50 protein-coding genes and 1 pseudogene (1 of these 51 cut by a window edge) are annotated in these 56167 nt (G+C 72.2%); 32 read left to right on the top strand and 19 right to left on the bottom strand.

Features of this window, described 5'->3' with window-relative positions; translation table 11 throughout:
- The 10 genes from ABZS51_RS24940 to ABZS51_RS24895 form a co-directional block, all read left to right on the top strand.
- On the top strand, window positions 1-553 hold the 3' portion of the coding sequence (locus tag ABZS51_RS24940; RefSeq protein ID WP_355445389.1) for an ABC transporter ATP-binding protein. It extends 209 nt beyond the left edge of the window; only the last 553 of its 762 coding nucleotides appear in the window; its start codon lies off the left edge, out of view; it ends in the stop codon at window positions 551-553.
- Window positions 541-1335: an ABC transporter ATP-binding protein gene (locus ABZS51_RS24935; protein WP_355445386.1), complete on the top strand. Its 795-nt coding sequence runs from the start codon at window positions 541-543 to the stop codon at window positions 1333-1335. The genes ABZS51_RS24940 and ABZS51_RS24935 overlap by 13 nt, the downstream gene beginning before the upstream one ends.
- Complete coding sequence (locus ABZS51_RS24930) at window positions 1332-3158, top strand: AMP-binding protein (protein WP_355445383.1); 1827 nt, start codon at window positions 1332-1334, stop codon at window positions 3156-3158. Before ABZS51_RS24935 ends, ABZS51_RS24930 begins: the two co-directional genes overlap by 4 nt.
- Complete coding sequence (locus tag ABZS51_RS24925; protein WP_355445380.1) at window positions 3155-4042, top strand: branched-chain amino acid ABC transporter permease; 888 nt, start codon at window positions 3155-3157, stop codon at window positions 4040-4042. The genes ABZS51_RS24930 and ABZS51_RS24925 overlap by 4 nt, the downstream gene beginning before the upstream one ends.
- A complete protein-coding gene (locus ABZS51_RS24920) occupies window positions 4039-5205 on the top strand; it encodes a branched-chain amino acid ABC transporter permease (protein WP_355445377.1) in 1167 nt (388 codons plus the stop codon). The genes ABZS51_RS24925 and ABZS51_RS24920 overlap by 4 nt, the downstream gene beginning before the upstream one ends.
- A 13-nt stretch (window positions 5206-5218) precedes the next feature.
- Entirely contained in the window at window positions 5219-6508 is a 1290-nt protein-coding gene (locus tag ABZS51_RS24915; protein WP_355445374.1) for an ABC transporter substrate-binding protein, read from the top strand.
- A gap of 40 nt (window positions 6509-6548) precedes the next feature.
- Window positions 6549-6935 carry a hypothetical protein gene (locus ABZS51_RS24910; RefSeq protein ID WP_310712646.1) on the top strand — a complete coding sequence of 129 codons (387 nt, stop codon included), beginning with the start codon at window positions 6549-6551 and terminating at the stop codon, window positions 6933-6935.
- 56 nt (window positions 6936-6991) lie between these two features.
- Window positions 6992-7318 carry a DUF202 domain-containing protein gene (locus tag ABZS51_RS24905; RefSeq protein ID WP_310712647.1) on the top strand — a complete coding sequence of 109 codons (327 nt, stop codon included), beginning with the start codon at window positions 6992-6994 and terminating at the stop codon, window positions 7316-7318.
- Window positions 7319-7382: 64 nt separating this feature from the next.
- A complete protein-coding gene (locus ABZS51_RS24900; RefSeq protein WP_355445370.1) occupies window positions 7383-7730 on the top strand; it encodes a DUF202 domain-containing protein in 348 nt (115 codons plus the stop codon).
- A gap of 78 nt (window positions 7731-7808) precedes the next feature.
- A complete protein-coding gene (locus ABZS51_RS24895; RefSeq protein ID WP_355445367.1) occupies window positions 7809-8114 on the top strand; it encodes a hypothetical protein in 306 nt (101 codons plus the stop codon).
- A gap of 294 nt (window positions 8115-8408) precedes the next feature.
- Here ABZS51_RS24895 and ABZS51_RS24890 read toward each other — a convergent pair whose 3' ends face one another.
- The 6 genes from ABZS51_RS24890 to ABZS51_RS24865 all read right to left on the bottom strand — a co-directional run bounded on the left by ABZS51_RS24890 (window position 8409) and on the right by ABZS51_RS24865 (window position 18846).
- Window positions 8409-10292: an ABC transporter ATP-binding protein gene (locus tag ABZS51_RS24890; protein ID WP_355445364.1), complete on the bottom strand. Its 1884-nt coding sequence runs from the start codon at window positions 10290-10292 to the stop codon at window positions 8409-8411.
- Window positions 10289-12010 carry an ABC transporter ATP-binding protein gene (locus ABZS51_RS24885; RefSeq protein WP_355445361.1) on the bottom strand — a complete coding sequence of 574 codons (1722 nt, stop codon included), beginning with the start codon at window positions 12008-12010 and terminating at the stop codon, window positions 10289-10291. Before ABZS51_RS24885 ends, ABZS51_RS24890 begins: the two co-directional genes overlap by 4 nt.
- Window positions 12011-12274: 264 nt before the next feature.
- Window positions 12275-13042 carry a hypothetical protein gene (locus tag ABZS51_RS24880; RefSeq protein ID WP_355445358.1) on the bottom strand — a complete coding sequence of 256 codons (768 nt, stop codon included), beginning with the start codon at window positions 13040-13042 and terminating at the stop codon, window positions 12275-12277.
- Window positions 13043-13093: 51 nt separating this feature from the next.
- A complete protein-coding gene (locus ABZS51_RS24875; protein WP_355445355.1) occupies window positions 13094-14038 on the bottom strand; it encodes a hypothetical protein in 945 nt (314 codons plus the stop codon).
- 102 nt (window positions 14039-14140) lie between these two features.
- Window positions 14141-17512: an AAA family ATPase gene (locus ABZS51_RS24870; RefSeq protein ID WP_355445352.1), complete on the bottom strand. Its 3372-nt coding sequence runs from the start codon at window positions 17510-17512 to the stop codon at window positions 14141-14143.
- Between the two features lie 80 nt (window positions 17513-17592).
- Window positions 17593-18846: a GAF domain-containing SpoIIE family protein phosphatase gene (locus ABZS51_RS24865; protein ID WP_355445349.1), complete on the bottom strand. Its 1254-nt coding sequence runs from the start codon at window positions 18844-18846 to the stop codon at window positions 17593-17595.
- A 199-nt stretch (window positions 18847-19045) separates the two neighbouring features.
- On the opposite strand from ABZS51_RS24865, the gene ABZS51_RS24860 reads away from it, so the two are divergent.
- The 5 genes and pseudogenes from ABZS51_RS24860 to ABZS51_RS24840 all read left to right on the top strand — a co-directional run bounded on the left by ABZS51_RS24860 (window position 19046) and on the right by ABZS51_RS24840 (window position 22323).
- Entirely contained in the window at window positions 19046-19762 is a 717-nt protein-coding gene (locus tag ABZS51_RS24860) for a hypothetical protein (RefSeq protein ID WP_310712656.1), read from the top strand.
- A gap of 214 nt (window positions 19763-19976) precedes the next feature.
- Window positions 19977-20627 carry a pyridoxamine 5'-phosphate oxidase family protein gene (locus ABZS51_RS24855; protein WP_355445346.1) on the top strand — a complete coding sequence of 217 codons (651 nt, stop codon included), beginning with the start codon at window positions 19977-19979 and terminating at the stop codon, window positions 20625-20627.
- A gap of 34 nt (window positions 20628-20661) precedes the next feature.
- Window positions 20662-20877 (top strand): annotated as a pseudogene (locus ABZS51_RS24850) (molybdopterin-dependent oxidoreductase); the annotation flags it as partial.
- A gap of 115 nt (window positions 20878-20992) precedes the next feature.
- The gene (locus ABZS51_RS24845) at window positions 20993-21847 is read left to right on the top strand and encodes a universal stress protein (protein ID WP_355445343.1); all 855 of its coding nucleotides are present in this window, start codon (window positions 20993-20995) and stop codon (window positions 21845-21847) included.
- Entirely contained in the window at window positions 21829-22323 is a 495-nt protein-coding gene (locus tag ABZS51_RS24840) for a CBS domain-containing protein (RefSeq protein WP_355445340.1), read from the top strand. The genes ABZS51_RS24845 and ABZS51_RS24840 overlap by 19 nt, the downstream gene beginning before the upstream one ends.
- Window positions 22324-22363: 40 nt before the next feature.
- On the opposite strand, the gene ABZS51_RS24835 is transcribed toward ABZS51_RS24840, so the two are convergent.
- Complete coding sequence (locus tag ABZS51_RS24835) at window positions 22364-23014, bottom strand: pyridoxamine 5'-phosphate oxidase family protein (RefSeq protein WP_355445338.1); 651 nt, start codon at window positions 23012-23014, stop codon at window positions 22364-22366.
- A gap of 216 nt (window positions 23015-23230) precedes the next feature.
- Here ABZS51_RS24835 and ABZS51_RS24830 point away from each other — a divergent pair, with 216 nt between their 5' ends.
- The 4 genes from ABZS51_RS24830 (at window position 23231) to ABZS51_RS24815 (ending at window position 27483) form a co-directional block, all read left to right on the top strand.
- Entirely contained in the window at window positions 23231-23887 is a 657-nt protein-coding gene (locus ABZS51_RS24830) for a CBS domain-containing protein (protein WP_355445335.1), read from the top strand.
- A gap of 144 nt (window positions 23888-24031) precedes the next feature.
- Complete coding sequence (locus tag ABZS51_RS24825; RefSeq protein ID WP_355445332.1) at window positions 24032-24613, top strand: dihydrofolate reductase family protein; 582 nt, start codon at window positions 24032-24034, stop codon at window positions 24611-24613.
- Between the two features lie 133 nt (window positions 24614-24746).
- Entirely contained in the window at window positions 24747-25790 is a 1044-nt protein-coding gene (locus ABZS51_RS24820) for a hypothetical protein (RefSeq protein ID WP_355445329.1), read from the top strand.
- A gap of 4 nt (window positions 25791-25794) precedes the next feature.
- The gene (locus ABZS51_RS24815) at window positions 25795-27483 is read left to right on the top strand and encodes a GAF domain-containing sensor histidine kinase (protein WP_355445326.1); all 1689 of its coding nucleotides are present in this window, start codon (window positions 25795-25797) and stop codon (window positions 27481-27483) included.
- Here ABZS51_RS24815 and ABZS51_RS24810 read toward each other — a convergent pair.
- A complete protein-coding gene (locus ABZS51_RS24810; RefSeq protein WP_355445323.1) occupies window positions 27431-27916 on the bottom strand; it encodes a pyridoxamine 5'-phosphate oxidase family protein in 486 nt (161 codons plus the stop codon). The two genes, ABZS51_RS24815 and ABZS51_RS24810, sit on opposite strands and share 53 nt — an antisense overlap.
- A 113-nt stretch (window positions 27917-28029) precedes the next feature.
- Window positions 28030-28671 (bottom strand): response regulator transcription factor, encoded by a 642-nt coding sequence (locus ABZS51_RS24805; protein WP_355445320.1) that lies wholly within the window; start codon window positions 28669-28671, stop codon window positions 28030-28032.
- 209 nt (window positions 28672-28880) lie between these two features.
- Between ABZS51_RS24805 and ABZS51_RS24800 the strand changes: the two genes are divergently transcribed.
- Together ABZS51_RS24800 and ABZS51_RS24795 are read left to right on the top strand one after the other, a co-directional pair.
- Entirely contained in the window at window positions 28881-29705 is an 825-nt protein-coding gene (locus ABZS51_RS24800) for a universal stress protein (RefSeq protein WP_355445317.1), read from the top strand.
- Window positions 29706-29904: 199 nt separating this feature from the next.
- Window positions 29905-30762, top strand: a complete 858-nt coding sequence (locus ABZS51_RS24795; protein WP_355445314.1) for an SAM-dependent methyltransferase — start codon at window positions 29905-29907, stop codon at window positions 30760-30762.
- A gap of 67 nt (window positions 30763-30829) precedes the next feature.
- On the opposite strand, the gene ABZS51_RS24790 is transcribed toward ABZS51_RS24795, so the two are convergent.
- Window positions 30830-32032 (bottom strand): hypothetical protein, encoded by a 1203-nt coding sequence (locus ABZS51_RS24790; RefSeq protein ID WP_355445311.1) that lies wholly within the window; start codon window positions 32030-32032, stop codon window positions 30830-30832.
- A gap of 228 nt (window positions 32033-32260) precedes the next feature.
- Between ABZS51_RS24790 and ABZS51_RS24785 the strand changes: the two genes are divergently transcribed.
- Complete coding sequence (locus tag ABZS51_RS24785; RefSeq protein WP_355445308.1) at window positions 32261-32704, top strand: DUF4383 domain-containing protein; 444 nt, start codon at window positions 32261-32263, stop codon at window positions 32702-32704.
- Here ABZS51_RS24785 and ABZS51_RS24780 read toward each other — a convergent pair.
- The 4 genes from ABZS51_RS24780 to ABZS51_RS24765 form a co-directional block, all read right to left on the bottom strand.
- The gene (locus ABZS51_RS24780; RefSeq protein ID WP_355445305.1) at window positions 32694-33740 is read right to left on the bottom strand and encodes a glycosyltransferase family 2 protein; all 1047 of its coding nucleotides are present in this window, start codon (window positions 33738-33740) and stop codon (window positions 32694-32696) included. The two genes, ABZS51_RS24785 and ABZS51_RS24780, sit on opposite strands and share 11 nt — an antisense overlap.
- Window positions 33737-34846: an iron-containing redox enzyme family protein gene (locus ABZS51_RS24775; protein WP_355445303.1), complete on the bottom strand. Its 1110-nt coding sequence runs from the start codon at window positions 34844-34846 to the stop codon at window positions 33737-33739. The genes ABZS51_RS24780 and ABZS51_RS24775 overlap by 4 nt, the downstream gene beginning before the upstream one ends.
- Window positions 34846-35589, bottom strand: a complete 744-nt coding sequence (locus ABZS51_RS24770) for a class I SAM-dependent methyltransferase (RefSeq protein WP_355445300.1) — start codon at window positions 35587-35589, stop codon at window positions 34846-34848. Before ABZS51_RS24770 ends, ABZS51_RS24775 begins: the two co-directional genes overlap by 1 nt.
- Before the next feature lie 175 nt (window positions 35590-35764).
- Window positions 35765-36712, bottom strand: a complete 948-nt coding sequence (locus ABZS51_RS24765) for a CAP domain-containing protein (protein WP_355445297.1) — start codon at window positions 36710-36712, stop codon at window positions 35765-35767.
- A 163-nt stretch (window positions 36713-36875) separates the two neighbouring features.
- Between ABZS51_RS24765 and ABZS51_RS24760 the strand changes: the two genes are divergently transcribed.
- The 5 genes from ABZS51_RS24760 to ABZS51_RS24740 all read left to right on the top strand — a co-directional run bounded on the left by ABZS51_RS24760 (window position 36876) and on the right by ABZS51_RS24740 (window position 43520).
- Window positions 36876-37928, top strand: a complete 1053-nt coding sequence (locus tag ABZS51_RS24760; RefSeq protein WP_355445294.1) for a LacI family DNA-binding transcriptional regulator — start codon at window positions 36876-36878, stop codon at window positions 37926-37928.
- A gap of 242 nt (window positions 37929-38170) precedes the next feature.
- Window positions 38171-40306 (top strand): alpha-galactosidase, encoded by a 2136-nt coding sequence (locus ABZS51_RS24755; protein ID WP_355445292.1) that lies wholly within the window; start codon window positions 38171-38173, stop codon window positions 40304-40306.
- A 68-nt stretch (window positions 40307-40374) separates the two neighbouring features.
- A complete protein-coding gene (locus ABZS51_RS24750) occupies window positions 40375-41703 on the top strand; it encodes an extracellular solute-binding protein (protein WP_355445289.1) in 1329 nt (442 codons plus the stop codon).
- A gap of 30 nt (window positions 41704-41733) precedes the next feature.
- On the top strand, window positions 41734-42690 hold the full coding sequence (locus tag ABZS51_RS24745) for a sugar ABC transporter permease (RefSeq protein WP_355445286.1): 957 nt from the start codon (window positions 41734-41736) through the stop codon (window positions 42688-42690).
- Complete coding sequence (locus ABZS51_RS24740) at window positions 42687-43520, top strand: carbohydrate ABC transporter permease (RefSeq protein ID WP_310712692.1); 834 nt, start codon at window positions 42687-42689, stop codon at window positions 43518-43520. Before ABZS51_RS24745 ends, ABZS51_RS24740 begins: the two co-directional genes overlap by 4 nt.
- Window positions 43521-43632: 112 nt before the next feature.
- On the opposite strand, the gene mmsB is transcribed toward ABZS51_RS24740, so the two are convergent.
- Genes mmsB through chvE form a run of 3 tightly spaced genes read right to left on the bottom strand, consistent with a single transcriptional unit; the run spans window position 43633 to window position 47590 of the window.
- Window positions 43633-44901 (bottom strand): multiple monosaccharide ABC transporter permease, encoded by a 1269-nt coding sequence (gene mmsB / locus ABZS51_RS24735; RefSeq protein ID WP_355445283.1) that lies wholly within the window; start codon window positions 44899-44901, stop codon window positions 43633-43635.
- A 6-nt stretch (window positions 44902-44907) separates the two neighbouring features.
- Window positions 44908-46440 (bottom strand): multiple monosaccharide ABC transporter ATP-binding protein, encoded by a 1533-nt coding sequence (gene mmsA, locus ABZS51_RS24730; protein ID WP_310712695.1) that lies wholly within the window; start codon window positions 46438-46440, stop codon window positions 44908-44910.
- A gap of 22 nt (window positions 46441-46462) precedes the next feature.
- Window positions 46463-47590 carry a multiple monosaccharide ABC transporter substrate-binding protein gene (gene chvE / locus ABZS51_RS24725; RefSeq protein ID WP_310712697.1) on the bottom strand — a complete coding sequence of 376 codons (1128 nt, stop codon included), beginning with the start codon at window positions 47588-47590 and terminating at the stop codon, window positions 46463-46465.
- 601 nt (window positions 47591-48191) lie between these two features.
- Between chvE and ABZS51_RS24720 the strand changes: the two genes are divergently transcribed.
- Together ABZS51_RS24720 and ABZS51_RS24715 are read left to right on the top strand one after the other, a co-directional pair.
- Window positions 48192-49490, top strand: coding sequence for an alpha-glucosidase/alpha-galactosidase (locus ABZS51_RS24720; RefSeq protein WP_355445279.1), 1299 nt, complete (start codon window positions 48192-48194; stop codon window positions 49488-49490).
- An 8-nt stretch (window positions 49491-49498) separates the two neighbouring features.
- Window positions 49499-50278, top strand: a complete 780-nt coding sequence (locus ABZS51_RS24715) for a DeoR/GlpR family DNA-binding transcription regulator (protein ID WP_310712700.1) — start codon at window positions 49499-49501, stop codon at window positions 50276-50278.
- Between the two features lie 116 nt (window positions 50279-50394).
- Here ABZS51_RS24715 and ABZS51_RS24710 read toward each other — a convergent pair whose 3' ends face one another.
- Both ABZS51_RS24710 and ABZS51_RS24705 read right to left on the bottom strand, forming a co-directional pair.
- Window positions 50395-51699 carry an alpha-glucosidase/alpha-galactosidase gene (locus ABZS51_RS24710; RefSeq protein ID WP_355445276.1) on the bottom strand — a complete coding sequence of 435 codons (1305 nt, stop codon included), beginning with the start codon at window positions 51697-51699 and terminating at the stop codon, window positions 50395-50397.
- On the bottom strand, window positions 51696-52634 hold the full coding sequence (locus ABZS51_RS24705) for a carbohydrate kinase family protein (RefSeq protein ID WP_355445273.1): 939 nt from the start codon (window positions 52632-52634) through the stop codon (window positions 51696-51698). Before ABZS51_RS24705 ends, ABZS51_RS24710 begins: the two co-directional genes overlap by 4 nt.
- Before the next feature lie 389 nt (window positions 52635-53023).
- Between ABZS51_RS24705 and ABZS51_RS24700 the strand changes: the two genes are divergently transcribed.
- From ABZS51_RS24700 to ABZS51_RS24690, 3 genes are read left to right on the top strand one after another with little or no spacing between them, the layout of a single operon-like run.
- Window positions 53024-53848, top strand: coding sequence for a sugar ABC transporter permease (locus ABZS51_RS24700; RefSeq protein WP_355445270.1), 825 nt, complete (start codon window positions 53024-53026; stop codon window positions 53846-53848).
- A complete protein-coding gene (locus ABZS51_RS24695) occupies window positions 53845-54735 on the top strand; it encodes a carbohydrate ABC transporter permease (RefSeq protein WP_310712706.1) in 891 nt (296 codons plus the stop codon). The genes ABZS51_RS24700 and ABZS51_RS24695 overlap by 4 nt, the downstream gene beginning before the upstream one ends.
- A gap of 2 nt (window positions 54736-54737) precedes the next feature.
- Window positions 54738-56081, top strand: a complete 1344-nt coding sequence (locus ABZS51_RS24690) for a sugar ABC transporter substrate-binding protein (protein ID WP_355445267.1) — start codon at window positions 54738-54740, stop codon at window positions 56079-56081.
- The last annotated feature ends 86 nt before the right edge of the window (window positions 56082-56167 follow it).

The raw sequence follows: 56167 nt of genomic DNA, 5'->3' as shown, positions 1-56167 counted from the left end.
CCTCCACCACCTGCGTCCCGCCCAGATCGTCCGGCGGGGCGTCAGCCAGGTCATGGAGGGTCGCCGCATCCTGGGCGAGCTCACCGTCGAGGAGAACCTCAGGGCCGGCGGCCACACCGCCCGCGTCTCGCACCTGGACGGGGTCTACGACCTGTTCCCCCTGCTGCGCGAGCGGCGCTCGGCCACGGCCGGCTACCTGTCGGGCGGCGAGCAGCAGATGCTCGCGATCGGCCGGGCGCTCATGGCGGGCCCCCGCTACCTGCTGCTGGACGAGCCGAGCCTGGGCCTGGCCCCGGCGCTGGTGGCGCAGGTGCGCGACCTGGTCGTCGAGATCAACCGGAAGGGCACCACCGTGCTGCTGGTGGAGCAGAACGCCCGGATGGCGCTGTCCATCGCCACCCACGGCTACGTCATGGAGACCGGGAAAATCGTCATGGACCGGCCGGCGGGCGAGCTGCTGGCCGACGACGACATCAAGGAGTTCTACCTCGGGGCCGTCCGCTCCTTCCGTGACGTCAAGCACTACAAGCGCAGGAAGCGGTGGCTGTCGTGAGCGGCCCGGTGCTCGCCGTCGAGGACGTCCACCTGAGCTTCGCCGGCGTCACGGCCATCGACGGCGTCACCTTCCACGTGCGCCCGGCCGAGCTGCTCGCGGTCATCGGCCCGAACGGCGCCGGCAAGACGTCGGTGTTCAACGTGCTGTCCGGGGTGTACCGGCCGCAGCGGGGCCGCGTCACGTTCCTCGGCGAGGACCTGCTGGCGCACCCACCGCACCGGATCGCCGCGATGGGCATGGCGCGCACGTTCCAGAACGTGGAGCTGTTCCACAACCTGACCGTCCTGGACAACCTGATGCTCGGGCGCCACCACCACTTCCGTTACGGCGCGGCGGCGGCCGTCCTGTGGCTGGGCCGGGCGCGCCGGGCCGAGCTGGCGGCCCGCGCCCGGGTCGAGGAGATCGTCGACTTCCTGGAGCTGGAGCCGTGGCGCCGCCATCCCGTGCGGCTGCTGCCGTACGGGGTGCAGAAACGCGTCGAGCTGGGCCGGGCGCTGGCCATGGAGCCGCGCCTGCTGCTGCTCGACGAGCCGGTGGCCGGGATGAACCTGGAGGAGACCGAGGACATGGCGCGGTTCGTCCTGGACGTGCGCGACGAGCTGGGCGTGCCCATCGTGATGGTGGAGCACGACATGGGCCTGGTCATGGACCTGGCCGACCGGGTGCTGGTGCTGGACTTCGGCCGGCCCGTCGCGCTCGGCACCCCGGCCGAGGTGCGCCGCGACCCCGCCGTCATCCAGGCGTACCTCGGCGGGGCGTATCCGGGAGGGACGGCATGACGGCCACGATCGTGACCAGGGTGCGGGAGCGCGCCCGCTCCGCCCCCGGCGCGGTCGCCCTGCGGCACAAGGACCTCGGCGTCTGGCGCGAGGTCACCTGGGCCGGCTACTGGGACCGGGCGGAGCTGGTCGCGCACGCGCTGCTGGCGCTCGGCGTGGAGCCGGGCGACCGGGTGGCCGTCCACTCCGAGAACCGCCCGGAGTGGCTCTACACCGACCTCGGCGCCGTCGCCGTGCGGGCGGTCACCGTCGGCCTCTACCCCGCCAACCCGGCCGGAGAGGTGGCCCACCTGCTGTCCGACTCCGGCGCCCGCGTCCTGGTCGCGGAGGACCAGGAGCAGGTGGACAAGGCGCTGGCGGTCCTCGGCGGCTGCCCCGGGCTGCGGCACGTCGTCTACCTGGAGCCGCGCGGCATCCGTGGCCGCTACGACGACCCGCGGCTGATGGCCTGGCCCGAGCTGCTCGCCCTCGGCGCGCGGCACCGCGCCGAACATCCAGGCGCGGTGGCGGAGCGCATGGCCGCCGCGGAGCCCGGTGACGTGATGACGCTCGTCTACACCTCCGGCACGACGGGGCCGCCCAAGGGCGTCATGCTCACGGTCCGCAACGTCGAGTTCGCCGTGGAGACGCTGGTCACGGGCGGCGGTTTCACCTTCCCGCCGCCCTCCGAGCGCGACCTGGTCCTGTCGTACCTGCCGCTGTGCCACGTGGCCGAGCGGGCGTTCACCGTCTGGTTCAACGCGGCCTCCGGCGTGCAGGTGAACTTCGCCGAGTCCACCGAGACCGTCCAGGCCCACCTGCGCGAGGTGCAGCCGACGATCCTGTTCGGCGTGCCGCGCAGCTGGGAGAAGACGCTGGCCCAGATCGACATCCGCCGTGCCTCGGCCACCCCGCTCAAGCGGGCCGTCGCCGGCTTCTGGCTGCGGGTGGCCGACCGGCTGGGCGCGGCGCTGGCCCGTACCGGCGGCCGGCACACGCCCGCCACCAGGCTGGCGTACGCGGCCGGGTGGGTGTGCTGTTACCGGGCGCTGCGCGAGCGGTTCGGCATGCGCCACGTCCGCTACGCCGCCTCCGGGACCGCCCCCATCGCCCCCTCCGTGCTGAGGTTCTTCATGGGCATCGGCGTGCCCATGCACGAGCTGTACGGCATGAGCGAGAACACCGCCATCGCCACCGCCAACCGCCCCGGCCGGGTCAGGCCCGGCACCGTCGGCGAGCCGCACCCCGGGGTCGAGCTGCGCGTCGACGAGGCCACGGGCGAGATCCTCACCCGCCACCCCGGGACGTTCGCCGGTTACTGGGGCAATCCGGCGGCCACCGCGGCCGTCCTCGACCCGGACGGCTGGCTGCGGACCGGCGACGTCGGTGAGCTGGTGGACGGCACCCACCTGCGGATCACCGACCGGCTCAAGGACATCATCATCACCGCGGGCGGCAAGAACGTCGCGCCCAGCGAGATCGAGAACGCGCTGAAGGCGTCGCCGTACGTCAAGGAGGCGGTCGTCGTCGGCGACCGGCGGCCGTACCTGGTCGCGCTCGTCGGCATCGAGCCCGACACGGTGGGGGAGTGGGCGCGGCGGCGTGGCATCGCCTACACCACCTACCGCGACCTGTCGGAGCGGCCGGAGACCCGCGAGCTGGTCCAGCGTGTCGTGGACGACGTCAACGCCCGCCTGGCCCGCCCCGAGCAGGTGAAGCGCTTCGCGTTCCTGCCCAAGGAGCTCGACCACGAGGACGGCGAGCTGACCGCCACCCGCAAGGTCCGGCGCGCCGCCGTGGCCGAGCTGTTCGAGGACCTGGTCGAAGGGATGTACGCGCGGTGAAGGGCCTGCTGGAGAGCGTCATCAGGGGACTGGGCAACGGCTCGGTGTACGCGCTGCTCGCGCTCGGGTTCGTGATCGTCTACAAGGCTACCCGGGTGATCAGCTTCGCCCAGCCGGCGCTGATGCTGGCCGGCGGCGTGGCCGTCAGCCACCTGGCGGAGGCGACCGGCTTCTACGCGGCCGTGCCGCTCGCCGCGCTCCTGGTCGCCGGGGTGGCGCTGGGCGTCGAGCGGACGGCGATCAGGCCGATGGTGGGGCGGCCCGTGTTCGTGGTGGCGATCATCACGCTGGGCGTGGACGTGGTCCTGCGGGTCGTGGTCAACGCCTTCATCGGCCGCGACGTCCGCCAGGTGGGCGACCCCTGGGGGTTCGCGCAGGTGGAGCTCGGGCCGCTGGTCGTGCAGCAGCGCTGGCTCGCCATGCTCGCGGTGACGGCGGTGCTCGTCGGGCTGCTGTTCGCCTTCTTCCGGTACACCAGGTACGGGCTGGCGATGCGGGCCGCGGCCCACGACCAGGAGACCGCGCTCGCGCAGGGCATCTCGGTGGGCATGGTGTTCGCGCTGTCGTGGGCGATCGCCGGCTTCCTCGCGGCGATCGCCGGCGCGTTCGCGGGCACCGGGCAGGGCATCGAGCAGTCGACCTGGGTGATCGCGCTCAAGGCGCTGCCCGCGATCATCGTGGGCGGGCTCGACTCGCTCGGGGGCGCCGTGATCGGGGGGCTGGCCGTCGGAGTGGTGGAGTCGCTGTTCCAGTCGTACCAGGGCGAGTACGCGCCGTGGCTGGGCCAGAACTTCGCCGTCGTCTCGCCGTACGTGGTGATGCTGGTGGTCCTGCTGGTCAGGCCGTACGGCCTGCTGGGCACCCGGGAGGTCGAACGAGTATGACGGACACGAAGTCCGGGACGTCGTCCGGCGTCCCGGACATACCGACCGGACGGTTTCGCCGGGTGCGCGGCCGGCCGCTGCTGCGTACCTCCTACGCCCAGGACATGGCGCTGCTCGACACGCCGGCCAAGCGGCTGTGGACGGGGCTGCTGGTGGTGCTGGCGTTCGCGCTGTCGGTGGTCCTCGCCGACCGGTCGCTGGAGGTGCTGGCCGGGGCGTACGCGCTGGCCATCGGCGCGATCGGGCTGAACATCGTCACCGGGTACGCCGGCCAGGTGTCGCTCGGGCACGCCTTCTTCGTGGCCATCGGCGCCTACACCGCCGCCGCCGTGTCCGCGCCGCCCGGCGGCAGGACCCTCGGGTACGGCCTGTCCGAGATCTGGATCTGGCTGCCCGCGGCCGGGCTCGCCGCCGCGGCGGCCGGGGTGCTCGTCGCGCCGCTCGCCACCCGCCTGCGCGGCCTGTACCTGGCGGTCGTCACGCTCGGCCTGGTCTTCCTCGGCGAGCACGTCTTCAAGGAGTGGAAGGCGCTCACCGGCGGGCCGGGCGTCGGCCGGGAGGCGGCGGTGCCCCGGCTGCTGGGGTACCCGCTGGACCAGGACGGGCCGCTCGGCACCAGGGAACAGGTCCTTTACCTGCTCATGCTGACGCTGCTCGTGCTCTTCGCGGTCGCGGCGCGCAACCTGGCCCGATCGCGCGTCGGCCGCGCCTTCGCCGCGATCCGCGACCGCGACATCGCCGCGGCCGTCATGGGGGTGCCGCTGACCCGTTACAAGGTGCTGGCGTTCGGGATCTCCTCCTTCTACGCCGGCTGCGCGGGCGGCCTGCTCTACACCGTCTCCGGGTACGTGGAGCCGGGCTCGTTCAGCCTGCTGCTGTCGGTGCAGTTCATCGCGATGGTGCTGATCGGCGGGGTGGCCACCGTGTCCGGGTCGATCGCGGGGGCCCTGTTCATCTCCCTGCTCCAGCCGCTCACCCGGACGCTGCCCGCCCTGGTGCCGGTCATCAGCGCCGACACCACGCGCACGCCCAACGTCTTCCAGGTCGAGACCGTGCTCTATGGCCTGCTGATCGTGCTGTTCCTCGTCTTCGAGCCGCGGGGTCTGTCCGGGCTGTGGATCCGGGTCCGCGCCTACTGGAAGTCGTGGCCGTTCTCCTACTAGAGAGGGGTTATCCATGAGAAGTCGCTCCGTAGCGGCGGTCGCCGCGCTGGCGGTCCTCCTGCCGGCCTGTGGCGTCATCCGGGGGGACGACAAGAAGGAGGGCGAGGGCGTCCGGACGCCGGGGGTCACGGCCGAGCCCTGCCCCTCCGCGGTGGACCCCAAGAAGGGGTGCATCTACCTGGGCACCGTCTCCGACCTCACCTCCGGGCCGTTCGCGGCGCTGGCCGTGCCGATCACCGACGCGCAGAAGGCGTTCTGGGCCCGCGTCAACAAGGCGGGCGGCGTCGGCGGCAAGTACGAGGTGGACGTCACCACCTACGTCCGCGACAACAAGTACAACCCCGAGGTCCACCGGCAGGTCTACAACGAGATCAAGGACCACGTCCTCGCCCTCGCCCAGACGCTCGGCTCGCCCACCACGGCCGCGATCCTCGGCGACCTCAAGGCCGGCAGCGTCGTCGCCGCCCCCGCGTCGTGGACGTCGGCCTGGGAGTTCGAGGACGTGATCATCGAGTCCGGCTCGAACTACTGCGTCGAGGCGATGAACTCCGTCGACTACGCCATGGAGGCGCACCGGCCCAAGAGCGTCATGGCGGTCCACCTGGCCGGCGACTACGGCGCCGACGCCGCCGCCGGTGCGAAGATCGCCGCGCAGCGCAACGGCCTGACCTTCACCGACGTCGAGACGCCGTCGGGCGCCACCGAGCAGGGCCGCGCGATCACCGAGATCACCAAGGGCCGGCCCGACCTCGTCGTCCTCACCACCGGGCCCGCCGACGCGGCGACCATCGTGGGCCAGGCCGCCGCGGCCGGCTTCAGGGGCCGCTTCATCGGCACCGGCCCCACCTGGAACCCCGCCCTCCTCAAGTCGCCCGCCGCGCCGGCCCTCAAGGCGCTGTACGAGCAGTCGTCGCCCGGCCGGCCGTGGAACGCCGAGACGCCCGGCCACCGGGCCATGCGGGCCGCGCTGCCCGGCGTCACCCCCAACGACGGCTACACCTCCGGCTGGGCGTGGGCGTACCCCATGAAGGCGGCGCTGGAGGCGATGGTGGCCGGCGGCGACGTCAGCCGCCAGGGCCTGCTCGCGGCCGTCAAGAAGCTCAAGACCGTCGACTACGAGGGCATGCTGCCGCCCGAGGCCGGAAACTACGCTGACGACCCGAACACGGCCACCTTCCGGCAGACGCTCATCAACCGGCTCGACGACAAGGCGCCGACCGGCGTGACCACTGTCAAGGACTTCTACGTCGGCCCCACCGCCAGGGCGTACACCTTCGACGGTCCCTGTTACGCCAAGCTGTGAGTCCGGCCGCGGCGGGAGGGCGTTGGGTAGGGTCACCGGTATGAGCCCCCTCAAGACCCGGTTCGCGTCCCTCGCCGCCGTCGCCGCCCTCGTCGTCACCGCGGGGTGCGCCGAGGTCAACCAGACGATCGACAAGACCCAGGCGTGCCTGGAGGCCCCCAAGATCGTCGCCGACCTGGGCAGCCAGATCGGCAAGCTCAAGGACGACCCCCAGGCGATGGACAAGGCCCTCGACGACGCCTCCAAGAAGCTGAACGACGTGGCCGACAAGGCGGCCAACACGACGCTGAAGGAGGCCACCGACGACCTCGCGCGCACGCTGGGCGGCATCGACGTCAAGAACGTGAACGACGCGGTCGACGCCGCCCAGAAGGTCGGCACCGACACGGCCGCCTACCTGGAGAAGGTCGCCAAGGCGTGTAGCTGAGCCGTGCACCAACCCCGCCTTCTCTAGGGGGAATGGGGACGAATTAGCTTCGCAGTATGGAGCCTGATCCGCGTTTCACGCTCGCCAACGAGCGCACCTTCCTGACGTGGCTCAGCACCGCGCTGGCCCTCAGCGCGGGCGGGGTGGCCATGGCCGCGGTGCCGGAAGGCGTCTTCGTGCCGTGGGCGCGCACCCTGCTGGCCATCGTCCTGGTCACCCTGTCCGCGCTGGCCGCCGGCATGGCCTACCCGCGCTGGCGCAACATCCAGCGCGCCCTGCGCAAGCAGGAGCCGCTGCCGCCGCCCGCCCTCGCGGTCGTCTTCGGGTGCGGGGTGACCGCGGTCGCCGTGATCGCCCTGGTCTGCATCGTGGTCGCGGCCTGACATGTCGCGCCCCGACATGTCAGGCCCTGACCGTCCGTCGGACCCCGCTGAGTCCGCGGACCGCGTGGAGCTCGGCGACATCTGGGACTCGGGGCTGCAGAGCGAGCGCACCCGGCTGGCCTGGGTGCGCACGGCCGTGGTGCTGTCCACGGGCGGGCTCGCCGCCGCCGGCCTGGCCCTGCGCCATGGGATGACGCTGCGGCACGCCCTGCCCGTGATGACCGCGATCGGGTTCGCGCTGGCCGCTCTCTGCGGGGGTGTGCTGCTGCTGCGCACCGGCCTGCGGTTCCGGCGCGTGCAGGCGGCGCTGCACGGCGGCCGTTCCACCGACGACCGGGTGGACGCCCTGCTGGCGTGGGCGGGGACGCTGTGCGCCGTGGCCGGTGCGTTCGCGTTCGTGCTCACCGCGTGATCGTCCCAGGTCGGGAGGCTGGGGACGGCTTGCCGGACATGCCCCTCCGGGATGACACTCGGTCTAGGGGGTGAACCCATGGAAGAACTGCGCAGAGTGGTGCCGTTCGAGTGCCGTCGCTGCTGGCACGTGTGGGAAGAGGAGTACCTCGTCAGGCACGGCGAGGACCGCCATGGCAACGAACGGGTCGTCTGGATGCAGGGCGGGGTCGCCGTGCCTCCGCCGACGGAGGGCATGATCTGCCCACGCTGCCACTGTCAGCAGGCCACCACGTTCCCCGAGGGGTACCTCAGGCACCATCCGGAGCTCATTCCGCCTCAGGAGCCGGCCCGGCCCGACGACACGCCGCTGATCAGCCCGGTCCCCAAACGGCCGCGCTACTGACGGGACCCTCCGTCTCCGGGAACGGCGGCCCGTGGCCGTCCCCGGAGACGGAGGTCACGTGAAGACGACTCATGTCACGTGACAGCAGGTGAGCATTTCCTGGCCCCAGGTGTCACAAGCCGCGTCTTGCCGCAGCGTGTGCGCCTGGCCGAGACTCGACATGGCGCCCGCGTTCCCATCGGGACCCGTGGCGGCGGCGCCGTCGCGTCCGCCGCCTGGCGAGGGAGGAACCGTGGCGCGCGCGGGCGCCCTCTCCATCACCATGTCGCGGGTCCACGTCGCGGGCCCGGCCGGTCAGCTCAGGCTCTCCAGCCACGCCCGGTGCAGCCCGGCGAAGCGGCCCGACGCGGCGATGAGCCGGTCCGGTGGCCCGTCCTCGACGATCTCGCCCCGCTCCATCACCAGCACCCGGTCGGCGATCTCGACGGTCGAGAGCCGGTGCGCGATGATCAGCGCGGTCCGGTCGGCCAGGATGGTCCGCAGCGCCCGCTGCACCAGGCGCTCGCTGGGCACGTCCAGGCTGGAGGTCGCCTCGTCCAGAATCAGCACCGCCGGGTCGGCGAGGAAGGCCCGCGCGAAGGCCACGAGCTGCCGCTGGCCCGCCGACATCCGGCCGCCCCGCTTGCCGACCTCGGTGTCGTAGCCCTCGGGCAGCGCCGAGATGAAGTCGTGGGCGCCGATGGCCCGCGCCGCCTCGCGTACCTGCCGGTCGGTGGCCTCGGGCCGGCCGAACCTGATGTTGTCGGCGACCGTACCGCTGAACAGGAAGTTCTCCTGCGTCACCATGACGACGGCCGAGCGCAGCGTCGGCTCGTCCAGCCGGCGCAGGTCCACGCCGTCGAGCAGCACCTGGCCGCCGGTCGGGTCGTAGAAGCGGGAGATGAGCTTGGCCAGCGTCGTCTTGCCCGCGCCGGTCGCGCCGACCAGCGCCACGCTCTGGCCCGCCGGGATGGTCAGGTCGAGCCGCGGCAGGATCGGCATCTCCTCGACGTAGGCGAACCTGACGTGCTCGAAGCGCACCTCGCCGCGCGCCTCGGCCAGCGGCTCCGGGTCCCGCGGCTCCGGCACGCCCGGCTCCTCCTCCAGCACGCCCGACAGCTTCTCCAGCGCCGCGCCCGCCGACTGGAGCGTGTTGTAGAACTGGCTGATCTCCTGCATCGGCTCGTAGAACTGGCGCAGGTACAGCAGGAACGCGGCCAGCACGCCGACCGTGACCTCGCCGTGCAGCGCCAGCCAGCCGCCGTAGAGCAGCACGCCGCCGACGGTCAGGTTGCCGATGAGCTTGATGCCGGGCATGAACACCGCGATGAGCTGCATGCTGCGGGCGTTGGCGTCGCGGTAGTCGTCGTTGAGCTTGGTGAAGATCTCCTGGTTGCGCGGCTCGCGGCGGAACGCCTGCACCGCCCGGATGCCGGTCATCGACTCCACGAAGTGGACGATCACCAGCGCCACGGTCTCGCGGGTGCGCCGGTACACGATCGCCGACTGGCGGCGGAACCAGCGGGTGAACAGCAGCAGCAGGGGCAGCGGCAGCAGCGCCACCAGGCCGAGGTGCACGTCCAGCACCACCAGCAGCACGGCCGTGCCGAACAGGGTGAGGACCGCGGTGACCAGGCTGTCGAAGCCCGACTGGAGCAGCTCGGCGATGGCCTCGATGTCGGAGGTCAGCCGGGAGATCACACGGCCGGAGGTGTACTTCTCGTGGAAGCTCAGCGACAGCCGCTGGAAGTGGTCGAACACCCGCCTGCGCAGCTCCAGCAGGATGCCCTGCCCGATCTTTCCGGACAGCTGCAGGAACGCCTGCCGGGTGAGCGCCTGCGTGACCGCCGCCGCCAGGATCACGCCGATGACGGTCAGCAGCGTGCCGGGGCCGGTCCCCTTGAGCATCGGCGGGATGCCCGCGTCGATGCCCACCTTCACCAGGTACGGGATGGCCAGGCCGCACAGGTTGGAGACGACGATGATGCCGGTGAGCAGCGCGATCGCCTTGCGGTGGGGCGACAGCAGGCCGCCGAGCAGCCGGCGCGAGCGGGCGCGCAGCAGCACCGACACCTTCTCGGACAGCTCGTCCTGGTCCTCGGAGGCGACCCCGCGCCAGTCGGACCCCTTGGATTCCGGGGGCTCCGGAGACTCGGGGGAGGTGGGGGTGGTCGCCGGACCGGTCGCCGGGGCGGTCATCGCAGCGCTCCTTCGGACGGGTCGAGGTCGGCGTCCTGGGCCAGCAGCTCGCGGTAGGCGGGCACCTCGGCCAGCAGCTCGTGGTGCCGGCCGACGTGCGTGATCGTGCCGCCCGACAGCAGCGCGACCTTGTCGGCCAGCAGCACGGTCGAGGCGCGGTGCGCCACCACGATGCCGGTCGCGTCGCGCAGCACGTGCCGCAGCGCCTGCTCGACGAGTGCCTCCGTCTCGACGTCCAGCGCCGAGAGCGTGTCGTCGAGCACGAGGATCCGCGGCCTGCTCAGCACGGCCCTGGCCAGCGCGAGCCGCTGCCGCTGCCCGCCGGACAGCGACATGCCCTGCTCGCCGATGCGGGTGTCGAGGCCCCACGGCAGGTCGTGGACGAACATCGCCTGCGCCGTGCGGATGGCGTCGTCCAGCTCCTCCTCGGTGGCGTCGTGGCGGCCGAGCGTGAGGTTCTCGCGCACGCTCATCGAGAACAGCGTCGGCTCCTCGAAGGCCGTGGCCACCACCTCGCGCAGCGCGGGCAGCGTCAGGTCGCGCACGTCGTGCCCGTCGATGGTGACGCGCCCCGCGGTCGGGTCGACGAGCCGCGGCACCATCGAGGTGAGCGTCGTCTTGCCCGAGCCGGTGGCGCCGACCACGGCGACGGTCTCGCCGGGCCGCACCTCCAGCCACAGGTCACGCAGGACCGGCTGCGCCTCGCCGGGGAAGCGGAACTCCACGCCCTCGAACCGCAGGTGGCCACGCGGGTTCTCGATCACCCGCGTGCCGCCCTCGATGGCCGGCTTCGTGTCCATGACCTCCATGACCCGGTCGGCGGAGGTCATCGCCTCCTGCGCCATCGCCAGGATGTAACCGAGGCTGGCGATCGGCCAGACGAGCTGGAGCATCATCGTGATGAAGGCGACCAGCGTGCCCAGCGTCAGCACGCCCGAGCCCACGGCCAGCGCGCCCAGCAGCAGCACCAGCGCCAGCGTGAAGTTCGGGATCATCTCCAGGAAGGTGAAGAACCGGGCCGACAGCCGCACCTTGTCCATCGACGTGCGGTACACCTTGAGCGCGGCGTCGTCGTAGCGCTCGTAGACGTGGTGGCGGCGGCCGAACGCCTTGATGGTGCGGATGCCGATGGCCGACTCCTCGACGAGCGTGGCGAGGTCGCCCTGCTCGTCCTGCACCTGCCGGGAGATCTTGATGTAGCGCTTCTCGAAGCGGTTCGACACCAGCACGATCGGTACGGCGGAGGCGGCCACGAGGAGCCCCAGCGGCCAGTACATGTTCAGCAGCAGCACCGTGACGGTGGTGAGCTGAAGGATGTTCATGACCAGGAAGAGCATGCCGAAGCCGAGGAAGCGGCGGATCGTCGAGAGGTCGGTGGTCGCGCGGGACAGGAGCTGGCCCGACTGCCATTCGCCGTGGAAGGCCATCGGCAGGCGCTGCAGGTGCGCGTACAGGTCGTCGCGGATGCGGGTCTCCAGGCCGAGCACGGGACCGATCTGGGTCCAGCGCCGCAGGAAGATCAGCAGCGCCTCGGCCGCGCCGACGCCCAGCGCGAGCAGGCCGAGGGGCAGCAGAGCGCCGGTGTCACCGCTGAGCACGGGGCCGTCGACGACCTCCTTGCCGATGAGCGGCAGCGTGATGCTGGCGGCGATCGACAGGACCGCGACGAGCCAGATGAACACCAGCTTGCCCACGTACGGACGGAGGTAGGGCTTCATCCGCCACAGGGCGTGGGACGACAGGGCTGGGAGTGAGAAGGGCAGCGGACGGCGGGGTGAACGTGTATCGGGAGGCATCCCTACCAGGCTAATACGTGGGATCAACCCATTTTCGGTCCGCCACGCTGGCGGGTCAGCGACGCCGTCACGGCCGCCTGGCTCGGCTTTCCCGCCTTTCTCCCCCCAACCGAATCGGACCTGACATATCGCCTTGGTTAGTGTTTTTGAGCATCCGATGGCTGAGGGAGTGGCCTCTCCTCCGGCTCAGCGCCCCCCGGCTGCGCCTGCCGTACGTTGCCGGGCGCGGCGGCCGAAGTCCGACAGCAGCGGCGTGACGTCCGCCGCGCCGATCGTCACCTCGATCGCCCCGGCGGGCGGCACCGCGACCGTGTCCCGGTCGAAGTGCACCCGCAGGGCCCCGCTCCCGGTGAAGGCCACGTCCGTCAGCCCCGTCGCGGGGGAACGGAGGGCGGCGTCCAGCCGGGCGGCCTCGATGCCCTGGCGGCCCGTCAGCTTCCGCTTCACCAGCGCCCCCAGCTCGGCGACCGCGCCGGGGCGCAGCAGCCGGAGCGTGCCGACCTTGTGGGTCCTGCCGTCGTACCAGTACGTCCGGGTGGTCGTGCCGTCGCCGGCCGCCTCGACCCGGGTGGTCAGCCGGACGCCGACCACGTCGCCGGAGGCCGCCAGGGTCGCGGGGGAGACGGTCAGCCGGTCGCCCTCAGGGCAGAAGCGCGCGGTGGCGCCCTTGAGGAAGGCGTCGCGGCGGGCCCGCGTGTCCTTGCGCAGAGCCGCGGTGAGCGCGTCCGCGCCGCGGTACTCCGGGTAGGCGACGGACCACCGGCACGGCCCCCGCCGGCCTCGGTCGACGACCAGCCGGGGAGCGTCGGCCCCGTCCGAGGTCACGGCCCTGCCTGAGCCCACGGGGCTGTGTGAGGTCGTCGGGGCGGACGCGTAGGCGGGGGTGGTCACGGCGCCGCAGGCGGCGGTCAGGGCGACCGCCGCCAGCAGCTTGACCGGGAAGTTCGCTTTCATGGCAGGTAGGACACCTCAGAACCGCTTCTGGTTGTCCTCTGTGGTCCCGCGTCAGGCGCCCTCATGGCTGAACAGGGCCTCCATGGCCCGCACCAACGGCGGGGCGTACGTGCTGCCCGAGCCCGACGCGGTCTTGGAGCCGCCCCAGGAGGCCTGCCACTCGCCGGTCGCGGTCGTCCGCATCGCCGTGTGGCTCAGGGTCCCCCCGTCCGCGTTCTTGGTGTAGAGGGCCCAGTGGTGGGCGGTGTTGCCGTTCGTGGCCGAGCCCTTCGCGACCGTGTCGTCGTACGACGACGCGAGGAAGGTGTAGTCCGTCCCCATCTGCGAGGGCGGCTGGGCGCCCAGCCACTTCAGGAAGCCGCTGCCGTCCCGCATGTCGCTGCACTGCTCGTGGGTGAGGCTGCACACGTCCACCAGCGCCGTGTCGATGCCCTTGTGCGGGGTGGCCAGGGTGACGATGTCCTCGATGTACAGGTACGGGGGCCAGCCGGTGGGCACGGCCGTCGCACCGATGCTCTGGGCGTCCATCGAGACTGCGTCGACATCCGGAGCGGCAGCCGCCACGCCGTACCTGTTGACCCCCTCGATGGCGGCCTTGGCGATGAGACCGCCCATGGAGTGCGCCATGATGTCCACCGGGACGCCCTGGCTGGAGTAGGAGGAGTAGACGGTCCAGGCGAGCTGGCGGCCGATCTCCTGGATGCGGGTGTCCGTGGTGCCGTTGAACTTGATGTCGCAGTTCGTGCTCTTGTTGTAGTAGCCGAAGGTGCGGACGTCGGTCCACCCGTTGGCGAGGAGCAGGTCCCGCGCGTTCTTCCAGGAGCTCGCGCAGTTGGTGTCGGCTTCGCGGTCGAACCCGTGCACCAGCAGGGTCACCCGGTGCCCGTCGCTGCGCGAGGGGTCCGCCGAGGCGGGCGGCGCGGTGACGGCCAGGGCCGCCGCGGCCACGACCGAGGACATGATCGCGGCCAGGCCGCACCTGAGGAGTCTGTGCATCCACGCACTCCGTTCCATGGGATCGCAAGCACGGTAGAGCGCGGACGATCATGCGCGAATCGGCCGTCAGATCCTCGGCTCAGGGACGTTCCGGAGCGCCGGCTAAGTCGGCCCGGTCACGCGGCTAAGTCGGTCCGGCCCGTCGAGCGCGGCGAACGGGCCGAGCTCCGCCGGCGGCTCCGGCTCGGCGAGGATGCCGAGCTCGGCGAGCTGCCCCCGGGAGGCGACGCCGAGCTTGGGAAACGCCTTGTACAGGTGATGTCCGACGGTGCGGGGGCTGAGGAGGAGACGCGCACCGATCTGCCGGTTCGAGAGCCCGGCAGCGGCCAGCCGCACCACCTGCCGTTCCTGCGGGGTGAGCCGCCCGAGCAACCCCGGAAGATTTCCGCGGCGGCGGGCCGGCTCGGTCGTGGCCTGGAGCTCGCCGCCCGCCCGGCGTGCCCAAGGCGTGGCGCCCAGCGCGCCGAACGTCTCGAACGCCGCACGCAGGTACCGCCGCGCCTCCGACCGCCGGTGCGCGCGCCGCAGCCACTCTCCGTACAGCAACTCGGTCCGTGCCTGCTGGAACGGCTGCCCCGTCGGGATGGCGACGGCTCTGGCGTAGTGCCGGCCCGCCTCGTCGTCGTGGGCCAGCAGACCCTCCAACCGCGCGGCCACCGCTCTGGCCCAAGGACGGCCGGAGGCGGCGGCCCAGTCCGCGTACCTGGCCGCCGGCTCCTCGGCCGGCTCGCGCAGCCCGGCCCGTACGGCGGCCTCCACCAGGTCGGGCACGGCGTGGAGCGCGACGAGCGGATGGTGGCAGGCGCCGGACCACAGAGCCGCCAGCCGCTCGACGGCCGGCCGCGGCCGCCCCAGCCCCAGCTCCAGCAGCCCCCATGCCCACGTCCCGACCGCCTGAGCGGCCCGAGCGCCCTCAGCGACCTGAGCGGGTTCAGCCAGGTGAGGGATTCGGGTGGCACAGGCGGCTTCGCCGAACAGGGTGGCGGTGTGGCCGTCCACCGCGAGGAGAGCCGGGGCGGCCCCAGCCGGCGTGGTCAGCCGGCGGCAGCGGTCCTCGTCGCCGTTCACGGCGGCCAGCCAGGCGAGCAGGGCGTGGAGGTGGGCGGCCCGGTACGGCTGCCGGACGGCGGACGCCGCACGAAGCCCTTCGCGGGCCGCCGCCTCCGCCTCACCGTGGCGGCCGGCTGACAGCTCGGCCTGGGCGAGCAGGGTCAGGGCCTCCGGGAGGACACCGATCAGCCCGTGGCGGCGGCACCGCTCGGTGAGCAGGACGGCCAGCTCGCGGCCCACGACCTCGTCCCCCGAGGCGACGCCCATCCACGCGGCCGGGGCGAGCAGGTCCGGGTGGTCCGCGGAGGAGACCTGTACCGACCGGAGCGCCGCGCGCACAGGGGAGAGGTCCGTCGCCGCCCGCCCGGCCACCATCCGCCCCATCACTTCCATTCCGGCGGCGAACACTCCCGCGATGTCGCGGTCCGCGGCGGCCGCTGTCCCGGCCGCCGGGTGCGTGGTGAGCGTGGCCAGACGGGTGGCGGCGGCGTCGGCGAGCACCCCGTGACATGCGGAGGAGGCCTCCCGCACCGCATCCGCGAGCAACCGCACCGCCGGCGACCGCATTGCGGCCGACCTCGCCACCGGCGCGCCCACAGCGGAGGCGCCATCCACCTGCGGCCCGCGGTCCACCCGCGGCCCGCGCTCCACCGCCGGCCCCTGACCCGTCGTCGGCCCATCGGGAGACGCGGGTTCCGCTGGCGTGCGAGGGGCCGGCCTGGTGGTCGCCTTCTTCTTCTGCTGCGTCGGTGCCGTCTCGGCGGTGAGGGCGTGACGGGCGCCGGTCAGGAGGACGCGGGCTGCCGTCTCGGGGCAGCCGTGGACGCTCTCGATGCCCGCGCGCACAGCGGCGAGGCGGGCGCGGGTGGCCGGGGCGGAGGGGAGTGCCGCGGCTCTGTCGGCCAGGGCGGCGGAACGCCCGGTGAGCCCTGCCTGGAACGCCAGCTCCGCCGCGGCCACGAACCTCTCCGCCGACCGGCCCGGCTCCGCACTCAGCTCGCCCGCCCGCTCGTACGCGACGGAAGCCACGACCACGGGCAACCCCTCCCCGGACGCCCGAGCCCCGAGCGTTCCGTCACCCAGGGCGCTCGCCGTGTGAGTCTCGTCCGTGAGCGTCCCGTCCGTGTGCCGCTCGTACGTGAGCGTCCCGTCCGCGTGCCGTTCACACGGAGTGATGGCCGGCGGGTCGGCGGCGCGGGAGAAGAGGTGGAGGGCGGCGTTGTGGAGGGCGGTGGCCAGGGAGTCCTCGGGGCCTGCGGTGACGGTGGCGTGGTGCCAGGCGCGGCGGGTCGTGTGCGCCTCGCCTTCCAGCGCGTCCGCCAGTGCCCGGTGCGCCGCCACCCGGCGGAAGTACGGTGCCGTTCGGTAGGCCGCGCCGCGGAACAGCGGGTGACGGAAGGTCAGCCCTGTGGCCGAGAGCCGCACCAGCTCGTCGCGTTCGGCGGGTTCGAGGTCGGCGGGTGTGGCGCCGAGGCGGGCGGCGGCGCGCAGGATGACGTCGAGGTCGCCCGTGTCGTCGGCCGCCGCCACGAGCAGCGCTGCCCGGGTGGCTTCGGGGAGGCGGTGGACGGGCGTCTCGAACGTGGCCCGAACCCGGCTGGACAGGGGGCCGCACTCGCAGGTCAGGGGGAGTGGGCCCAGCCGGCCGGCCTGCTGCTCCGGGGTGAGGGCGGCCGCGAGCTCGACCAGCGCCAGCGGGTTTCCGGCGGCCTCCTCGGCCACCCGGTGGCGTACCTGGGAGGGGAGGCCGGGGGCGCGGGCGGCGAGGAGCTCGCCGGCCGCCGTCATGTCGAGTCCGGCCGGCCACAGCTCCTCGACCCCGGCCCCGGTCAAGGTGCCGGACCGGAGGGCGGGGAAGGTCCCGGCCGCCGTTCCGTCCGTGATCATGGGGGCGGGCGCCGGGTGCGTACGGCTGGGTATGTCGTCGCGGGCGGCGAGGATCATGGCGACGCGCTCCCCGCCCAGCCGCCTGGCCGCGAACAGCAACGCCTCCGCCGACGCCCGGTCCAGCCAGTGGGCGTCGTCCACCAGGCACAACACCGGCGTCTCGGCCGCCACGTCCGCCAGCAGGTCCAGTACGGCCAGCCCCACGAGCCGTGTCCGGGACCGGTCCGGCGCCTCGGGCGGCGCGGCCTTCACCGCCTCGCGCAGCGCCTCCGCCCGGTCGGCGGGCAGCCGACCGGCGTGGGCGAGCACCGGGTGGAGCAGCGGGTACAGGGCCGCGAACGGCAGCTCGCTCTCCGGCTCGACTCCGGTGGCCCGCAGCAGCAGGAAGCCGGTGGCATGGGTGGCGGTGTGGTCCAGGAGCGCGGACCTGCCGATGCCGGTCTCGCCCCTGACAATGACGGCTCCGCCCTGGCCCGCCCGGGCCGCCGCCGTCAACGCGTCGATCCGGGCCTGCTCGCGGGCGCGTCCGTACAGCATCCACCCTCCTGACGATCAAGTCAGGAGTCAGTATGGGACCTTGTCCACTCCCGGGTAAGGGCCGTCGGCGATGTCCGTGGTCAGGGGAGGAGATCGCGCTCGCGCTGGCTGCGCCATTCGACGAGCAGCACCGTGGCGTCGTCCTGGAGGCGGTCCTGCTGGTGCTCGAGGAGTGTCTGGATGAGCCGGCGCAGCGTCTCGGGGGGCGGCACGCCGTCGGCCTCCCGGCGGACGACGAAGTCCACGAACCGCTCCAGGCCGAACACCTCCCCGCTGGGGCTGCGCGCCTCGATCACCCCGTCGGTGTAGACCAGCAGCCTGTCACCGGGTTCGAGCTGGTAGCGGGCCGGCTGGTGGATGGCACCCAGGCGGAAGCCCATCGGCGGGTCGGGGGCGGTCTCCAGCGTGGCGACCAGGCGGCCGTGGCGGAGCACCAGCGGCGGGTGGTGGCCGCGGTTGACCCAGGTGAGCAGCCCGGTGCCCATGTCCAGCGTGGCCAGGACCCCGGTGGCGAACTGGGTGCCGCCGAACTGCTCGAAGATGGCCCCGTCCACGGCCTCGCTGATGGACACGAGGTCCGCGTCCTCGCGGCGGGTGTTGCGGCAGGCGCCCACCGCGATCGTGGCGGTCAGCCCCGCGGCGGTGTCGTGCCCCATGGCGTCGAACATCGACAGGTGCAGGCTGTCGCCGGTCACCGCGTAGTCGAACGCGTCACCGCCCGCGAGATAGGCGGGTTCGAGGGCGGCGGTGACCACGACCCGGTGGGTGGCGAACGTCCGGATCGGCAGCAGCGTCCACAGCATCTCGGCCGAGAGCTGCATCGGCTGGGCGCGCACCAGCCGGGCGTACGTGTCGCTGGTGTCACGCTTGTTGGCGATGATGAGCGCGGTCAGGGCCGCGAGCTGGGAGGCCAGCCACCGGACGCGCTCGTCGTCGCGGGGCACCGTGACGACGAGCACGCCGATCCGTTCGGTGCCGTCGAGCAGCGGCAGGTACATCCGGCGCGGCTCCTGCGCGGCGGGCGCCTGCCCCGCCTCGGGCTCGGCCGCGGCCGGGCCGCTGCTGGGCCGGGTCTGGACCACGTCCAGCGAGCGGAACGCGCGCCCGGCCACGGTGGTGTCGACCCGGATGCGCTCCAACGGCGTGCCGTCCTCGTGCCGCTGGCCAGGCAGGGGGATGAGGTACTGCTGCTGGAGGTCGGCGACGTACAGGAGCACACCGGAGAAGCCCACCGGCTCGGCGTACGCGGCGACCAGGCGCGTCAGGTCCTCGAGCGTGGCGAGGTGGTGAGCGGCGACCAGGCCGCCCAGCATGCGCTCTCCGTCGTCCGGCACCCGCTCACTCCTCGTAGTCCTTGACGTCCTTTCTACCGGTGTCCTGGGGTTTTGACACTGATGTTCGCGGGCGAGGCTCGGACGGAGTCGGCCGCCGGACCAGAGGCGGCGGCGCCAAAGAAACAGCAAAGGTTGGCGGACGTGTCCTGGCGTTCCGTCTGGGGGGCCGCTGAAGATGAGATGGGGGGGTGGTTCGTCGATGAAATCGATGATGAAGGAGAGTCACGAGCTTCGCTGGGGCGGGATAGCCGGCATCGCCGCCATCGTGGTGGGGCTCATCGGCCGGCTGGTCATGGGGAACGCCCCGAGCGTCGCCGAGTCCGCGACCAGCGTCGCCGGATACCTGTTCGAGTACCGGACCCAGGTCCTGGCGGCGTCGGTGCTGTACGCGATCGCCACGATGCTGTTCCTGTGGTTCGGCGTGGCGCTGTCCACGGCGTTCCGCCGGGCCGACGACGCGAGTGACACGCCGACGCTGGTCCTGGCGGGGTACGTGCTCGTCTCCACGGTCATGTTCCTCGGAGTGTCGCTGTTCGCCGGGCTGACGTACGCCATCACCACGCACCGCGGCGCCCTGCTGGCCCTGGCGGCCGGCCCGTACACCGCGCTGACCGTGATGAGCATGATCAGCGGCATCGCGCTGGCGGCGACGTTCGCGGTGACGGCCGCCGCGATCATGCGCACGCATGTGCTGCCGATGTGGATGGCCTGGTTCGCGATCGTCGTGGCGGCGATCAAGCTGCTGACCGCGCTCGGTGTGGGCAGCACGGCGAGGGCGCTGGCCCCGGACGCGCCCCTGATGTCGCTCGTTCCGACCATACTCGTGGCGATCTGGGTACTGGTGGCGAGCTACATGCTGATCCGCGAGCACCTGCCCGTCCGGGCCGCGGGCACACGTCCGGTGATGGGGCACTGACCGGGCGCCCCGGAAGGGTGCGGCGGGCGCGGCGACGCGCCCGCCGCGGCGCGGGCGGCAAGGCGGCAAAGGCGGCAGATGCGGCGCGGGTGGGACGGAGGTCACCGGTATCGGGGGCGAAGGTCACCAGGGCGTCGTCATGACCACGATCCGGAGCATCGGCCCGTTACCGTGAGCCGAGGGAAGACATCAGGCCGTGGAGATGGAGAGCTACATGTCGGATCTCGGGACCCTCGGACGCCGGATCGCCGAGCGGCGTGAGTCGCTGGGCCTGACCCGCGAGGAGCTGGCCACAAGGGCGGGTGTGGAGGCGGCGTACATCGGCTACCTGGAGGAGCAGTCCGGCGCGGCCGCGCGCGAGACGGCCGCCAAGCTGGCCGCGGCGCTGGACGCGACCGTGCGTGAGCTGCTGGACGAGGCGCCGGCCGGTGCGGGCGCCGCGGCGCCGGGCGCGGACCTGGTGGAGCTGGACGAGAAGGAGTGCCTGCGCCTCATCTCGCCGGGCGGGGTGGGCCGCATCGCCTTCGAGGGCCGCTACGGCCTGACGGTGCTGCCGGTGAACTACCGCCTGTCCGACGTCGGCGCGATCGTCTTCCGCACGACCCCCGGCGGCACGACGGACGCCGACCTGCGCACCGGCATGAAGGGCGTCGAGTACAAGGTCGCCTTCGAGGTGGACAGCGTCGAGGAGCTGACCGGCGGCGGGTGGAGCGTGCTCGTGCAGGGCTCGCTGCACCACGTCACCGACGAGGAGGAGGCGGCGGTGGCCGCGACGGGCGTCCAGCCGTGGGCGGGCGGCGATCGCCGGCAGTACCTGCGGATCACGCCGTCGCGCGTGACGGGCCGCCGCATCACCACCGACTGACGCCCGTACCTCCGAGCCCACGCCTCGAAGCTTGACCACACTGTCCTCCGACATCGTGCTGCTCGCCGTCACCTGGTACGAGAAGCACGACCTGTCGTCCACCGACATGAACCCGTTCGTGCACGCCTTCACCCCGGCGATCGACCCGCCCTGGCAGACCCGCACCGACTTCGCCGCCTTCCACGCCATCGCCCGCGACTTCAGCGACCTGGCGAGGACCCACCTGGGCACGCGCCGGCACGTGGTGGCCGTGCCGGCTGACCGCATGGGACCAATGGCCCTCGCATCGGTGACTTCTTCCCCGGGCGCTTTCCCCCGGCCGCGACCAGGCTGGAGGTGAGAGTCCCGACGGGAGGCGATGGGCTATGGCCGGACGGATCGTGGTCGGCGTGGACGGGTCCGCGCCGTCGACGGCGGCGGTGGAATGGGCCGCCGTCGACGCGCGGCGCCGCAGGCTCGCGCTCCGCGTCGTACACGTCTGCGAGCAGTGGGGACCGCCCGCGGGCAGCACGGAGTACTGCTCCGCGATGCTGGAGACCGCCGCCGACCGGGCGCGGGCCCTCGCGCCGGACGCCGACGTGAGCAGCGGCATGCTGAGCGGCGGCGTGATCGACGCCCTCGTCGGCGAGTCGATCCTGGCGGAAAGCATGGTGCTGGGCAGCCGGGGCCTCGGCGGGTTCGCCGGGATGGTGCTCGGCTCCGTGAGCATGGCCGTGGCCGGCCACGCCGCCTGCCCGGTCGTGGTCGTGCGCGGCACCGCCGTCGTCCAGCACGGCCAGGTCGTGGTGGGCTACGACGGGTCGGAGCACTCGCAGGCCGCCATGGAGTACGCCGTCGAGCAGGCCCGCGCGCGCAACGCCCAGCTGCACGTGGTCTACGCCTGGCAGATGCCGGTCTACTCCCCGTACGCCACCGGGTACGGGGGCCTGATCCAGGACGCGTACCAGCAGGAGGTGCGCATGGCCGCCGAGCGGGTCGTGCCCTGGCGGGAGAAGAACCCCGACATACGGATCGTCGACGACCAGGTGTGCGAGCACCCGGTGTCGGCCCTGATGAAGGCGGCGCTCACCGCCGACCTCGTGGTGATCGGCTCGCGCGGGCTGGGCGGGTTCGTCTCCGCCGTGCTCGGGTCCGTCAGCCACGGCGTGCTGCACCACGTGGCATGCCCCGTCGCGGTGGTACGGCCGCGCAAGGAGCGGACATGGAGGGAACGGACATGACCACCGACCGGGACATCGCGTCCCTGACGGCCGAGCAGGTGATGAGCCGCGTGCTCGTCACCATCACGTCCGACGAGTCGCCCCTGATGGCCTGGGAGTTGATGCGCCGGGCCGGCGTGCACCACCTGCCGATCGTGGACGGGCGGCACGTGCTCGGCGTCCTGTCGCGCGAGCAGCTGGCCGCCTCCTGGTCCGGCGGGCCGTCCGAACAGTCCGTACGCCAGGTCGGCTCGATGCTGGGACGCGAGCCCCGGCCCCGGGTCGGCCCCGGCGACACGCTGCGGCGTGTCACCGGCCTCATGGTGGACGCGGGCTGCGATGCGGTGCCCGTGGTGTCCGCGCGCGGCCTCGTCGGCCTCATCACGACCAGGGACGTGCTGAACGCCGTCGCCGGCCGCACCGACGTCTCGGACGCTCCCGGGGAGGTCATCACCGGGATGTTCCGCCTGGAGCCGGTCCTCCCACCCCGGCCGTGACCGCCGGGAAGGACCCGGGTGCCGGCGTGGCCGGGGAGGGTCAGAGGCCGTGGATGCGGCGGCCCGTGACCTGGTGCGGGACGATGCGGATGTAGAGCTCGCGCTCGCCGCCCGCCCAGGGCGTGACCCCCGCCCCCGTGACCCCGGGCAGCTCCTCCTCCGTGACCAGGTGGGCGGGGCCCTGCACCAGCACGCTCCAGCCCTCGCGCCGGGCCTCGTCGATCTGGTCCACCTCGAACCCGATCTTGACCTCCACCCCCTTCACACCCGTGCGCACCGCCCGGTCCATGGGGCCGCCGTGGGCCGTGCGGAACAGGACGGCGCCCTCCAGCAGGCGATAGTTGACCGGCATCACGGCCGGCCCCTCCGGACCGCTGAAGGCCACCCGGCCGATGCCGCCCGGCGAGATCAGGCGCACGCACTCGTCGCGGCCGAGCTTCTCCAGCGTGGGTGACGCCTGGGCGGGGCCAGGGCCCGGCGGCCGGTCCGCGCCGCCGCCCAGCAGGTCGCCGGAGGTTACGCCCAGGGCCCCGGCCAGCCGGGTCAGCGCGCCGGTGGCGATCGTGTCGGGATGCTGCTCGACGTACTCGACGTAGCCGGGCGCCATCCCGGCGCGCTCGGCGAGCTGCTCGCGCGTCAGCCCGCGCTGCTCGCGGTAGTGAATGATGCGGCGTCCGAGATCGCCGGTCATGGCCGTCCCCCCTGTCGGTCACCACGCGAGCCGGCGCCCGTCGCCGTCCGCGCGGCGGCCGTGCCGGGGACGGTACCCCGCTACCCGGCGCCTGAGACATCCTCCGCCCGCCGGGCCGGGGCGCCGGGGACCTTCGGTCCGGTGCGGAGGGACGTTCGCCGCTGCCCGGCGGCGGGGGAGGGGAGGAGCGTGGGAGGAGGAAGAGAGGTGGACACCATGGCAATGGAAGTCAAGGACGTCATGGGCCGCGTGGCCATCGCCGTCCTGGAGGACGCGTCGTTCAGCGAGATCATCGGCGCGATGAAGCGGTTCGCCGTCGGGGCGGTCACCGTGATCGACGCCGAGCGGCGGCCCGTGGGCGTGGTGTCGGAGGACGACCTGCTGCTGAAGGAGAGCGACCCGCTGCGGCGCAGCGTCTCGATGTTCGAGTCGCGCAGGCAGCACCGTGATCACCACAAGGCGGCCGGGGTCACGGCGGCCCAGCTCATGAGCTCTCCGGCGATCACCGTCACCCCCGGCATGCCCCTGCGGGACGCGGCGCGGCTCATGCGCGACCGGCGCGTCAAGCAGCTCCCCGTGATCGACCCGGTCAGTGGGCGCGTCGTCGGCACCCTGCACCAGCGCGACGTGCTGCGCGTCTTCACCCGCCCGGCGGACGAGCTGCTGGCCGGCATCAGGGACCAGGTGCCGGACCTGGCGTCGTACGCGATCGAGATCGAGGACGGTGTGGTCACCGTCCGCGGCAGGTGCCGGCGCAGGTCGCAGGCCATCGCGCTGGCGGAGACCATCCGCGGCGTCGAGGGCGTGGTGGACGTCGTCTGCGAGGTGGAGCACGACCAGGAGGACGTCCTCATCGTGCCGCCGCTCCTCTGACCGGCCGCGGCGGCGTACGAGAAAAATCTTGGAAACAGGTCGCGGGGGACGCCAAGAATCCGCGGACGGCTCCGACCAAGCGGTGAAAGGCCGGCCGGTGACACACCCGGACGGCGACCACACCGGCATCAGGGAGTCTGCGCCATGCGGAAGATCCTCTACTTCGTCCACACCTCGCTCGACGGCCACATCGACGGCCCCGACGGCGAGTTCGACTGGCCGGCCGTGGGGCCGGAGCTGTTCGGCTTCTCCGACGAGCTGACCGCCCGCGTCGACACCTTCCTGTACGGGCGCGGGGTGTGGGAGGTCATGTCCGGCTACTGGCCCGACGCCGAACAGCACTCCGACGACGAGCACGACCTGAAGTTCGCCCCGATCTGGCGGGCCATCCCGAAGGTCGTCTTCTCGACCACGCTGGACAAGGCCGGCTGGAACACCCGGATCGTCAGCGCGAACCTCGCCGAGGAGGTCACCGCGCTCAAGCGGCAGCCCGGCAAGGACCTGCTGCTCCTCGGAGGTTCGGGGCTGCCGGGCGAGCTGGCGCGGCTGGGCCTGATCGACGAGTACCACGTCGTGGTGCACCCGGTCGTGCTCGGCGGCGGCCGGCCGCTGCTCCCCCTGCGGAAGGAGCGGGCCGGCCTGCGCCTGACCGGGACGCGCACGCTCGACGGCCGCACGGTCCTGCTCCAGTACGTGGCCGCCGGGTCCGAGCCGGAGGCCGGGTAGGCCGGGCGCCGCTCAGCGCCGGTCCGGCCGGCCCCGGCGGCGGGGGCGCACGGCCCCCGCCGGGACCTTCGGCCCTGCCCCGCGGTCCCCGTCCCGTGATGCGCTGGTCCCATCGCCAGCGGGAGGTATCGCCATGATCATCAGTACGGCAGAGCACAGGGAGCGCGCCATCCAGGGAGCGCTCGAAGCGGCCCGCTGGGCGCCGTCCGTGCACAACACCCAGCCCTGGAGCTTCGCCGTCTCCGGGAACGAGATCAGCCTGCGCGCCGACGTGGACCGCAAGCTGCGCCTGGGCGATCCTTCCGGCCGCGAGCTGCTCATCAGCTGCGGCGCCGCCCTGTTCACCATGTGTACGGCGCTGCGCTGCGAGGGCGTCGAGCCCGTCATACGCGTCCTGCCGGACCCCGACCGCCCCTCGCTGATCGCCACGATCACCCTGGGCGAGCCGGCCGAGCCCGACGAGCGCGTGCGCGCGATGGGGCGGCAGATCGAGCGGCGGCGCACCCACCGGGCCGGGTTCACCGACCTGCCGGTGCCCGAGCGGCTGGTGGAGGGCCTGGTCCGGGAGGCGCGGGACGAGGGGGCCAAGCTCACCCCGGTCCGCGCTCCGGTCGCGGTGGCCATCCTCGCCGCCCTCACCCAGGCCGCGCAGGGCGCGCACGCGCAGGACCGCGTCCTCACCCTGGAGGTCATCCGCTGGGCCCGCCCGCCGGGCGGCTCCCGCAGGGACGGCGTGCCCGCCGAGGGCTACCCGCGCACGGCGCCGCCCACGGACCCCGACTTCCCGCAGCGCGACTACGCCTGGCGGCACGAGTGGGGCAGCCAGGCCGATCTCAGCCGCTCCAGCTCCGTCGGCCAGGTGGCGCTGCTCACCACGACGGGCGACACCCGCGAGCAGTGGATCGCGGCGGGGCAGACCCTGCAGCGGGTGCTGCTGCACGCCTGCGCGCACGGCGTCAGCGCGGCCTTTCACACGCAGGCGCTGGAGGCGTACCACCTGCGCGAGTTCCTGAGGCACGAGCTGTGCTCCGACGAGTACCCGCAGATGATCATGCGGCTGGGCATCACGTTCGACGACAAGGAGAGCGTCCGCCGGTCGCTGCCCGAGATGCTGCAACGAGGGCCGGACCGGCCCGCCCCCGGTAGTGGGCGTTCGCGCGCCGGGGTGCGAAACTGATCGTATGACGCGCGGGGAGCACCGGCCGCTGATGCCGAACATGCGCCTGGACGAGCTCCTCGCCGAGCTCCAGGTGCGGCTCGACGCGGTGCTGAGCACCCGCGACCGCGTCCACGCCCTGCTCGAGGCCGTCGTGTCCGTCGGCAGCGACCTCGACCTGGAGACCGTGCTGCGGCGCATCGTCGAGACCGCCACCAACCTGGTCGACGCCAGCTACGGCGCGCTCGGGGTCGTCGGCGAGGAGAGCACGCTGCTCCAGTTCATCCCCGTGGGGCTGACCGAGGAGGAGATCGCCCGGATCGAGCACTGGCCCCACGGCCTCGGCCTGCTGGGCCTGCTCATCAAGGACGCCAGGCCGCTGCGGCTCGGCCGCATCTCCGACCACCCCGAGTCCTACGGGTTCCCGCCGGGCCATCCGCCGATGGGCACGTTCCTCGGCGTGCCCGTGCGGGTCCGCGACGAGGTGTTCGGCAACCTCTACCTGACCGAGAAGCGCGGCGGCGGCGACTTCGACGAGGAGGACGAGGCCATCGTCATCGCGCTGGCCACCGCCGCCGGCGTCGCCATCGAGAACGCCCGCCTGTACGAGGAGTCGCGGCGGCGCGAGACGTGGCTGGAGGCGTCGTCCGAGGTCACCACGAGCCTCCTGTCGGGGGCGGACCCGCGCAGGGTGCTCGCCATGATGGCCGCGCGGGCCCGGCAGATGACCGACGCCGACCTGGTGCAGATCCTGCTGCCCAACGACGACGCCCGCACGCTGCGGCCCGAGTTCGTCGAGGGCGACCTGCCGGACGGCGCGGCGGAGCTGAGCTTCGAGCTGACCGCCACCGCCGCCGGAGAGGTGTTCACCAGCGGCCGCGCGATCACCGCGGGCGACCTGCTCGACGACGAGTCGCCGCTGCGCGCGCTGGGCTTCGGCCCCGAGCTGCTCATGCCGTTGGGCGCCGGGCAGGCCGTGCGCGGCGTGCTCGCCCTGGCCAAGCGGTCCGGGCGGCTGCCGTTCAGTGCCTCCGAGCTGCGCATGCTGGAGGCGTTCGGCGGGCAGGCCGCGATCGCGCTGGAGCTGGCCGAGGCGCGCCGCGACGCCGAGCGCCTGGCGCTGCTGGAGGATCGCGACCGCATCGCCAAGGACCTGCACGACGTGGTCATCCAGCGGCTGTTCGCCATCGCCATGACGCTGATGAGCACCGTGCGCCTGGTGGACCGCCCCGAGGCGTCGGGGCGGCTCCAGCACGCCATCGACGAGCTGGACGAGACGATCCGGCAGATCCGCTCGACCATCTTCGCGCTGCAGAACGTTCCCGACGTGGCCGCTCCGACCCTGCGCGCCCGCGTGGTCGATCTGGTGGAGTCGGCGCGCGGCCATCTCGGCTTCATGCCGGGACTGCGGATGGAGGGTCAGCTCGACCATCGCGTGCCCGACGAGGTCGCCGACCACCTGCTGGCCGTGCTGCGCGAGGCGCTGTCCAACGTGGTGCGCCACGCCAAGGCGTCCCGGGCGGACGTGGCGGTGGAGGTGGCGGACGACCGGCTGACGCTCAGGGTCACCGACAACGGGGTGGGGATCGCGGACGGCGGGCGGCGCAGCGGCCTGCGCAACATGGAGGAACGCGCCGCCGGCCTGGGCGGCGTCTTCGAGGTCAGTTCTCCGGAGGGCGGCGGCGCCCGGCTCCGTTGGAGCGTCCCCGTATGACCTGCGGGCCGGTGACCTCCTCGTCACGGGTGATCTGACGGCCCGTCACCTGCTCCACCTCCACCACGATGTAGTGGTTGCGCTCACCCGGCGCCCAGGAGGTCAGCCGCAGCTCCGAGAGCCGCTCGATCTCGTCCGGGTCCTGCACGGCGCGGGCGTGCCCCACGGCGGTCACCGACCATCCCGTACGCCGGTCCACGTCGAAGTCGTCGGCCTCGAAGGCCACCACGGCGTGCCGCGTGGCGGCGGCCAGCTTCGAGCCCGGGCTGGTGCGGATCACCACCCTCTCCCCGTCGAGGCGGAACGTGACCGGCTGCACCGCGGGAAGGGCGCGGTCGGTGAACACGATCCGCCCGATCAGTGCGCGGGACAGCAGGCACAGGCACTCCTCGCGTGTGAGCACCCGCAGTCCGGACGTGTCGAAGGTCTGCATGACTCCAGAGTCAGTCGCGGGAGCCGCCTCTTTTAGGGTCGAAGGTCCCTTCCTCGGCGCCGATCGGCGCCGACCGACGCCGGTCTGCGCCGGTCTGGGCCGGCCTGCGGGGGTCAGTCGCGCCTGCCGGCCCGCAGGCGGGCGGCGAGCGCGGCGGCCTGGGTGCGGCGCTGCATGTTGAGCTTGGCCAGCAGGTTGGACACGTAGTTCTTGACGGTCTTCTCGGCGAGGAAGAGCCGCTCGCCGATCTGCCGGTTGGTCAGGCCCTCGCCGATGAGGTCGAGGATGTGGCGCTCCTGGTCCGAGAGCGTGGCCAGCGGGTCCTGGCGGGTGGCCTGGTCGCGCAGCCGCCGGAGCATCGTCGCGGTCGTCTGGGGGTCGAGCAGCGACTGCCCGGAGGCCACCGTGCGTACCGCGCCGACCAGGTCGGAGCCGTGGATCTGCTTGAGCACATAGCCGGACGCGCCGGCCATGACCGCGTCGAACAGCGCGTCGTCGTCGGCGTACGAGGTGAGCATCAGGCACGCCAGCTCCGGCAGCCGGGAGCGCACCTCCCGGCACACGTCCACCCCGCTGCCGTCGGGCAGGCGCACGTCCAGCACGGCCACGTCCGGCTTGAGGGCGGGGATGCGGGCGATCGCCGACTCGGCTGTGCCGGCCTCGCCGATCACCTCGATGTCGTCCTCGGACTCCAGCAGGGCGGCCACGCCCCGCCGGACCACCTCGTGATCATCGACGAGGAACACACGAATCATGGCTCCGACGCTAACCGGCGGCTCCGGCTTCCGGTAGGGCAGAAGGTCCCTGATCGTGGACACCTGTCTTTACTGACACTTTCGCCCCCTCCGCGTGTCGCGTCCGCCTCTGCGCGCGTCCCTTCGCGTGGCGGCCGGCGCGGGCGGGAAGGACCCCGAGCGCGGGCCGGGGGGAGGGCCCTGAGGGGGGAACCATGATCATCGCTGGTGTGGACGGATCACGGGCGGGGCTGGAGGCCACCGGCTGGGCGGCCGCCGAGGCGGCCCTGCGGGAGGTGCCGCTGAAGGTCGTCCACGTCCTGCCGTCGTGGGCGTGCGAGCCCCGCCCCGGCCGGTACGCCGAGGTGGCCCGGTGGATGCACGAGGGCGGCCGGACCGTGCTGGCCGCGGCCGGGGAACGCGCCCGGCGCGAGCAGCCGAAGGTCGCCGTCGAGACCGAGCTGCTGCCCGGCGACCCTCGCGCCGCCCTGGTGGAGGCGGCGGCCGGCGCCGAGCTGCTGGTCATCGGCGGCCACGGCCTCGGCGGCGTGCGGGGCATGCTCCTGGGGTCCGTGGCGTACGGCGTCGCCGGGCGCGCGCCCTGCGACGTGGTCGTGGTCCGCGACCTGCCGGCGACGCCTCGCGGCGAGGTGGTGGTGGGCGTGGACGGGTCATTCGCGACCGCCCGGGTGCTCGACGTCGCCTTCGCCGAGGCGCGGCTGCACGGGGCGAGGCTGCGGGCCGTCCACGCCTGGGTCTGGCCGCGGGCCGGCGGCTTCGACCCGGCCGACGAGGAGAGCGAGCGGGACGAGTCGGCCGCGCTGAAGGAGGCCCTCGCCGCCCGCCGGGAGCGCTTCCCGGAGGTGGCGGTGGTCGAGGAGGTCGTCCACGGACATCCGGTCGCCGTGCTCCGGCAGGCCGCCGCCGGGGCCGATCTGCTGGTCGTGGGCTCCCACGGGTACGGCACGTTCACGGGCATGGTGCTCGGCTCGGTGAGCCAGGGCATGCTGCACCACGCGCCCTGCCCCCTCGCCGTCGTCCGCATCCGCGCCTGACCGCCCGCCCGCTTCGCGCAGAGGAACTGGCTGCTGATTTCGTCGGGTTCTGGCATGTATGGGGAGAATCCGTCGCGTTGTGTGCTCTTTGCGCCGATTACGGCGGGGATCCAGAGAGACGATCTTCCTGTCGGCGGGCCGCAGTAGGATGGCGTCCGGACGCGACCCGTACGGCATTCGGATCGAAGGAGGCGCCCCCGTGAGCGAGCTGGAGCGTGTGCCGCCCGGTGTCGACCCCCGCGTCCCGAGTGTCGCCCGCGTCTACGACTACCTGCTCGGCGGCAAGGACCACCTCGCGGTGGACCGCGCCTTCGCCGACAAGCTGCTGGCCGTCGCCCCCGAGACGCGCCAGGTCGCCCGGGCCAACCGGCTCTTCCTCGTCCGCGCCGTACGCCATCTGGCCCGGCGGGGCGTGCGGCAGTTCCTCGACCTCGGCACCGGCATCCCCACCTCGCCCAGCGTCCACGAGGTCGCCCGCGAGATCGTGCCCGACTGCCGGGTCGTCTACGTCGACTACGACCCCGTCGTACGGCTCCACAGCGAGGTGCTGCTGGCCAGCTCGCCCGGCGTGGAGGCCGTCCAGGCCGACCTGCGCGAGCCCGGCGCCATCCTCGGCGACCCGCGCGTCACCCGCCTGATCGACTTCTCGCAGCCGGTCGGCGTGCTCATGGTCGGCATCCTGCACTTCATCCTCGACAGCGAGGACCCCGCCGGGATCATCGCCGACTTCCGCACGTGGATGGCGCCGGGCAGCCACCTGGTCCTCACCCACGCCATGGCCGACAGCGCCCCGGAGGCCGTCGCCCAGCTCAGCACCGCGACGGCCGGCACCCCGGCGCAGTCGGTGTTCCGCACGCGGGAGGAGGTGCTGCGGCTGGCCGAGGGGTTCGAGCTCATCGGTCCGGGCCTCGCGCCGGTCCACGAGTGGCGGATCCCGGACGACGACGAGTACGAACCGCCGATCCCGCTGCTGGAGGGCGTCCCGGCCGTCCGCATCGACGCCGCCGTGGGCCGCGTGACCTCCTCGCCGGACTCCGCGGAGCCCGCCCGCCACTGACGACGCCCTTCCCGGCGCCCGTTCCAGCCGGGATGGGCCCCAGACAGGAACGGTCGGGCCGGGTGGCTCAGCGGTCGGCGCGCAGGCTGCCCACCGGGTGCGGGCCCTCGGTCTCCAGCCGGTACTCGCGGCCCGACTTGTCGGTGTTCTCCTGGATGACCTCCTCCGACGGCGGCTTCTCGCCACCCATCACGGCCTCCTGCATCTTCTCGAACCGCTCGTGGGCGTCCTGGACGTACCCGGTGCCGAGCGTGGTGTAGTCGATCTGCGTGGCGATCAGCTCACGCAGGTACGACTTGTTCGGCTCGAACGTGACCGGCGCGGGCAGGGCCGGCGCCACGACCTCCTCGGGATCCCGGCCGTCGTGCCGCTTGAACAGCTCCGCGGCCAGGCGCAGGTGCTCCAGCTCCATGTTGAGGTGGAGCTCCCAGATGGCCTTCACCTTCGGGTCCGACTCGGTCTCCATGAACGAGTGGTACAGGTAGCACTCGTTGTACTCGTGGTTGAGCAGCATCTCCCACCAGCTCTCGCCCGGGTCGACCAGCGACTCGTAGTGGGTGACGTGCTCCTCCTCGATCAGCCCGATCTCCTGGTAGAGCCGGCGGGCGATCGGCTCCATGTAGGTGGGGCCGACGTTCATGTAGAAGTTCATGGTCTGCTGCTCGGCCGACATGATGGTCAGCGCGTGCAGCTTCGAGAGCGGCGCCGTGGAGCTTCTGTCGTACGGCTCGCGCACGTTGTCGACCGGGTCCCGGTGGTGCAGGTACGTGGGGCGGCCCGGCATCACCTCGGTGAGCTGGTCGACGATCTTCTCCGCCCTGCGGTGCTCGATCATCTCGTACAGGTTCGCGTACCGGTAGAGGTGGTCGAAGTCCTCCAGCACGCCGAACTGGTAGGCCTGCTGCAGGTACGGGTCCGGCTCCATCCGGGCCACCCAGGCGGTCAGGTCCACCGCCACCTGCTCGTACGCGATCGTGGTCTCCAGCACCGAGGCGAGACCGGGCAGCAGCCAGTTCACCGCCTTCTGCTGCTGGGCCTCGATGTAGCGGACCCGGGCGAGCTGCTGCTTGAGCTCCAGGTCCGGGCAGTGCCGGGCGAGCTGGTGACTGAACATGATCGCCTCGACCTCGATGCCGTTCATCGTGATGATGCGGCACCGGGTGTAGGGATCGGAGTGGTCGGGGTCGATCGGGGTGACGTTCAGCTCACGCCAGTTGCGGACCTGCTTGTCCAGTGGGATGCCGCGCTCCCGCAGCGGGTCGAAGGTCATGTGGTCGAGCTCCCTCGCTGTCGACGCATGAGTACGCCCCGGCCTACCCGGGACCCCCGTAGGCAACCCCACGGCCGCGTCGGCAGTCGGTCACGCGCGCCCCTCGACCGGCGGCTCGGGGCGCTCACATGACGTGCCCATCCCGGTTGTCCGGGCCGTGGTGACTGAGCGCGACGCTGGAGGGTAGCCGGACGGTGACAGTGCCACGCCCACTCCGGGAGGCTCTTCATGAACACCCCGAGTACCAAAGCGGACCGCACACCGATCCAGCGCGCCGCCCTCATCGTGGGTGCGGTGTTCCTGCTGGTCGGCGTGCTCGGCTTCATCCCGGGCATCACCACGAACTACAGCGAGATGACATTCGCCAGCCACCACTCAGGCGCGATGCTGCTGGGTGTGTTCCAGGTGTCGATCCTGCACAACATCGTCCACCTGCTCTTCGGCGTCGCCGGCATCCTGCTCTCCCGCACCTGGAACGGCGCGCGGGGCTACCTGATCGGCGGCGGCGTCATCTACCTGCTGCTGTGGATCTACGGGCTGCTCATCGCCAAGGACAGCGCCGCCAACTTCGTCCCGCTGAACACGGCCGACGACTGGCTGCACTTCATCCTCGGCGTCGGCATGATCGCGCTCGGCTTCCTGCTGGCGCGCCGCCGCGTGCTCACCAGGTGACGTCCGCGTAGTCACCCCGGCCGGGGGAGAGGCCCTCCGGCCGGCGGTCCGGCCGCGACCGCAGCCATCGCACGCTGTGCGCCGCGCACCTCAGCCGGTGTCCCGCGTACGGCACTCCACCGCCCAGCGCGGACGCCACCGCGAGCCAGGCACACGTGGCCCGCTCCAACACCCACACCGGGGCGAACAGGGACGCGCTCCACGGGAACACCCGGCGGCCACCGGCCCTGTGCCGGCCCACCTCCGCCAGGCCCACCACCAGCCCGGCCGCCACGGCCAGCGTGCCGAACCGCCGCCGGGCCAGCCCGGCGGCCACCGCCGGCAGCACCGACAGGAACACCGCCAGCCGCGCGGGCTGCGCCAGGTCGTCGTACGCCTGCCGGACCCGCTGGGACCAGAACCGCGAGGCGTCCGGCGGCAGGCGGCGCACGTACAGGCCGGGGGCGTGGTACTCCACCCCGCCGTGGGCGCGGACGGTGCGGATCAGCTCCAGGTTCTCGAACAGCACATCGCCGTCGTAGCCGCCCATCTCCCAGAAGAAGGACCGCCGCAGCCCGAACGTGCCCGGGTAGTCCGCGCCGACGGCCCGGTTCAGCAGCGTCCGGGCGGTGTCCCAGCGGGCGTGCCAGGGGAGCGGGTCGAAGTGATTCTGCGGCCTGACCAGGTCGGCCCCGGCGAGCAGGGCGTCCATCCCGGCCAGCGCCGAGGCGTCGTAGCGGACGTCGTCGTCGGCGATCACCACGTGCGGGGCGCGGGCCAGCCGCAGGCCCGTCGTCACGCCGTTCACCTTGCCGTTGGCGAACCGCAGGCCGGGATCGGGGCGCACGTGCGTCACCAGCCCGCGCCAGCGCTCCGCGTGCCGCCCGAACAGCTCGTCCCGGCTGCCGTCCACCACGATCACCCGCGCGTGCCGCGACAGCTCACGCAGGTAGCCGGTCAGCTCGTCCAGGCCGGAGTCGTCGTCCCATCGCAGGGGGAGCACGTAGTCGAGCGCCGGCCGCGACGCCGGGCCGATCGTGCCGGTCGGGCGCGTCATGCGGTGCTCGCCACCGCGCTCCCCGCGCTGTCCGTGCTCTGTTCGTGGGGTACGGGCGGGTCCAGGGACGACGCCCCGTCCCGCCAGCACGCCATGACGTGCTCCGCCCACAGCCGCTCCAGCTCCAGCGCGCAGGCCGCGCCGAACAGGATGTCCCCGGACAGCGCCGGGTCCTGCGCCGCCAGTCCCGCGCACAGGTCGTGCGCGGCGATCTGCTCGTGAACGGCGTCCGCCTGCACGTGCTCGTCGTAGAACCGGGCGGCCGTGGCGTCCCCGCCGAGCCGCCGCAGACCGTCTGCGTAGTGCCGGTTGGGCAGCGAGGACGTCATCTCCAGCGCCGCCAGGTGACCGGCTGCCGCGCCCCGCAGCCTGCGGTGCAGGCCGAACAGCGACATCGCGTTGGACACCGCCAGCGTGACGCCCGGCACCCGGCCGAGGAAGGCGCCGTAGGAGTCGTCCAGGCCGAGACCGCGCATGGTGGCCCGGAAGAGCTCCGCGTGCATGCGCTCCTTCCGGCCGCCGCCGTACTCGTCGGCCTGGATCTCCACCAGCGCCGCCTTGGGACCGCCGCGCAGCCGCGGGATCACCCACGTGTGCGGGTCGGCCTCCTTGAGGTGGTAGATGGACCGGTGCGCCACGAACTCCCTGAACTGCGCCAGCCCGGCGTGGCGCCGCAGGTGCGCCGACAGCGACGGCCCCGAGCCGGGCGCGGTCAGCTCGGTCAGCGCCGCCCGTACCTCGCCGGGCGGCACGGCCGCGGGGCGGGGCACCGCACCGGCAAGCGCCTGCTCGAAGCGCCGTTCGAGGGCGGCCCGGAAGGCGAGCAGGGACGGCTCCCACTCCCAGCGCGGATCGACGCCGTCGAAGCCCTGGTAGTGCAGCTCGTAGCAGGCGAACAGGGCGAGCTGGAGGTCGCCGTCGGCCAGGTCGGCGCCCGCCGGCCGGTGCGGGACGGCGGGAAAGCGATCGTGGTCCCCCGGCAGCGCGCACCGGAAGCGGTCCTGGTCCGCCGGCCGGGCGGCGAGGCGGTCCTGGTCCGCCGGCCGGGCGGCGAGGCGGGCGAACAGGGCCGCGGTCAGAGGTCCGCGGGGGCGGGGCAGGCGCATCACGACTCCCCGGTCAGCCGGTAGACCGACACGTGCGCCCGGCTGCCGTCGCCGAACGGCGTGCCCTCCCAGTCCGCCCAGCGCGACTCCAGCGTCATGCCGGCCAGGCGGCCCATCAGGTCCAGCTCGGCGGGCCAGGCGTAGCGATGGTTGGCCGGCAGCAGCCGCAGCCCCTCGGCCGTCATGCGGACGCGGGTCGTGTGCATCATCTGCGTGGCGGGCGACAGGCGGGCCGCCTCGGCCGTGACGGCCTCCTCCGACAGGGACAGCAGCCGCAGCGCCGACCCGTCGGCGAAGCCGGTCAGGTCCGGCACCCACGCCTCCACGACGAACCTGCCGCCCGGCTCCAGATGCCCCGCCGCGTTGCGGAAGCAGTCCACCTGCGCGTCCTGGGACGGCAGCGCGAAGATCGTGTTCGTGGTGAGGGCGACCAGGCTGAACCGGCCCTCGACCTGCGTGGCGGAGAAGTCGCCGACGGCCACGGGGATGCGGTCGCCCCCGGGCTTGCGTCTCAGCTCCGCGACCATCTCCGGCGACCCGTCGATCCCGGCCACTGTCAGCCCGCGGGCCGCCAGGGGCAGCGCGATGCGGCCCGTGCCGATCCCGAACTCCAGCACCGGCCCGCCACCGGCCAGCCGGCACAGCCGCTCGACGGCGGCCTCGGTCGGCAGGTCCCGGGCGGTGGCGTCGTAGATGTCGGCGATGCTCCGCCCGTAGGCGGAGGCGTCGAAAGCTGCCGCCATGAGACCCCCGTCCCTCACGTTTCCGCAGGTGATGCTGCCCTCGGCGATCCAGGGCAAACGCCAGGCGGAGCCACGGTGACAGGGGAACGCCCCGCGACGGGAGTCCGTCGCGGGGCGTTCACGCGCCCAGGCCCGGGCGCGGGGAAGGACCGTCCCTCAGAGGAGGGCACGGCGGTCAGCGGGCGGCGAAGTCCTGGGTCCAGTAGATCTGGCCCTTGGAGTTCTTGGCGGCGCCGACACCGATGAGCGTGTACTTGCAGTTCATGATGTTGGCCTTGTGGCCGGAGCTGTTCATCCACGCCTGGACCACCGAGGCCGGGGTCGGCTGGCCCATGGCGATGTTCTCCGCCCAGCCCGTGCCACCGGTGAAGCCGGCGCCGCGGATGCGGTCCATGAAGCTGCGGCCGTCCTTGGAGGTGTGGCTGAAGTAGTCCTGCTCCGCCATGTCGGCCGAGTGGCCGAACGCGGCCTTGCGCAGCTGCGGGTCGTGCTTGAGTGGCTGGCAGCCGCCCTTGGCCCGCTCGGCGTTGGTCAGCCGGACGACCTCGTTCTCGTCCGCGGTGCCGACCGTGCCGGACGTCGCGGTGGAGGTGGGGGTCGGGGTCCTGGTGGCGGTCGGGGTCGGGGTGGCGGTCCTCGTGGGCCTCGGGGACGGCGTGGTGCTCGTCGTCGGCACCGAGGTCGAGGTCGAGGTCGGCGTCGGGGTCGGCTTGGTCGAGGAGGTGGCGGTGGGCGTCGGGGTCGCGCCGGGGGAGCAGGTGAGCTTGACCGCCTGGGACTTGCCGGCGTGGCCGCGATAGTCGGTGGCCGTGGCGTAGTAGGTGCCGGGCACGCACGGCATCGCGACGGTGACGCGGCTGACCCGGCCCCGCGCGGCGGCGCTCTTGACGACCCGGTCGTCTCCCGGCACGGCGCGCAGGATGCGGACGCGGACCAGCCCGGGACGGGTGCACTCCAGCCGGGCGGCGGAGGCCTGGATCCGGCCGGCGGCGGTGAGGGCGGGCTGGTTCACGGTCAGCCGGCAGGCGGCCAGGGTCGCCGACTCGGCGTGAGCGGTGGCCACGGGCGCGGACAGGGCCGCGACGCTGACGAGGCCGGCGAGTACCCCTAGGGGTCTACGCATATGGGGTTTCCCTCCAGTTTTGCGGTAAGGCTGGATGGACTCCGCATTCTGTCGGCATCTGACACCTGTGTCATGAACTTTCAGATATTCGCTGGACGCAAGGGGTGAAAGTGACTGGCGGGGATGGTCGGCGGCGCGGTGCCCGGCGGCCTACGATGTGATCGTGACCAGCAGCCCCCGGCGCGAGGCACGCGCGGCCTCCCGTGGCGGCGCCGTCCCCAGCATCCGCGACGTCGCCGCCGCCGCGGGCGTGTCCCACCAGACCGTCTCCCGGGTCCTCAACGACTCGCCCCGGGTGAGCGCGGACACCCGCGCCACCGTGCTCGCGGCCATCGACCGGCTCGGGTTCCGCCCCAACCGCGCCGCGCGCGCCCTCGGCCTCGGCCGCGCCCACGGCGTGACCGTCGTCATGTCCGACACCATGCTGTACGGCTACGCCTCGACGCTGCAGGGCATCGAGGAGGCGGCCCGGGTGGAGGGCATGGCCGTGGGGGTGCGGGTGGTCGAGTCGGAGGCGCCCGGCGACGTCAAGCAGACCGTCGACTACGTCAGCGACCCCAGCGCGGGGGCCGTGGTGGTCATCGCGTTCGACCCGTCCGGCGCGGCGGTGCTGGAGGCGCTGCCCCGGCACATCCCCGCGGTCGCCGCCACCGAGCCGGCCGCCCCCGACACGGGCCGGGTCGCCATCGCCCTGGACGATCGCGGCGCCGCCGCCGAGGCCACCGGCCACCTGCTCGGGCTCGGGCACCGTACCGTCCACCACGTCGCGATCCCCTCGGAGGGCCGCTCCGGCGGGCGGCACACCGGCTGGCACGACGCGCTGCGGCAGGCGGGCGCGCCGGTGCCGGCCGTGATCGACTGCGGCTGGGACGTCGCCGGCGCCTACCAGGCCGGACGGCGCCTGGCGGCGGACCCGGAGGTGACGGCCGTGCTGTGCGGCAACGACGACATCGCCCAGGGCGTACGCCGGGCCCTGTACGACGCGGGCAGGGACGTGCCCGGGGACGTGAGCATCGTCGGCTTCGACGACATCCCCGGCTCGGCCTACTGGACGCCGGCGCTGACGACGGTGCGGATGGACTTCGCGGGGCTGGGCAAGGCGTGCTTCCGCGCCGCGGTGGCCGAACTCCTGGCCCAACCCCAGCCGACCCTCACACTGACCCCGCCCCGCCTGATCATCCGCGAGTCCACGGCCCCGCCACGCCCGCTCCGCTGACCGGCGCCACCGGTAGCCCCTGACCCGCGACCACGGGCCCCCTGCGCCTCCCCCGCCGCCGCCTCCCCCCTTCCGCCTCCTCCGCCGCTCCGCCGCCTCCGCGTCCGGAGCCGCTGCGGGCCTCGGAAACGCGGTGGTAACAATCCGGCAAAGAAGGGTTCCTCTTTGTTCGTGTTACCGCTCACACTTACGCCACGGAGTGATGTGACCGGTCACATGGACCGTATCCGAGGAGATGTGTGATGCCCGCTGACGTGATCCAGACCTTGCGCTGGGGCCATGACGCCCTGACGGCGGTGGTGGAGATCCACCCCGACCGGGCGGTGGCGTTGCGGCGGCTGGCGCCGGGCGGGGCGGCCGGGCCCGCGGGGGCTCCGGCGCAGCCGCTGGTGGAGGTGCTGCTCCCGGGGGCAGGCCGGGCGCGGGCGTCGCAGCGGTTGTCGGAGACCGCCGTGGGCTGCCGCCTGAGGTATGCGGGGGCCGAGCAGTCCCGCGAGGGCGGCTGGCACGTGCTGCGGCTCGCGATGCGCGACGACGCCTCCGGCCTGGCCGCCGAGCTGACGCTCCGCTCGTACGAGGGCGTGTCAGCCTGCCAGGCCCAGGTCCGGGTGACCAACCAGGGGACGGCCCCGGTGCTGCTGCTGGCCGTCACCACGTTCGCGGCGGGCTTCCTGGGCCGCCACGCCGGCGACCTCGACGTCCTGTACGCCGACAGCGAGTGGCTGGGGGAGAGCCGCTGGACCCGGCGCCCCCTCGGCGAGCTGGTCCCGGCCCTGGGACTGGAGGGCCACGGTCAGCACGGCCGGGGCGCGTTCGCGCTGACCAGCTCGGGCACCTGGTCGAGCGGCCGGCACGTGCCGATGGGCGGCCTGGTGGACCGGGGCACCGGCCAGACGTGGGTGTGGCAGATCGAGCACAACGGCGCGTGGCGCTGGGAGACGGGCGCGCGGCAGGACGGCGTGTACGTCGCCGTGAGCGGACCCACCGACCTCGACCACCAGTGGAGCCAGACCCTGGCCCCCGGCGAGTCGTTCACCACGGTCCCCGTCTCGGTGGCCGTCGCGGCGGGGAACGGCGCCGGCCTGGAGGAGCGGGACCCGCTGGAGGAGGCGGTCGCCGCGCTGACCGCGCACCGCCGCGCGCTGCGCCGCCCGCACCCCGACCGCGACACGTTGCCCGTCGTCTTCAACGACTACATGAACACCCTCATGGGCGACCCCACCACCGCCAGGCTGCTCCCGCTGGTCGAGGCCGCCGCCTCCGCCGGCGCCGAGGTCTTCTGCGTGGACGCCGGCTGGTACGACGAGGACGGCGGCTGGTGGGACAGCGTCGGCGCCTGGCGGCCGTCCCGGACCCGGTTCCCGGGCGGCGTCGAGGAGGTGCTCGGGCACATCCGGGCCCACGGCATGACGCCCGGCCTGTGGCTGGAGCCGGAGGTGATCGGCGTGCGCAGCCCGATGGCCGACGAGCTGCCCAAGGAGGCGTTCCTGCAGCGCGGCGGCGAGCGGTTGGCCGAGCACGGCCGCTACCACCTGGACCTGCGCCACCCCGCCGCCGTCGAGCACCTCGACGGCGTGGTGGACCGGCTGGTGGGGGAGCTGGGCGTCGGCTACTTGAAGCTCGACTACAACATCAACCCGGGCGCGGGCACCGACGTGGACGCCACCAGCGCCGGCGCGGGCCTGCTCGCCCACAACCGCGCCCACCTGGCCTGGATCGACGGCGTCCTGGACCGGCATCCGGGGCTGGTGCTGGAGAACTGCGCGTCGGGCGCGATGCGGATGGACTTCGCGATGCTGTCGCGGCTGAACCTCCAGTCCACCAGCGACCAGGAGGACTTCCTGCGCTACCCGCCGATCGCCGTGGCCGCGCCGCTGGCGATGACACCCGAGCAGGCGGCCAACTGGGCGTACCCGCAGCCGGACATGACGGACGAGGAGGTCGCGTTCACGATGTGCACCGGCATCCTCGGCCGGCTCTACCTGTCGGGCCACCTGGACGCGATGGGCCCGGAGCGGCTCGCGCTCGTGAGCGAGGGGGTGCGGCTGCACCAGGCGCTACGGGCCGACCTGGTCGCGTCGGCGCCCTGCTGGCCGCTCGGGCTGCCCGGCTGGGAGGATCCGTGGCTGGCGCTGGGCCTGCGCGCCGGCGACGTCACGCACGTCGGCGTCTGGCGGAGGCCGGGCGCGGACGAGGGCGCCGTCCTGTCGTTCCCGCACCTCGCCGGCCGGCGGGTCGAGGTGCGGATCGCCTACCCCCGCCAGGCGACGGGCTGGGAGCACTCCTGGAACCCCGCGACCGGCGAGCTGACCCTGACCTGCGCGGTCGCCGCCCCGACCGCCCGCGTCCTGGAACTCCGCGAGCCCTCTTCTCAGTAAGACCCCATCTGCCCCCCAATGGGATTGTCCGGCACGATAGTGGCGGACACGGACAAAGGAACCACACCGTGAAACTGGCACCGCGCGTCACCACCGCCGCCACCGTCGCGGCCACCGCACTGCTCGCCCTCACCGCGTGCAGCGATCCCGCCTCCGGGCCCGCGCCCGCGGCGGGCGCGACCGCTGCGGCCTGGCCCTCCCCGACGGGCCGGCTCGACGGGGTCACCCTCACCATCTGGGCCGCGCAGAACAGCACCACCGTCCCCGAGCAGGTGACGGCCGCCTTCTCCAAGGCCACCGGCGCCAAGGTCGACGTCGTCACCATCCCCGACCCGTACGAGCAGGGCGTGCAGACCAAGGTGGCCACCGGCGACAAGCCCGACCTGGCCTTCTGGCAACCCACCGCGTCCATGCTGACCGCCCTGAACGCCCGCGCCAACCTCCAGCCCCTCGATGACGCCCCCTGGCTGCCGTCGCTGTCGCCCGAACTGCGAGACATCACGGGACTGCTGGACAAGACCCGCTACGCCGCGCTCGTCACCAGCCCGGCCGTCGAGGGCGTCTACTACAACAAGGAGGTCTTCGCCGCGGCCGGCGTCAAGGAGACGCCGAAGAGCTTCGACGAGATGCTCCAGGTCGCGCGCACGCTCAAGGACAAGGGCGTCACCCCCTTCTTCGAGATGGCCGGCGACAAGTGGGCGACCCAGTGGTGGGTGCAGGTCCAGCTCGCCGACGCCGCCCGCGACGGCCTCTGGGACCGGGTCAACACCGGCAAGGAGACGTTCGAGGACAAGACCATCCTGGACGCGATCAAGAAGTACAAGGCGTTGATCGGCGAGGGACTGTTCAACCCCGACATCAAGACCGCCACCTTCGAGGACCAGGGCGCGGCGCTGCTGTCCGGCAAGGCGGCCATGGCCGTCCAGGTCAACTCGTTCTTCGGCCAGCTCCAGGCCAAGGCCGACACGGCGACGCTGGACAAGAAGATCGGCTTCTTCCCGATCTCCCCGTCCGGCAACGTCGGCACCTTCATCCCCGACCAGTCCAACGCCCTGGTCGCGTTCAGGACCGGCGACGCCAAGCGCGAGGCCGCCGCCCGCCAGCTCCTCGCGTACTGGATGGGCCCCGGCTACCAGGAGTTCGTCACCGCGCGCAAGACCGTGTCGCTGAAGACCGACGTGCCCACCCCGGCCGGCGTGCCGCAGGCGCTGCTCGACGTGCACAAGTCGCTGGGCGGCGCGGTCGGCTCGATGCAGGCGCTCGCCGTGGCCAACCCCGACCTGTACCTCAACCTGGCCGACATGATCACCGGCAGCCTCACGCCCGAGCAGGTGGCGGCGGCCACGCAGAAGCAGTTCGCCCAGCTCGCCAAGGCGGCCGGCGCCTCCGGCTTCTGACCCCCCCATCCCCCAGGCGAGGAGCGACCTGTGCCGACCGAGACGCGCGCACCCGACACCGCCGCCCGGCCCGTGCCCGCCCGCCAGGCGCGCCCGAGCCGGCGGGCCACCCCCGCCGGAGCGGGACGCCGTACCCACCCCATGTGGTTCCTGGCGCCCGCCTTCGCGATCCTGTTCGTCTTCTTCTTCCTGCCCACCCTGTTCAACTTCGTCTACGCCTTCACCGACTGGTCCAGCTTCAAGAGCGACATCCGCCCGGTCGGCTGGGACAACTTCGCCGACCTGCTGTCGGACGGCACCATGTACGGCGCGCTGCGCGTCACGCTGGTCTACGCCGTCCTGGTCGCGGTGTTCCAGAACCTGTTCGGCTTCGGCCTGGCCGTCCTCCTGGAGCGCGACACCTGGCTCAACCGGGCCGCGCGCCTGGTGTTCCTCATCCCGGTGCTCATGTCGGCGCTGGCGGTCGGCTACGTCTTCCAGGCGCTGCTCAAGCCCGACGGCAGCCTGAACGACCTGCTCGGCGGCCTGCTCGGCACGCCGGTGACCATCCCGTGGCTGGGCGACACCACCTGGACCCTGGTCGTCGTCGCGGTCATCCACGCCTGGAAGTGGATGGGCCTGTCCATGCTGATCTACCTGGCCGGGCTGAAGACGATCCCCGAGGACGTCACGGAGGCGGCCCGCATCGACGGCGCCACCGGCCGGCAGGCGTTCTGGTCGATCCGCTTCCCGCTGCTGGCGCCGGCGGTCACCTTCAACGTGGCCACCGCGCTGCTGGGCTCCATGAACGGCTTCGACATCGTCCAGGCCACGACCGGCGGCGGCCCCGCCCGCAGCACCGAGATCCTGAACATCTTCATCTACCGCACCTTCGGCCAGGGCCTGTTCGCGCAGGCCACCACGATGAGCCTGGTGCTGTTCCTCATGGTCGCGCTGCTGGCCTTCCCGGTCATCCGCGTCCTGCGCAAGAGGGAGGAGATCCTGTGACATCCCCCGCCCGGGGCGTCGCGGCGCGGCTGCGGCCGCCGGCCGTCGTCGCCCTCGTCGTGCTCGTCATGGGCCTGCCGCTGTGGCTGGTCGTCGTGACGGCGGCCAAGTCCCAGGGCGAGGCCCTGTCGCCGGACCTGTCGCTGCCGTCCCGGTGGCTGCTCTGGGAGAACCTGGCGCAGGTGTGGCAGCAGGGCGACGTGCCGAAGGCGTTCCTCGGCAGCGTGCTGGTCGTCGCGCCGTCGGTCGCGCTGGTGCTGACGTTCGGCTCCATGGCGTCGTGGGTGCTGGCCCGGCGGGCCACCCGCCTCAACGCCGTCCTCTACGCGTTCGCGATCAGCGGCATCGTGCTGCCCCCGGCCGTGGTGACGATCGTGCTGCTGCTGCGGCAGCTCGGCCTGGCCGGCAGCGCCGTCGGCATGGTCGGCGTCTACGTCGGCATCTACCTGTCCACGGTGATCTTCTTCGTCACCGGGTTCGTGCGCACGGTGCCGCTGTCGATCGAGGAGGCGGCCCGCATGGACGGGGCCGGCCCGGCGCGCGTGTTCTTCTCCGTCATCCTGCCGATGCTGCGGCCCGTGCTCGCGACCGCCACCATCCTCATCTGCCTGTACGTCTGGAACGACGTCTTCTACGCCTTCTTCGTCGTCGGGGGCCGGCTCGACACGCTGCCGCTGAACCTGTTCCAGGTGGCCAACGCCGGCCTCTACCTCAACAACTGGCACCTGATCTTCGCGTACATCATCCTCATGAGCCTGCCCCTGCTGGTGGTGTTCGCGGTGGCCCAGCGGCGCATCATCTCCGGCATCACCGGCGGCGCGGTCAAGTGACGGCGGGCAAGTGACGGCGGTCAAGTGACGGCGGGCAAGTGACGGCGGGCAAGTGACGGCGGGCATGGGAAAGGGCGGGCCATCCGGCCCGCCCCTCACCCGGTGCGACAGGTCAGCGCGCGGCCGCGCCCGCCCGCCGCTTCGTCCACACGTCGAAGGCGACCGCCGCGAGCAGGACGATGCCCTTGACCAGCATGACGCGCTCGCTCGGCGAGCCGATGAGCGACATGCCGTTGTTGATCACACCCATGATCAGGCCGCCGGTGATGGCGCCGACGACCTTGCCGACGCCGCCCTGGACGGCCGCGCCGCCGATGAAGGCCGCGGCGATCGCGTCCAGCTCGAACGAGTTGCCGGCCGTCGGACCCGCCTGGTTGAGCCGGCCGGCGAAGATGATGCCGGCCACGGACGCCAGCACGCCCATGTTGACGAAGATCCAGAACACCACGGACTTGACCTTGATGCCCGACAGGACCGCCGCCTGGAGGTTGCCGCCCACCGCGTAGATCCGGCGGCCGAACACCGACCGGTTGGCCAGCAGCGAGTAGCCGAGCACCAGCAGGGCCAGCAGCACCAGCACCCACGGCAGGTTGCGGAAGCGCGCGAGCTGCACCACCACGGCCATGATGAGGACGGCCGCGGCGACGATCTTCAGGGCGAAGACCGGCAGCGGATCGACGCTCTGGCCGTAGCCGGCGCGGGCGGTGCGCGTGCGCCACTGGGCGCTGGCCATGCCGACGATGGCCAGCACGCCGATCAGCAGGCTGAACAGGTCGGCGCCGCCGAGCGGGCCGAGCCCGACGTTGCCCAGGTAGCTGTCGGTGAAGCCGTTCGACAGGGTCCGCACTGCGTCGGGGAACGGGCCGATGCCCTGGTTGCCGAGCACGGTCAGCGTGAGCGCCCGGAACAGCAGCATGCCGGCGAGCGTCACGATGAACGACGGGATGCCGAAGTAGGCGATCCAGTAGCCCTGCCAGGCCCCGATCAGGCCGCCCACCACCAGGGTGAGCACCAGCGCGATCGGCCAGGGAACCCCGTAGTTCACCATCAGCACGGCCGACACGGCGCCCGTGACCGCCACCACCGAGCCGACCGACAGGTCGATGTGCCCGGCGATGATGATCAGGATCATGCCGATGGCCAGGATCAGGATGTAGGAGTTCTGGACGACGATGTTGGAGATGTTCTGCGGCTGGAGCAGGGCGCCGTCGGTCAGCACCGAGAACAGCACCACGATCAGCGCGAACGCGATGTAGATGCCGCTCTGGCGGATGTTGATGGACAGGCCGCCGAGCTTCAGCCGCCCGGGCGGGCTCTGCTCGCCCTTGTCGTCCCGTCCCGAACCCGCCTGGAGGTCGGCGGGGATCGTACTGCTGCTCATCCGGACTTACTCCTGTCCCATGGTCATGTGATGCATCAGGCGTTCCTGCGTCGCCTCCTCGCGGGGCAGCTCACCGGTGACCCGGCCCTGCGACAGCGTGTAGATGCGGTCGCACAGGCCGAGCAGCTCCGGCAGCTCCGAGGAGATGACGAGGACCGCCTTCCCCTCGTCGGCGAGCTGGTTGATGATCGTGTAGATCTCGTACTTGGCGCCGACGTCGATGCCGCGGGTGGGCTCGTCGAGGATGAGCACGTCGGGATCCGTGTAGATCCACTTCGACAGCACGACCTTCTGCTGGTTGCCGCCGCTCAGCTTGCCCACGATGCTCTGCACGCTGGGCGCCTTGATGTTCATGCTGCGGCGGAACTCCTCGGCGACCTTGTACTCCTCGTTCTCGTTGACCCAGCCGCGCTTGCTGAGCCGGGTGCCGAGACTCGCCGAGGAGATGTTCCGCTTGATGTCCTCGATGAGGTTGAGGCCGTACCGCTTGCGGTCCTCGGTGGCGTACGCGATGCCGAGCCGCACCGCGTCCTGCACGTTGCGGATGTGCACCTCGCGGCCTTCCTTGAAGACGCGGCCGGAGATGCCGACGCCGTAGGTGCGGCCGAACAGGCTCATCGCCAGCTCGGTACGGCCGGCGCCCATGAGCCCGGCCAGGCCGACGATCTCGCCCCGGCGAAGCGTGAGGCTGGCCTTGGAGACGACCTGCCGGTCGGGCTGCGACGGGCTGTGCACCGTCCAGTCCTCGACCCGCAGGACCTCCTCGCCGATGTGCGACTCGTGCGGCGGGAAGCGGTTGTCCAGGTCGCGGCCGACCATGCCGGAGATGATCCGGTCCTCGGTCACCTGGCCGCTCGCCATCTCCAGGGTCTCGATCGTCTGCCCGTCACGGATGATCGTGATCGAGTCGGCGATGTCGATGATCTCGTTCAGCTTGTGCGAGATGATCACGCAGGTGATGCCCTCGTCGCGCAGGCCGCGCAGCAGGTCGAGGAGGTGCGCCGAGTCCTGGTCGTTGAGCGCCGCGGTGGGCTCGTCCAGGATGAGCAGCTTCACCTTCTTCGACAGCGCCTTGGCGATCTCCACGAGCTGCTGCTTGCCCACGCCGATGTCGGCCACCTGCGTGACCGGGTTCTCCTCCAGGCCGACGCGCCGCAGCAGCTCGCCGGCCTGGTGGTTGGTGCGGTTCCAGTCGACGAGCCCGCGGCTGGCCCGCTCGTTGCCGAGGAAGATGTTCTCGGCGATGGACAGCTGCGGGCACAGCGCCAGCTCCTGGTGGATGATGACGATGCCGGCGTCCTCGCTGTCCTTGATGCCGCCGAACCGGCACAGCTCGCCGTCGAACTCGATCCGCCCCTCGTAGCTGCCGAACGGGTAGACCCCGGACAGCACCTTCATCAGCGTCGACTTGCCGGCGCCGTTCTCGCCGCAGATGGCGTGGATCTCGCCCCGGCGGACGGAGAGGCTCACCTCGTGGAGCGCGCGCACTCCGGGAAACGTCTTGGTGATGCCCCGCATGTGCAGGATGTCATCGGTCATCGAAGGTCCTTACCGGTGGAGGTCAGCCGAGCTGGGCGGCGGTGTAGTAGTTCGTGTCCACCAGGGCCTTCTGGTAGTTGCTCTTGTCGACGATCATCGGGTCGAGGAGCTGGGCCGGGACGACCTTGTTGCCGTTGTCGTAGTCCTTGGTGTTGTTGACCGCGGGCTTGCCGCCCTTGAGGACGGTGTCGGCCATGGTGACCGTGATCTTGGCCAGCTCGCGGGTGTCCTTGAAGATGGTGGAGTACTGCTCGCCCGCGATGATCGACTTGACGGAGGCCAGCTCGGCGTCCTGGCCGGTCACGATCGGGTAGGGCTGGCCGGCGGTGCCGTAGCCGTTGCTCTTGAGCGCCGACAGGATGCCGATGGACAGGCCGTCGTAGGGGGAGAGCACGCCGTCGACCTTGCTGTCACCGGAGTAGGTCTTGGTGAGGATGTCCTCCATGCGCTTCTGCGCGGTGGCCGGGTCCCAGCGCAGGATGGCGACGGTCTTGAAGTCGGTCTGACCGCTCTTGACCTTGATCGTGCCCTTGTCGATGTACGGCTTCAGCACGGACATGGCGCCGTTGAAGAAGAACGTGGCGTTGTTGTCGTCGGGGGAGCCGGCGAACAGCTCGACGTTGAACGGGCCCTTGGCGCTGCCCTCGGAGCCGTCGGCGTTGAGCACCTTGAGGCCGACGAGCAGGGAGGTGGCCTGCTGGACGCCGACCTTGAAGTTGTCGAAGGTCGTGTAGTAGTCGACGTTCGGGCTGTTGCGGATCAGGCGGTCGTAGGAGATGACCGGGATCTTGTTGTCGGCGGCCTGCTGGAGCTGCGTGGTCAGGGCGGTGCCGTCGATCGAGGCGATGATCAGGAGCTTGGCGCCCTTGGTGATCTGGTTCTCGATCTGGTTGACCTGGGTGGGGATGTCGTTCTCCGCGTACTGGAGGTCGACCTTGTAGCCGAGCTTCTCCAGGCTGGACTTGACGTTGTCCCCGTCGTGGATCCACCGCTCGGAGGACCTGGTCGGCATGGTCACGCCGATCAGGGCCCCGCTGGTGGTGCCGGAGGACGCCTGCTTGTCGACGGTCTTCTCACTCGATCCGCACGCCGCGACGGTGGCGGTGAGTGCGAGGGCTGAGACGACCGTCGCGATCCGTCCGAATCTCATGTGTGTGTCTCCTTGCGGGGTTGCGCGTACGCGAAGGGGCCGCCGGACCTCCGGCCACAGCGGGGGGTACCTCTCCCGCGAGTGGCGCGGCGGGAGCGGTGGGTCGTCGTGTCCCCGGCACGGGAACGTCCAGGTGGGCGCTCCGATGGAATGGTCCGAAACCCACGTGCCGTGGACCGACCTGCGGTAGGATAAGCCCGGTTTGTGGCATTTCGTGACACCCCACCTGCGTTGATCGCCGTTGAGGACAACGTGCCTAAGGCCATGAGTGTTATCGCTAACAATTTGCCTGTCAACGGTGTGCGATAACGTCTCGGAAACAGACCATTCACATTCCGGGTCGCTCTTGTGCCTGGTAGAGGACGTGTGAGGCCCGGCTCCGCCGCCGAAACCGGCGCTCCGGGGCCCTGGGCAGGCGATCATCCCATGTGAGCGAGAACACGCGGCCCCCGCGAGCGGCCTCGGGCCCGGCGGCAGCCCGTAAGGTGTGGTGTGCGCGTCCGCGCGGTGTGCCGTAGTGTTCGCGAGTCTCAGGTCTTCGCGGGTCTTCGGTCTTCGCGGGTCTTCGCAGGACTTCGCGCACGAGCGGCGGGAGGTGAGGATGGCGCGCATCGTCTTCGTCGGCGCCGGCAACGTCGAACTCGTGCGCAGGGTGCTCTCCGACCTGTTCCTCGCCTCCTCGCTGCGGGGGCGCCTGGAGGTCGTGCTGCATGACGACGACCCCGCCCACCTGGCCACGGCCGAGGCGCTGGTGCGCGCGCTCGACGCCGAGGCCGGCTCGGCGGCCGTGGTCACCGCCTGCCCCGACCGGCGGCGCGCCCTCGACGGCGCCGACTTCGTGATCAGCTACGTCGACCGGGGCGGGTTCACGGCCTCGCTGCGCGACTTCGAGATCCCCCGCAGGTACGGCCTGCGCCAGACGATCGGTGACACCATCGGCGTCGGCGGCATCTTCCGCGGCCTGCGCGCCATCCCCTTCTTCGTCGAGCTGGGCCGCGAGATGGCCGAGCTGTGCCCGGACGCGTGGCTGCTGAGCTGCAGCGACCCCATGGCCATGATCGGCTGGGCGGTGGAGGAGGCCACCACGTTCGAGCGCTTCGCCGGGGTGTGCCACGCCGTCTGCGACACCCACGCCTACCTGGCCGACCTCGTCGGCCGCGACCTCGACGAGGTGACGTTCCTCAGCGCCGGCCTCAACCACCAGTCGTTCGTGCTGCGGTTCGAGGCCGGGGGCCGCTCGCTCTACCCGGAGCTCGACGCGCTGCTGGCCGCCGACCCCGACCTGGGGCGGCACGTCCGGACCGAGATGTACCGCCGCTTCGGCCACTTCCCGACGCAGTCCAGCGAGCACGCCGCCGAGTACGTCCCGTGGTTCATGCGGCACGCCGAGGAGACCGAGCGCCTCGGCGTGCAGATGGAGGAGTACCTGCGCCGCCTCGGCCAGGACATGCACGCGTACGAGGAGACGCGCCGCGCGCTGTCGGCCGGCCGGCCGCAGCTGATCAGGTGGCAGCACCAGGAGCCGGCCGCCGCCGCGATCCTCGCCACGCTGACCGGCCGGGAGAAGGAGGTCTACGTCAACGTCCGCAATCGCGGCCTGATTGGCAACCTGCCGGAGGGCTGCTGCGTCGAGGTGCCCGCCACGGTCGACGCCACGGGCATCCACCCCCGGCCGGTGGGCGACCTGCCGATCCAGCTCGTGGCGCTGCACCGGACGTTCCTCAACGTCGTGGAGCTGACCGTGCGTGCCGTGCTCGACGGCGACCGGCGGCACGTCCACCACGCGGCGATGCTCGACCCGAACGCCGCGGCGACGCTGCCGCTGCCCGCCATCGAGGCGATGTGCGACGAGCTGATCGACGCGCACGGGGAGTTGCTGCCGGAGGCGATCCGCCGATGATGGAGTCGATGCCGACCGAGGTGCGCCGTGAGCGCATGCTCGGCATGCTCATGGAGCAGGAGTTCGCCCGGGTGGCCGAGCTCGCGGAGGCGTTCGGCGTGTCCACCGTGACCGTCCGGGCCGACCTCGACGCGCTGGAGGAGCAGGGCCGGGTGCGCCGGGTGCGCGGGGGAGCGGTCGCGGCCGGGTCGCCGCCGCGGGTCGAGCCGTCGTTCGAGCTGTCGCTCGGCACCGCCGCCGTGGAGAAGGCGCTGATCGGCAAGGCGGCGGCGCGGCTGGTCGCCTCGGGCGAGAGCGTGCTCATGGGGGCCGGCACGACCACCGCGTACGTGGCCAGGGAGCTGGTCGCCCGCGCCGACCTCACCGAGGTCACGGTCTTCACCAACGGGCTGCGCACGGCCCTGGAGCTGGAGCCCGCGCTGCCCCGCTTCGCCGTCGTCGTCACCGGCGGCAGCCTCCGCCGCCAGCAGCACTCCCTGGTCGACCCGCTCGGCACCCGCATCCTGGAGGGCATCCGGGCCGACACCGTGTTCCTCGGCTGCGGCGGCGTCCACCCGGAGGCCGGCGTCACGAACGTCAACCTGCCCGACGCCGAGATGAAGCAGCGGATGCTGCGCGCCGCCGGCCGCCGCGTGGTGGTCGCCGACTCCTCCAAGCTCGGCAAGGTGGAGATGGCGCCGGTCTGCCCGCTGTCCGAGGTGGACCTGCTCATCACCGGCGAGTCCGCCGACGCGTCGGTGGTGGCGGTCCTGCGCGAGCGCGGCCTCAAGGTGGACCTCGTCGGCTGACGCGCGAACGCCCGCCCGGTTGTCCGGGCGGGCGTCCGCGGGGTGGACGGGCGTGGGGTCGATGGGCGTGGGGTCGACGGGTGCGGCTGGACGGGCGTGGGCCGGGCGAGGTGGTGTCAGTCCGCGAGCGTGACGCGCAGGGACTCCGGCAGCAGGTCGCCGTGGGCGAGTGTCAGGTCGTCGCACATCCGCCAGATCGCGTCCAGCGACAGCGTGGCCGAGGCGTTCGGGTCGGCCATCACCGCGTGCCGCACATGCTCGGGCCGGCCCTCCTCGGCCGCCCGCACGGTCAGCTCGTTGACGTTCACGTACGACCGGTTGAGCGCCGCGCACTGCGGCGGCAGCGCGCCCACCCGGGTCGGCATGACCCCCGAGGAGTCCACGGCGCAGGGCACCTCGACCACGCAGCCGGGCGGCAGGTTCGAGATGAGGCCGTCGTTGACCACGTTGCCGTACACCACGCGCGGCACGCCGGTCACCAGGCTGTGGATGATCTGCGGCGCGTACTCGCCGGTGCCCTCGACGGACAGCTCCCCGCCGTGGCGCACGATGTCGCGGGTGCGCTTGTACTCGCGGATGTTCTCCTCGCTGATGCCGACGTACGCGCCGACCGGGATACGCAGCCGGTCGATCTCGGCGTCGTGGTGCAGCAGCCACGGCACGTACTCGGAGGAGTGCTCGCTCGTCTCGGTCGGGTAGTGCCCGAGCCGCCGGTACATCTCCACCCGGACCCGCCGGCGCAGCTGCGGATCGGCCTCCACCGCCGCGTCGAGCCGCCGGTACAGGTCGGCGCCCTCGTGCTCGAACCGCAGCACCCACGCCTGGTGGTTGACGCCCGCCGCCAGGTAGGTGATCTCCTCGTACGGCACCTTCAGCAGCTCGGCCAGGTCGTGCATCGTCCAGTACACCGAGTGGCAGAGGCCGACCACGCGCCGCACCCTGCTCGCCAGGTACCAGACGTTCATGGCCATCGGGTTGGTGTAGTTGAGCAGCAGGGCGTCCGGGCAGACGGCGCCGATGTCGGTGGCCAGCGCGTCCAGCACGGGGAACGTGCGCAGGGCGCGGAAGACGCCGCCCACGCCGATCGTGTCGGCGATCGTCTGGCGCAGGCCGTAGCGGGCGGGGATCTCGAAGTCGGTGACGGTCGCGTCGTGCCCGCCCACCTGGATCATGTTGATCACGAAGTCGGCGCCGTCGAGCGCGGCCCGCCGGTCGAGGCTCGCGGTGATCTCGGGGCGGGCGCCGCGGGCGGCGGCGATGCGCCGGGCCACCGCCTCGGCCACCTCCAGCCGCTCCGGGTCGATGTCGTGCAGCGCGATCCGGACCTCCCGCAGCTCCGGATAGGCGAGCAGGTCGGCGATGAGGCCGTGCGTGAACACGACGCTGCCCGCGCCGATGAAGACGATCTTCGGGTTTCTCATGAGGTGGCTTCCTCCCAGGTCGGCTGCGCCGCTGTGCCCCCCGCGGCTCGGGTGGAGAGGGTGCCGCAGGCCACGGCCACCTCAAGGCTCCGCCGTACGGGCAGGCCACGCAGACGGGACGCGATCAGGCCCGCGTCGAAGCTGTCGCCCGCGCCGACCGTGTCCACGACCCCGGCCGGGCCCTGGTGAGCCGGCGGCGGCGGGGCCGGGACGCGGAGCGGCTCGCCGTCCACGATCGTCAGGGCGCCCTCAGCCCCGCACTTGACCACCGGCGTCGTGCCCCGCGCGGCCAGCTCGCGCAGCGCCTGCCCGAGCTCGGGGACGCCCGCGATGGCCAGGGCCTCGCGCTCGTTGGGCAGCAGGACGCCGGTCAGCGGCAGCACCTCCTCCAGCCCTTCCCAGCGGCCGGACGGGTCGTCGTTGGTGTCGAGCGAGGTGGTGGCGCCGGCGGCACGGGCCGCCCGGAACAGGTCCGGCACCCCCTCGGCCAGGCGCGGCTGGAGGTAGAACGAGGAGACGTGCACGTGCGCCACGCGCGCGAGGAGCTCGGGCGGCACGTCGCCGGCGGACGTCCGGCCGAGGCAGCCGGGCGCGGTCAGGATCGCCCGGTCCTGCCCGTCGGCCAGGATGACGGTGAGCGCGGTCGCCGCGCCGGACTCGACCACGCAGGCGGAGACGTCCACCCCGCGGCGTCCGAGCGTGTCCAGCACGAACGCGCCGGCTGGGTCGTCGCCCACCCGGCCGGCGAAGGCGACGCGCAGGCCGAGCCGGGCGGCGCCGCACGCGGTGATCGCGCCGGAGCCGCCGAGCACCAGGTCGCCGGCGTCCACCAGCTCCTCGCGCTGACCGAAGGCGGGGCGGCGGGGTGCCCCCGAGACGATCACGTCCGGGTTGGCGTCGCCGACGACGAGCAAGTCGAAGTCCGAGAGGGCCATGAGGAGGACGGTCCCAGCACCTTCGTTATCTTGTCAATACTTTCGCAATGCATCCGGTATTGCCGACGAAGAGGTGATTGCGCGAAGGTATTGACAAGCTTTCGAAAGTCGCCATGATGGGCTGAACCACGGCCGCTCCACCGGCCCGCCCCCGCCCCCCAGGAGGTTCGGAGATGCTGCGACGACCGGGCGCCCGCACCGCGCCCGCCGGGGTCCCACCGGTGGCGGGCACCGGCCCACATCCGGGACCCGACGCCGGCCCGGCACCGTCCCGTCACGGGCCCGCCCCCAGGGAGCCCGTCCCCGGTGAGCCCGCCCCCGGGCCAGGTCACCGGCGAGCACCCGGCACGCGCGGAGACGGACGGCTCGCCGCCGCTTTCCTCGCGCCCGTGCTGCTGGGATTCGGCCTGTTCTACCTGTATCCGGCGCTGCGCGGCGCCTGGTACTCGATGACCGACTGGAACCTGCTGTCACCACCGCGCTTCATCGGCCTCGACAACTACGCCCGGCTCGTCCAGGACCCGCTGTTCTGGAACTCGCTCAAGGTCACCGCAGGGTACGTCATCCTCAACCTCGGCATCCAGCTCCTCGCCGGCCTCGGCCTGGCCGCGCTGCTGGACCGGCTGACCCGCTCCCTGGCCCTCCGCTCCCTGCTCCTCATCCCGTGGCTGGTGCCCAGCGTGACCACCGGCCTGCTGTGGATGTGGCTGCTCGACGCCAACCTCGGCTTCGTCAACCACCTGCTGACCTCCGTCGGCCTGCCCAACCAGGGCTTCCTCACCTCCCCGGACCTGGCGCTGCCCAGCGTGGCCGTCATCACCTCGTGGAGCGGCACCGGCTACACGGCGCTGCTGCTGTACGCGGGGATGCTGCTGGTGCCCCGGCACATCTACGAGGCGGCGGCCCTCGACGGCTCCGGCGAGATCCGCACCTTCTTCCGCGTCACGCTGCCGCTGATGCGGCCCATCCTCGCGTTCGTGCTCGTGGTGTCGCTCATCGACTCGTTCCAGCTCTTCGACGCCGTCGCCGTCACCACCAAGGGCGGCCCCGTCAACGCCACCCGGGTCGTCTACTACTACATCTACGAGCAGGCGTTCACCCACTTCAAGATGGGCTACGCCTCCGCGCTGGCGTTGAGCCTCGTGCTCGTCCTCGGCGTGCTGACCTTCGTCCAGATGCGCCTGCTGCGCGCCTCCACCTCGGACCTCACATGAACAGACCGCTCCGGGGCCGGATCGGCCGCCCGATCGCCTGGGCCTGCCTGATCCTCGCCATCGTGATCTCCCTGTTCCCGCTCTACTGGATGCTCCGCACGGCGATCACGCCGGGCCGCGAGCTGAGCGGGGACACCGCCGGGCTGCTGCCCCGGCACCCGACGCTGTTCAACTTCCAGCGGGTGCTCGGCCTGGCCGGCCGGGAGGAGGCGCGGGCGGCCGGCGGATCCGGCGCCGACCTCGACTTCTTCCTCTACCTGCGCAACTCCGTCCTCTACACCGGGCTCATCACCGCCGTGCAGACCATCCTCTGCGCGATGGCCGGCTACGCCTTCGCCCGGCTCCGCTTCCCCGGCCGGGACCTGCTGTTCGGGGTGTTCGTCGCGGCCCTCATGGTCCCGCCGATCTTCACGCTGCTGCCCAACTTCGTGCTCGTCAAGGAGCTCGGCTGGCTCGACACCTTCCAGGGTCTCGTCGCGCCCAGCATGCTCATGACGCCGTTCGCGGTGTTCTTCCTGCGCCAGTTCTTCCTCGGCGTGCCGCGCGACGTCGAGCAGGCCGCCCTCATCGACGGCGCGGGCAAGGGGCTCATCTTCTGGCGGGTGGTGCTGCCGATGAGCCGGGGGCCGCTGCTCACCCTGGCCCTCACCACCGCGGTCTGGACCTGGAACGACTACCTGTGGCCCCTGCTGGTGGCCCCCGGCGAGGAGACCCGGGTGCTGACGGCGGCGCTCGGCATCTTCCTCAAGCAGTCACCGAACACCGCGCCGGACTGGACCGGCCTCATGGCCGGCTCCGCCCTGTCGATCATCCCCGTGCTGCTGCTCGTGGTCTTCTTCGGCCGCCGGCTCGTGGACTCCATCCAGTTCTCCGGCATGAAAGGTTAGCGATGAAAAAGGCGCATCTGGCGGCGGGCGCGCTGCTGCTGCTCACAGCGGCATGCGGCGGCGGCTCGGGTGGCTCGGGCGGCTCCGGCTCAGCGGATGATCCGGTCACGATCTCGTACGCGCTCTTCGACGACGCCCAGCAGGCCGGCTACCAGCGGTGCGCCGACGCCTTCCAGAAGGCGAACCCCGGGATCACCATCAAGATCACGCAGGCCGCGTGGGACCAGTACTGGCAGAACCTCACCACCCAGATGGTCTCCGGCAGCGCCCCCGACGTGATCACCATGCAGGCGTCGTACTACCCGCAGTTCGTCAAGAACGGTCAGCTCCTCGACATCGAGCCCATGGTGCGGGCCGACAAGGTCGACCTCGGCCAGTACCGGCCCGGCCTGGCCGAGCTGTGGCTCAAGGACGGCAAGAGGTACGGCCTGCCCAAGGACTGGGACACGATCGCGATCATCTACAACGCCACCCTGGCCAAGAAGGCCAAGCTCGACCTGAGCGACCTCACCTGGAACCCCCAGGACGGCGGCACCTTCGAGAAGGCCATCGCCAAGCTCACCGTCGACAGCTCCGGCCGCCACGGCGACGAGCCCGGGTTCGACAAGTCCAAGGTCGCCGTGTACGGCATCACCCCGGAGCTCAAGGACGACGGCCTGGGCCAGAACGGCTGGGGCGACCTGGCGGTCTCCAACGGCTTCTCCTACATCGACAAGAACCCGTTCGGCACCCGCTACTTCTACGACGACCCCAAGCTGGCCGAGACCATCGCCTGGTTCAAGGGGCTGATGGACAAGGGGTACGCGGCGCCGTACGACAAGGTCAGCTCGCTCGGTCCCGACGCGGTGCTCGGCTCCGGCAAGGCGGCGCTCGGCATCACCGGCTCCTGGACGATCAAGTCGTACCTGGAGTCCACGGAGCAGAAGTTCGCCTTCGCCCCGCTGCCGACCGGCCCGCAGGGCCGCAAGTCCGCCTTCAACGGCCTGGCCGACAGCATCTACGCGGGCACCAAGCAGCCCGAGGCGGCCTGGAAGTGGGTGAAGTTCCTCGGTTCCACCGGCTGCCAGGACATCATCGCGGACACCGCCGTGGTCTTCCCCGCCATCTCCTCGTCCACCCAGCGCGCGATCGCGGCGCACAAGGCGGCGCACCGGGACATCAGCGCCTTCACCACGGTGGCCGACGCGCCCGGCGGAACGTTCCTGCTGCCGGTCAGCGACCACGCCGACGAGATCAACCAGATCGTGCTCACGGCGCTGGAGGAGGTCTGGCTCGGCCAGAAGGACGCCCGAACCGCCCTGACCACGGCCAACCAGCAGGTCAACGCCCTCTTCGCGAACGACTGACGCCCCGCCCGAGCGCGCGGTGCGCCGCACCCTCGCCGCAGCCCCGCCGCACCCTCGCCGCAGCCCCGCCGGGCCCGCTGCCGGGC

Source organism: Nonomuraea sp. NPDC005501, from assembly GCF_040605905.1.
Lineage (GTDB): Bacteria > Actinomycetota > Actinomycetes > Streptosporangiales > Streptosporangiaceae > Nonomuraea.
This window is presented reverse-complemented; position numbering and strand designations above follow the sequence as displayed.

Excerpts from the sequence above, each read along its gene's own strand:
- ABZS51_RS24930 (WP_355445383.1), top strand. The coding sequence starts at position 1,332 with ATGACGGCCACGATCGTGACCAGGGTGCGGGAGCGCGCCCGCTCCGCC.
- ABZS51_RS24920 (WP_355445377.1), top strand. The coding sequence starts at position 4,039 with ATGACGGACACGAAGTCCGGGACGTCGTCCGGCGTCCCGGACATACCG.
- ABZS51_RS24915 (WP_355445374.1), top strand. The coding sequence starts at position 5,219 with ATGAGAAGTCGCTCCGTAGCGGCGGTCGCCGCGCTGGCGGTCCTCCTG.
- ABZS51_RS24910 (WP_310712646.1), top strand. The coding sequence starts at position 6,549 with ATGAGCCCCCTCAAGACCCGGTTCGCGTCCCTCGCCGCCGTCGCCGCC.
- ABZS51_RS24905 (WP_310712647.1), top strand. The coding sequence starts at position 6,992 with ATGGAGCCTGATCCGCGTTTCACGCTCGCCAACGAGCGCACCTTCCTG.
- ABZS51_RS24895 (WP_355445367.1), top strand. The coding sequence starts at position 7,809 with ATGGAAGAACTGCGCAGAGTGGTGCCGTTCGAGTGCCGTCGCTGCTGG.
- ABZS51_RS24890 (WP_355445364.1), bottom strand. The coding sequence starts at position 10,292 with ATGACCGCCCCGGCGACCGGTCCGGCGACCACCCCCACCTCCCCCGAG.
- ABZS51_RS24885 (WP_355445361.1), bottom strand. The coding sequence starts at position 12,010 with ATGAAGCCCTACCTCCGTCCGTACGTGGGCAAGCTGGTGTTCATCTGG.
- ABZS51_RS24880 (WP_355445358.1), bottom strand. The coding sequence starts at position 13,042 with ATGAAAGCGAACTTCCCGGTCAAGCTGCTGGCGGCGGTCGCCCTGACC.
- ABZS51_RS24875 (WP_355445355.1), bottom strand. The coding sequence starts at position 14,038 with ATGCACAGACTCCTCAGGTGCGGCCTGGCCGCGATCATGTCCTCGGTC.
- ABZS51_RS24870 (WP_355445352.1), bottom strand. The coding sequence starts at position 17,512 with ATGCTGTACGGACGCGCCCGCGAGCAGGCCCGGATCGACGCGTTGACG.
- ABZS51_RS24860 (WP_310712656.1), top strand. The coding sequence starts at position 19,046 with ATGAAATCGATGATGAAGGAGAGTCACGAGCTTCGCTGGGGCGGGATA.
- ABZS51_RS24855 (WP_355445346.1), top strand. The coding sequence starts at position 19,977 with ATGTCGGATCTCGGGACCCTCGGACGCCGGATCGCCGAGCGGCGTGAG.
- ABZS51_RS24845 (WP_355445343.1), top strand. The coding sequence starts at position 20,993 with ATGGCCGGACGGATCGTGGTCGGCGTGGACGGGTCCGCGCCGTCGACG.
- ABZS51_RS24840 (WP_355445340.1), top strand. The coding sequence starts at position 21,829 with ATGGAGGGAACGGACATGACCACCGACCGGGACATCGCGTCCCTGACG.
- ABZS51_RS24835 (WP_355445338.1), bottom strand. The coding sequence starts at position 23,014 with ATGACCGGCGATCTCGGACGCCGCATCATTCACTACCGCGAGCAGCGC.
- ABZS51_RS24830 (WP_355445335.1), top strand. The coding sequence starts at position 23,231 with ATGGCAATGGAAGTCAAGGACGTCATGGGCCGCGTGGCCATCGCCGTC.
- ABZS51_RS24825 (WP_355445332.1), top strand. The coding sequence starts at position 24,032 with ATGCGGAAGATCCTCTACTTCGTCCACACCTCGCTCGACGGCCACATC.
- ABZS51_RS24820 (WP_355445329.1), top strand. The coding sequence starts at position 24,747 with ATGATCATCAGTACGGCAGAGCACAGGGAGCGCGCCATCCAGGGAGCG.
- ABZS51_RS24815 (WP_355445326.1), top strand. The coding sequence starts at position 25,795 with ATGACGCGCGGGGAGCACCGGCCGCTGATGCCGAACATGCGCCTGGAC.
- ABZS51_RS24810 (WP_355445323.1), bottom strand. The coding sequence starts at position 27,916 with ATGCAGACCTTCGACACGTCCGGACTGCGGGTGCTCACACGCGAGGAG.
- ABZS51_RS24805 (WP_355445320.1), bottom strand. The coding sequence starts at position 28,671 with ATGATTCGTGTGTTCCTCGTCGATGATCACGAGGTGGTCCGGCGGGGC.
- ABZS51_RS24790 (WP_355445311.1), bottom strand. The coding sequence starts at position 32,032 with ATGACCTTCGACCCGCTGCGGGAGCGCGGCATCCCACTGGACAAGCAG.
- ABZS51_RS24785 (WP_355445308.1), top strand. The coding sequence starts at position 32,261 with ATGAACACCCCGAGTACCAAAGCGGACCGCACACCGATCCAGCGCGCC.
- ABZS51_RS24780 (WP_355445305.1), bottom strand. The coding sequence starts at position 33,740 with ATGACGCGCCCGACCGGCACGATCGGCCCGGCGTCGCGGCCGGCGCTC.
- ABZS51_RS24775 (WP_355445303.1), bottom strand. The coding sequence starts at position 34,846 with ATGCGCCTGCCCCGCCCCCGCGGACCTCTGACCGCGGCCCTGTTCGCC.
- ABZS51_RS24770 (WP_355445300.1), bottom strand. The coding sequence starts at position 35,589 with ATGGCGGCAGCTTTCGACGCCTCCGCCTACGGGCGGAGCATCGCCGAC.
- ABZS51_RS24765 (WP_355445297.1), bottom strand. The coding sequence starts at position 36,712 with ATGCGTAGACCCCTAGGGGTACTCGCCGGCCTCGTCAGCGTCGCGGCC.
- ABZS51_RS24755 (WP_355445292.1), top strand. The coding sequence starts at position 38,171 with ATGCCCGCTGACGTGATCCAGACCTTGCGCTGGGGCCATGACGCCCTG.
- mmsB (WP_355445283.1), bottom strand. The coding sequence starts at position 44,901 with ATGAGCAGCAGTACGATCCCCGCCGACCTCCAGGCGGGTTCGGGACGG.
- mmsA (WP_310712695.1), bottom strand. The coding sequence starts at position 46,440 with ATGACCGATGACATCCTGCACATGCGGGGCATCACCAAGACGTTTCCC.
- chvE (WP_310712697.1), bottom strand. The coding sequence starts at position 47,590 with ATGAGATTCGGACGGATCGCGACGGTCGTCTCAGCCCTCGCACTCACC.
- ABZS51_RS24720 (WP_355445279.1), top strand. The coding sequence starts at position 48,192 with ATGGCGCGCATCGTCTTCGTCGGCGCCGGCAACGTCGAACTCGTGCGC.
- ABZS51_RS24715 (WP_310712700.1), top strand. The coding sequence starts at position 49,499 with ATGCCGACCGAGGTGCGCCGTGAGCGCATGCTCGGCATGCTCATGGAG.
- ABZS51_RS24710 (WP_355445276.1), bottom strand. The coding sequence starts at position 51,699 with ATGAGAAACCCGAAGATCGTCTTCATCGGCGCGGGCAGCGTCGTGTTC.
- ABZS51_RS24705 (WP_355445273.1), bottom strand. The coding sequence starts at position 52,634 with ATGGCCCTCTCGGACTTCGACTTGCTCGTCGTCGGCGACGCCAACCCG.
- ABZS51_RS24695 (WP_310712706.1), top strand. The coding sequence starts at position 53,845 with ATGAACAGACCGCTCCGGGGCCGGATCGGCCGCCCGATCGCCTGGGCC.
- ABZS51_RS24690 (WP_355445267.1), top strand. The coding sequence starts at position 54,738 with ATGAAAAAGGCGCATCTGGCGGCGGGCGCGCTGCTGCTGCTCACAGCG.